This is a genomic window from Alteromonas lipotrueae (assembly GCF_019249255.1).
Classification (GTDB): domain Bacteria; phylum Pseudomonadota; class Gammaproteobacteria; order Enterobacterales; family Alteromonadaceae; genus Alteromonas; species Alteromonas lipotrueae.
Genome location: NZ_JAESDJ010000004.1, coordinates 57,672 through 115,342, shown reverse-complemented (window position 1 = coordinate 115,342; position 57,671 = coordinate 57,672). Strand labels below are relative to the sequence as shown.

Here is a 57,671-nt window from a genome sequence, read left to right as displayed (position 1 = left end):
GTGCCGAAACAGAACGTTACGGTCACTACAGTGTTGCTGGTGAGTCAGTATGGGAACACCCTTTCCTTTGGGGTTCTAAGCGTACTGGTCCTGACCTAGCACGTGTTGGTGGGCGTTACAGTGATGAATGGCATCGTGTTCACCTGCTTAATCCGCGTAACGTGGTACCTGAGTCGAACATGCCTGGGTTCCCATGGCTTGCAGAAAACAAACTTGACGGTAAGTTAACCGCCAAGAAGATGGAAGTTTTCCAAGGCTTTGGCGTACCGTATACCGACGAAGATGTCGCGGGAGCACAAGCGGCAGTACAGGGTAAATCTGAAATGGAAGCCCTTATTGCATACCTACAATCTCTTGGCACACATTTGAAATAATATGGATCAAGGAATAGTAGGTAGCATTTTTACTGTCATCGTCTTTGTTAGTTTCATTGGCATAGTTTGGTGGGCTTTTAGTAGCCGCAACAAGCAAAAGTTTGATGAAGCGGCGAATTTGCCTTTCGCAGACGAAGACAAAGAAAAATCAAAAGAAGATTAGCAGGAGTCTCGAACTTATGAGTATGTTTTGGACAATATGGATTTCAGTGATAACCCTAGGGTTAATCATTGGTTGCTATTTCCTTCTGCGCTGGTGTTTGTCTAACCAAACAGGCGTGCCAGAAGGAGAATCAATGGGGCATGAATTCGACGGCATCGAGGAGTTGAACAACCAGCTACCTCGTTGGTGGACAATCATGTTCTACATGACAATCATTTGGGGTTTTATCTACCTTGCCCTTTATCCTGGATTGGGTTCTTACGAAGGCTTATTTGGCTGGAAGAGTTCAAACCAAGGCATATTGACGCTTGAAGAATCGGCGCAAGCGCGTATCGATGCAAAAGAGCAAGGCAAGTTTGTAGAGTACGATCGTGAGTTGGATTATGCAGCTGAAAAGTTCGACCCAATTTTCGAAGCGTATGCGCAAATTCCTGTTGAGGAGCTAGCAAAGGACCCTGAAGCGAATAAAGTAGGGCAGCGTTTGTTTATGCAAAACTGTTCTCAGTGTCACGGTTCTGATGCTCGCGGTCAAAACGGTGGTTTCCCTAACCTTACTGATAACGATTGGTTATACGGTGGTTCGGGTGCCAAAATTGTTGAAACCTTAACATTAGGCCGCAAAGCCGCTATGCCAGCATGGATAGATGTTATGGGTGAGAAAGGCATCGAAGAAGTGGTTGAATATGCATTAAGTCTTAGCGGACGTGATGTTGACCAGCAACTTGCTGACGCAGGTAAAGTTCGCTTTGCTGCATGCGCTGCCTGTCACGGCATGGACGGTAAAGGTAACCAAGCACTTGGTGCGCCTAACCTGACTGACAACATTTGGTTGTATGGTGGAAGTCATCGTGCGGTTACTGAAACACTAACCTACGGCCGAAATGGTGTTATGCCTTCATTCAAGAAAACCTTGGGTGATGACAAAATCCATGTTGTTGCGTCATACGTATATAGTCTTTCTAACGACTAAATTCGTATAACTAACAATAATGCTAAAAAGCCTCGTTATCACGAGGCTTTTTTTATGAGAAAATAGCCCTATCCGACTGTGTGCTTTAGCTTTTTATCGCGCCGGTTTTCCCGTAGTAAACGAGTTGATGTCATTAATGAATACACCTTGGTATAAACAATTTTGGCCGTGGTTTCTTATCGCAGTTCCTCTTATCACTTTGATAATGGGAGGCGTATTGTTAAAGCTAGCTATTTCAACCGAAGATAGCTTAGTGGTAGACGACTATTACAAAGAAGGTAAAGCCATTAATGCCCGGCTAGATAAAGAAGCCATTGCAAAACGAAAAAATATTACCACTGAGTTAACCATTACTGATGGCAGTATTGCAGTAAAATTCCATTCAGGTATTCCTGCAGAAGGAAACGCGCTTAAATTGAATTTTTATCATGTCACCATAGAAGAGCGTGATACAAGTGTATTATTAAGTCGTGATGCTAATGGTATTTACCGGGGTTTTGTTGAAAAAGACTTAACCGGTAAGTGGCAAGTTTCGCTTTCTCCTATAGATGACAGCTGGAAAGTACAAAATACGCTTCAACTCCCCTATTCTGGCGCTATCAAGTTTAACCCGTAATGAGCGAGAACCTTTGTTTCCATTGCGCGTTACCTAACGATGCAACACACAAATACGAAGCAGTAATATTAGGTGAAACTAGGCAGCTCTGCTGCCCTGGTTGTCAAGCGGTTGCTCAGGCCATCGTTGATAATGGCTTAGAAGATTATTATCAGTTTCGTACTGAGCCTGCCCAAAAGTCAGACGATGGTATATTAGAAAGCCTTTCTGCGCTTAATGTTTATGACGACCCAGCCCTTCAAGAAGAGTTTGTTTTTGACGAAGGACAGCACAAGCAAATACAGCTAACCCTTGAAGGCATAACGTGTGCAGCGTGCGGTTGGCTGATTGAAAAGCAGCTTTCAAAAGTATCCGGCATTGCGCAAGTCGCCGTAAACGTTCAGGAGCGCCGCGCACTAATAACCTGGGAACCCGATGTTATTAAGCTTAGCCAGATACTCACCACACTAAAACGCATAGGTTATGTTGGCTCACCGTTTCACCCTGATGAACATGAAGCGAGCTATAAGCGTGAGCAAAAATCGTTTATTAAAAAGTTAGGCTTGGCAGGCATCATGACCATGCAGGTGATGATGCTAATGGCTGGGCTTTACTTCGATTGGTTTGGTGCCATTGAACAAGAAACCCGTCAATACTTTTATTGGGTTGCACTCACCCTTACCACCCCAGTAGTACTTTATTCAGGAAGCGCGTTCTATTTAGGTGCTTTGAAGGCAATAAGCGCAAAAACCGTGAATATGGATGTGCCTGTCACCCTCGCGGTATTTGGCACCTACTTTGCGGGTTTACGTTCCACTTTGCTAGAGCAAGGTGAAGTGTATTTTGAATCCATATGCATGTTTATCTTTCTACTGCTGTTAAGCCGATTCCTCGAACATAGAAGCAGGCACCGTGCGGCGCAAATTTCAGCCAACATGATGCAGTATATTCCTGTATCTGCCACTAAAATTCAAGATGATGGCAGTATGATTCAATGCCTAGCAAAGCTGCTAGTGCCCGATGATGTTGTATTAATAAAGCCCGGTGAGACCATCCCTGTAGACGGTATCGTGCTAGACGGCACTGCTGCGGTTGATGAGTCTATGTTAACGGGAGAATTTAACCCCGTAAGTAAATCGGCCAGCCATGTAGTTTATGGTGGTACAGTAAATCAAGATGGTACACTAACGGTTAAAGTAACCCAAAGCTTAAAGCATGCCTTAGTCAACCAAATAGTACGTTTGCAGGCTAGCGCCATGGCAAGTAAACCAAAAGCCGCGCAAATTGCCGATAACTTTTCCCGTTATTTTGTGTTCTCGGTGTTGTTGATATCGGCTTTAACGTACAGTTATTGGTCGTTTGTGGGCAGTGAAGAAGCGTTTTGGATCACCATCTCGGTATTAGTGGCAACGTGCCCTTGTGCCCTTGGCTTAGCCACACCGTCAGCGTTAACCTGTGCCATGGCAAAGCTAAATCGTCAGGGCATTTTGTTAAAGCGTGCAGATGCGTTAGAGCAACTCAACGATATTGATACTATTGCCCTTGATAAAACCGGCACACTAACCGAAGGCAAGTTCTCGTTGCAACAGCGCTGGTTTGCTAAAGGGGTAGATCCGGTGCAGGTAATGGCGCTCACCGCATTGTTAGAGTCTCGTTCTGAGCACCCTATTGCGCGTGCCTTCGACAGCGATAATGTTAAGTCACAAAATAAAACCCCACCTAATAGCATGAACGGATTTACCGTTACACCAGGTGGTGGCATTAGTGGTGAGATAAACAACGTAGTTTTTACTATGGGCTCAGCCGTATTTTGTAACTTACCAACCACCTCTAAGGTAGACATACCGGCAAATGTGTTTTTGTGTGCCGACGGTGTATTAATGGCGGCGTTCTGCGTCAATGATAGCTTGCGTCAAGATGCCTTAGCGACACTCAACGCACTGAATGCACATCAATTGGTGGTGTTAAGTGGTGATACACAAAATAATGTTAATGCACTTACTGCCAGCTTACCTATCAATTTAGCGAAAGGTGGCCTATCGCCTGAGCAAAAGTATTCTCAGGTGCATACGTTACAAAAGCAAGGCCGCAAAGTCATGATGATGGGCGACGGTATAAACGATGCCCCTGTTCTTGCAAGTGCAGATGTGGCGGTTGCGGTAGGAAACGCCACCGATGTAGCCAAAACAGCGGCAGATGTTATTTTGCTGGGAGACAGCTTGCTGTCGGTACCAACCTTATTTTCAGTGGCTAAACAGGTAAAGCGTAAAATTCAGCAAAACATCGCATGGTCAGTAGGTTACAATATAATCATTCTTCCTTTTGCGGTGTCGGGTTTACTCTCTCCCTGGATGGCCGTGGTTGGCATGTCACTGAGTAGTATTATTGTGGTCACCAATTCAACGAGGTTATTAAGTAAATAACATGAGTATCATTTACGTCTTAATTCCCATCGCTATCATCATTGTTGCGTTGGCGCTGGTTATCTTTTTCTGGGCGGTTAAAACCAATCAGTTTGAAGACCTTGATAGACAGGGCTATAGCATTTTGTTTGATGATGATTTATCAGGTGATGAAAAGAAGCTAGCCGAGCAGCGAAAGCAGTTACAACAACGTAAAGAAACTGATGACAGAGGTTAATATATTCTCTGCCTTTTTCATTGGAATTGCTGGCGGAGTGCATTGTGTTGGCATGTGTGGCGGTATTGTTGCGGCACTACGCACGGTAACGCCAAGTAATGAACCTGCTTTACCCTACACCCTTGCCTATAATTTTGGCCGTATCCTCAGCTACACATTAGCCGGTGCTATTACAGGCGCTGTCGGCCAAATGGCAACCGAATTTGTGCCTATCGCTAAACCCGTTTTATCTTTGATTAGTGGCGTTATGCTGGTGCTTTTAGCGTGTTATTTGGGAAAGTGGTGGCAAGGCTTGAATTATATTGAAGCTATGGGGCGCGGGTTATTTAAAGCTATTCAGCCCTTATCTAAACGATTTCTTCCATTCAAAAGCCCGGTTTATGCACTACCCTATGGTTTTATATGGGGCTGGCTTCCCTGCGGGTTGGTCTATTCCACGTTAACGTGGTCATTAGCATCAGGCTCGGCCGTTGACGGCGCTGCCATTATGCTATTTTTTGGGTTAGGTACTCTGCCCACTTTGCTGGCGGCAAGCGCAGGTAGTCAGTACCTAATAGCCGGTTTCAGGCACCCCGTGGTAAGACAATGCTTTTCTGGAATATTGGCTATTTACGCTCTCTTTTTAATTTATGCAGCAATTTCATAAACAAAAGAGTAAGATTATATTAAGTCGACCCTATTTATAGTTTGAACTTATGAGCAAAGGAAGCCAATTCTCAATTCATTGTCAAAATTGCAGTTTCAGCCACTTGTGTTTACCCGTTGCGCTAAACAAGACTGAGATTGAATCTTTAGATGATATTATTGAGCGAAAGAAACCCCTTCACAAGAGTGATTTGCTGGTAAAGTCGGGAGATACATTTAACTCTCTTTACGCAGTACGCACGGGCTCTTTTAAGTCTTTCGTCACCAATTCAGATGGTGAAGAGCAGATTACAGGTTTTCACTTCCCTGGCGATATTATCGGCTTCGATGCATTACGGGAAAACAAGCACCAAAGCTATGCCCAGGCATTAGAAACCGCCATGGTGTGCGAATTACCGTATGAGACGCTTGATGAGATGTCGGTTCAATTTCCGAAGTTAAGACATCAAATAATGAGTTTCATGAGTGCGGAAATTAAACAAGATCATGACCTCATGATGTTGCTTAATAAGCGCTCAGCGGAAGAACGTCTATTGTATTTCCTCTCTCAGCTTTCTCAACGTTTCGAAGAACGTGGATTTTCAAATAAAGAATTTCACCTAACCATGACCCGAAATGAAATTGGGAACTATCTTGGTCTAACTATTGAAACCATTAGCCGCTTATTAAGCCGTTTTCAAAAAGAAAATATTATCCAAGTGGACGGTAAACTCATCACTATTTTAGATTTTGATGAGATGTCACAACGTTTAACGTCTGTGGTTGCACCTAATATCGCCTGTAATAGCTAATCTTCAAAGCTTTTGATCTAAAACAAGTTACGTAATAGCAAATAGGTATTACACTTAAATTGTAGCAACCAAAAATCTAAAAATGTTTGGAGGGGTTATGATTAAGTATGAACGTATTTTAGCGGTCATTGAAGCCGATAGAGATACCCAACCTGCGCTTAGCCGTGCATATGAACTTGCCAAAAAGACAGGTGCCTCTGTCACCGCCATGCTGGTGGTTTACGACTTATCTTACGATATGACAACCATGCTTAGCCCTGATGATCGTGAAGCTATGCGCGATGCGGTCACTAAGGAACATGCGGGTTGGTTACGGAAAATCCTTAGCGATTTAGGGTTTGAAAAAACCGATATTGTTGTTGAGTGGAATAACCGTGCCTTTGAAGCTGTTGTGCATTACGTAATAGATAACAATATAGACTTGGTTGTAAAAGCAACCAAGCGCCATGACGATTTAGCCTCCGTTATTTTTACTCCTACAGACTGGCATCTCCTTAGAAAATGCCCCTCCCCCGTATTGTTGGTTAAAGAACATGAATGGCCTGAAAACGGCGAAATTATTGCGGCGGTAAATGTAGGCAGTGAAGACGACGAACATGCGCTACTCAACGACAAAATCACAGTTATTGCTAACGATTATGCCGCATTACTCAGCGGCAACGTAAATTTGGTTAACAGCTACCCTGCTACACCGCTTAATATTGCTATTGAAGTTCCTGAGTTCGACCCAGACACATACAACAACGCGGTAAAGCATCATCACGAACTCGAGATGAACACACACAGCGAAAAGTATGCTATCGATAGCGAGCGCTGTTATGTGAAAGAGGGGCTTCCTGAAAAAGTCATTCCAAGAATAGCCAAAGATATCGATGCCGAACTTGTGATCATTGGTACCGTTGGCAGAGTAGGTATTTCCGCGGCCCTTATAGGTAACACGGCTGAACATGTTATTGATGAACTTGTGTGTGATGTACTGGCAATAAAACCAGACGGCTTTATTTCGCCCCTTTCACGGTAATTCAAACGTGTTTGTACACAGCCTGTCGGCACTGTTTGCTAGCACCGCTCTATAGTCTTTTGCGCTATTGTTTTTTGCTAGCGGCTAGTGCCGACAAGATACAAAAAATCTTAACCTCGCACATTCAATTTTACCTGATTACTGTATAATGGTTTTTTTCGCAGTAACCAAGCTATTGATATGACCAGTGCAGGCACAAACCGTGCAGACGCCTCGTTAACCGCGTCTCAAAACAAACAAAAATACAGCTTTAACAAGCTACAAAAGCGACTTCGTCGAAATGTAGGCAAAGCGATTGCTGATTTCGGCATGATTGAACATAACGATAAAGTGATGGTGTGTTTGTCCGGAGGAAAAGACAGTTACACCATGCTTGATATTCTTATGTTTTTAAAACGCATCGCGCCAATTCATTTTGACATTATTGCGGTTAACCTAGATCAAAAGCAGCCAGGATTTCCAGAACATGTACTTCCTGAATACCTTGAGAGTGTAGGTGTTGAATACAAAATTGTAGAAGAAGATACTTACTCTATTGTTATGGACAAAGTGCCTGAAGGTAAAACCACGTGTTCGCTTTGTTCACGATTACGTCGGGGCATTTTATACAACACGGCCAAAAAATTAGGCGCCACTAAAATTGCGCTTGGCCACCACCGTGACGACATGCTAGAAACCTTCTTTTTGAACATGTTCCATGGCGGTAAGCTTAAATCAATGCCGCCAAAGCTGGTTAGCGACAATGGTGAACACATTGTGATCAGGCCCCTTGCCTATTGTACCGAGAAAGACATTCAGCGTTATTCTGATGCCGTAGAATTTCCTATTATTCCTTGCAACTTGTGCGGTTCTCAAGAGAATTTACAGCGTCAGAACGTTAAGGCCATGCTACAAGATTGGGATCGTCGTTTTCCTGGACGTATTGAGTCTATGTTTAGTGCGCTTCAAAATGTAGCACCATCGCATTTGGTCGATCAGAATTTGCACGACTTTAAAGGTATATCTACGCAGAACGGCCCAGTTGAAGACGGTGATATTGGTTTCGATCCTCCCACCTTCGCGTCGCCAAGTGAGCCTTCTGACGACACGGTTCACGTTATCAATTTGATGGAATCAAACTAAATGAAAATTGGTCTAGCATTAGGTGCGGGTGCCGCAAGAGGTTGGACCCACATTGGTATTATTCAAGCGTTAGAAAAGCTGGGTATTAAAATTGACGTCGTCGCAGGTTGCTCTATTGGTGCCTATGTCGGTGCAGCCTACGCTAGTGGCAAGTTAGAAGGCCTTAAAGAATGGTCTTGTTCTTTGTCAGATTGGCAGGTACTCGCCTTGATGGGTGTTGGCTTACGCAGAGGCGGCATTGCTAGTGGGCAAAAAGTGTTTGATAAACTTGCCAGTGAATTTTGTGCCCCAACCTACGAAGCAATGGAAAAACCGTTCGCCTCGGTGGCTACCGATTTGTACACGGGCCGTGAAGTGGTTTTCAGTTCAGGCGAAATTGGTAACACCATTCAAGCTTCGTGCGCTATTCCTGCACTATTTGCCCCAGTGGCTCATGGCGACCGTTGGTTAGTTGATGGTGCGGTAGTTAATCCAGTGCCTGTTAATCTATGTCGACAGCTTGGTGCCGATTTTGTGATTGCCGTGAACCTTAATGCTGACTTCAGGCCACTTAGGCTTGAAAAATTACGACTAGATCACGAAGAGAACCAAAGAAAAACCGAAGACTTTTTCACTAAAAGCCAAAATGTGCTTAAGCAATGGTTTTCACCTGACAGTAAAGAAAAAGAAGAAACGGAAACCGACAGCAAGCACACCGAACAAAACGAAGGGGTTGCTAGCGACGCTATTGAGGCCATAGAAGAAACGATTTCTCCACCACCTAATAAAGTCCCCAGAGGTAACCCACCAGGGATTTTAAGTGTAATGAGTAGTTCGCTGGAGATACTTCAAGCGAGGGTGACACGTTCACGTTTAGCGGGCGATCCGCCGGATATTCTTATAGAGCCCCAATTAACGGATGTGGGTATTATGGAATTTCATCGTGCACAAGAGCTATGCGAAAAGGGTGAAGAAACCATCACCCGAATTGCTGAGCAAATTAAGTATCAACTGTTAGCTTGATGCCATAGCGGTAACACGAAGTGGGGCTTTCGGTAAGGTAAGCCCTTTGATTTCGTTGATTTCGCTTTGTTCTAGGTGAAGTATACCGTTGTTGATATGCAGCCCTTCTGGGGTAATATAATCTAAGTTTCTATCATCGAATTGCAACATCAACCCTTTAACGGTTGGCATTAAGAACGATAAAAAGCTGCCCATTTCATTGAAGAACGCTTCATATTGACCATAGATAAAATTCAGCTCTTCTTTTGTATAACTGGCGGTTAAGTATTCACTTTTTGTTTCAAGCTGAACTGACATATCGCACACATTTGCCGCTTCCGTTAAATCTATGCGTATAAATGCATTCGCTAATTTTAGCGCTTTTTCCGTAGGTACCGTGAATCTATACTCATCACTAACCTCCAATGGCATAGTTTGTTTGTCAGTGACAATTTCAGCGTTATTAATTTCACATAACCGCCCTTCACCAACCCTCAGAAAACCAAAAGCGAATTGCAGAGCTTGAGTGTCTTCATTATCAAGTTTTTTTACGTGGCTATAAAAACGGCTATATTCCACATTTACCATTTCGGCGGCAACACTTGAGGTGAGTAATGCGCCAATAAGCGCGCATGCTATACGTTTCATTCAGTTAAGAACTCCTGGTTAAACCGGATCATGGTTTGTAATTCGTCTACATAGGCCGCGCCACGCTCAGAGTAATTCATTAATCCCTCTGCCAAGGCTACACCAGTAATGGGGATTTGATTTGCTCTTAACCGCTCTCTGATTTCTCGCAAATCGGTATAGGCATCGTGTCTATTCAGGTTACGCATATAAGTATAAGTAGCGCGAGAAAGGCTGGAAAATTTCGCGACCTCGTGCGTTGCGCCCGCATTTCGTTTACCAGGTACAAAACCGCAACCTTTTACAAAGCACCAAATACCAAAAAAGTTATAACCTTTTCTAGCAAAACGACTGGTGCCCCATGCCGACTCGTTTGCCGCTTGAACGAGCACGAGTTCAGCAGGCAAAATATCAATTTTGTGAAGCAATGCAAGCAGACGAGACGTTAGCGGTTGTTCCGCCTTTACGCGGTACTCAGTTTGTAGCCACTCAAGGCGGCTAATGTCATCGTCAGTTAGGGACTCTTCGTTCAAAGCCTTACGATACAAAGTTTGTATGTAGTGTCTAAGGGTAAGTAAATACGCATTTTGTTTTTCAACTTCAGGGCGTAAGTAATCAAAAAACGCGCTCTTCTTTTCTTTTATATCAGTATAAGCAGAAAAATCAGGAACAGGTTTTGTCGCTTCAGGTGTTTCTGGAATATCTAAAATATCGGGCTCACGCTTAGTTAATATTAGCGCGTTAATGACTATTACTGCCAATACAGCGATAGTAATTAAAACAATTTTTAGGGTTTCCCGTTTATGCATCGAAGCTCGACTCATTCGTTTTACTTTGAACAGATTCAGATTGGGTAGGTTCGCCCTCTTCACCAATCATCTCTTCATACAACAAGCCTAGCATACTGAAATACAGGGGTAGAACCCAAACAAGGGACAAACCTAAGGTAAAGGGAACGGAAATAAACAATATAATGAAAATGGCAAACACACCCGCTAACTGTGCCCAATAAGCATTAAATACACGGCAAGATAAAATTATAGCGCGAAGCGGTGTTAGCGATTTATCGGCAACTAGCATCAGTGAAAAAGAGGTCGCCATCCAAAAGTACACACCAGGGACCACTAACAATACCAAGCCGATTTGCACCACAATGCCATTCACCAATTGAGTAAGAGCTAATGCGAATATTAAAGAGACATAGCTGAAAATAGAAAATACCGTGGTTTTTTGACCTCTGGCATGGCTTACCCCCATCATATACAACCCGCTGATTAGTGGTGCAACTATGAAAATAGCGACAATTTCAATTAACGATTGGTGTTCAAAAATGAAGGTGCCGTCTTCATTAAAAGTGATGAACTTCTGAGCAACAAAACCGAGTACGACAAACGTAAGAAATAGAACCAATGATGCTTGGAATAAGCTTAAAAAATTTGCTTTAGCCAAACCATTAGCGCGAGAAAACAACGATTTAATATCGAAATCATATTGCTTTGAAAGTGTTCTTTCTAGCTTGCTTGATGGCTGGTTATCTTTAAAAGGCATTTTATTATCTGCCACACGTTCCTCTACTGCTGCTATCGAATTTAACCGCCGTATTATACATAAATATGGCGATTAACCCCAATAACCACGTGTTAGTTGATTAAATGTAATGACTCTCGATTTGCTTCTAAGAATAAATATCTGTGCGAAATGCTAGCCCAAGACTAATTTTGCGGCCAAGCCAACCAGTAAAACGCCCATTGCACGGTCGAGCCAGTACCCTTTTTTTCCAATAAGTTGAGCAATTTTACTGGTACTAAGTAGGTAGGATAAGAAGCAGAACCAAAGCCCTGTTGCTATGGCTAAGTAAATACCGTAACCAAGCTTGATTGAAAAAGGCGTGTCGATATCTATAATAGCGGTGAACAACGATAAGAAGAATAAGGTCGCTTTGGGGTTTAAGCCATTTGTTAAAAAACCAATCCAAAGCGCTTTTTGCGCAGATATTTGCGAGCTAGCTTTTTTATTATTGGCCGCCTTGTTATCAGCTAGCTTAGTTTCATCCAGATTATCTACGCTGTTGCTTACCCCAGACTCGCCGTCTACTCGTGGTTGGCTAGGCCCGCTTTTTAATGCACCATACGCAAGATACAAAAGATAACCCGCCGCAAGATAACTAAAGGTTTGAAACAGCCATGGCGTGGTGGCAATAACTACGCTCAATCCCACTAATGAATACCCAACGTGCAGCAAAATCGCTAGTCCAATTCCAATGCTGGTATAAATAGCAATGCGGCGACCGTAAGCGAGGCTATTTCGAACCACTACCGCAAAATCAGGGCCTGGGCTAGCTACTGCAACAAGGTGTACTAGGGCGATAGTTAAAAATTCATTAAGGTAAGGCATATATTTTTAATATTACTCTGTATTTTAAGTGTTCAGTGTCAGTGGGCTTACATGGTAGTAAAGCGTTTTTAGCCATGAAATCTTCAAGTCATGACTTTAGTTAAAGATCATATTCTTTAATTAACCGTGTTACAAACGCTGGGACTATGTCGGTGGCATTGCCGCTAATAGATTCATCGAACAACCAATTGTTCGCACTAGGTTCTAAATTCAATTCTACACATTTTGCGCCAGAATCTTTTGCATTAATCACAAACCCAGCGGCAGGATAAACATTGCCTGAGGTACCGATGGCTACGAAAATATCGGCGTTCGCAATATCTTGCGAAATTTCTTCCATATAAAGGGGCATTTCACCAAACCATACAATGTCTGGTCGTAAGGTTGTGGTATTGCAACACGCACAAGTAGTTTGGCCGTCGAACGCCGTGTTGCATTCAAACGTTTTATTGGTCGTTACACACCGGCTGGACAGTAACTTTCCATGCATGTGCAAAATCTGTTCGCTACCTGCCCGCTCATGCAAGTCGTCCACATTTTGGGTAATTAACGTAAGTTGGCCTTTTAATACCCGTTCAAGTTGCGCTAGCGCTTCATGAGCTGCATTAGGCATAACGCAGGCGTTGGAGAGTTGTAATCTTCGTTCATTGTAAAATCGATATACAAGCTCAGGGTTACGCGCAAAAGCTTCGGGCGTAGCCACGTCTTCCACACTGTGTTCTTCCCATAATCCGTTGTTATCTCGAAATGTTTTTAATCCAGACTCGGCTGAAATTCCTGCACCAGTTAACACGACAACGCGAGGCGGTGTATTCATAAGCTCAATTCCTTTGAAATATATACACGTAACACGACTACCCTAAATTAAACGAAGGTTAATCTTTCACTACTGGAAAAGTGGCGTTTGCTCCCCACTCAGACCAAGAACCATCGTAAATAGCAACATCATTTGCACCGCACATGAGTGCAGCAACGCCAATAATACACGCCGTAACTCCTGAACCGCAGGTACAAATAATGGGCTTCGACAAATCAATGTTGGCTTTTGCAAAAACATCTTTTAATTTTTCAATGCCTAAGAAAAAGCCATTATCTAACAGCGCTGTGAATGGAAGATTGTAAGCGCCGGGCATGTGCCCCGAACGAACCCCAGCACGAGGCTCTTCTACTTGCCCGTAAAACCGCGCTTCACTTCTGGCGTCGACAAGTTGAGCATCGGTTTTAATCGCTTGAATAACCGCTGAACTATTCACGAACCATTTGCTCTGGGCATTACTCTCATACTTAAAGTGTGAGGGAATGCGTTGTTCTGATAATGGTAAGTTTTTTTCTTCCCACGCTACTTGGCCGCCATTTAACAATTTTACGTTCTTATGCCCTATGGCCTTAAGCATCCACCAAACACGAGGGGCGCTGTACATTCCTCGAGTGTCGTAAACCACTAAAGACGAACGTTCGGTCAAACCCTGTCGCCCTAAGTACAAAGCAAAATCAGATTCGGTTGGCATACTATGAGGAAAACCCGTGGTGTGATCACTACCCTCGCCGTCTAAGTCTATATCCACAGAGTTTGGCAACACCATGGCATCGCGAGAATCAGGCGTTTTGGTAACTGGATCGTCCATAACTGCACGCACTAAAATGATGGGTTCATCTTGCAGTTGCGTGGCAAGCGATTGAACATTAACTAACATCGACATACCACCCTCTCCATTGAAATGCCCACGTAACGCTGTGGGCATTACTGGTTTGATTTATTTACGCTTTACACTCTTAATTTACAAAGCAGCCATTGCTGAATCGTAGTTTGGTTCTTCCGTGGTTTCAGCCACTTGCTCGGTATAAATTACCTTACCGTCGGTATCAATCACAACGACTGTTCGTGATAGCAGACCAGTTAGCGGCATAGAGGTGAACGCTACACCGTAGTCGTCGCCAAAGCTTGTACGGAAAGTAGAACCGGTAACAACATTTTCAATGCCTTCAGCCCCACAAAAGCGGCCAGCTGCAAACGGTAAGTCAGCAGATACACAAATTACTTGTGTATTGTCTAAACCAGCGGCTTGTTCATTGAATTTACGCACTGACGTTGCACACGTACCCGTATCGATAGAAGGGAAAATGTTAAGAATAACGCGTTTACCCTTAAGATCAGCGAGGGTTACTTCACCTAAATCCGCTTTTACTAATGTGAAGTCTGGGGCTTGCTGCCCAACTTCTGGAAGCGAACCTACAGTTGAAACTGAATTACCTTGAAACGTAACTGTTGCCATGTTTTTCTCCTTGGGTTTTGATTGCTTAACCTTATAGTTAAGCGCGAATGCACGCAAGACAAGGGTTACTTAACTTGCGCCTTTGCAAATTCAATTTTGTGACTTAAATGGGGCTTCCCTTTCAAGTATTGATGTCGAAAAATACTGAAATATTTAGCAAGCGCCGTAGCCGCTTCAACCTCACCGGCCAAATCTAACACGTTTATTCCCACCTCTGCAGTGCAATGCTGGAATTCTCGTGTAGATTCACGCAACAAGTAATTCGATGATATTTCAGGGGATACACCCAGCACCGGAAAGTTATCAAGGTAAGGGCTTTTACCAAACATCTTTCGCGCTTCACGCCACGTGCCGTCTAAAAAAATAAACAACGGAATTTTATCTGTTTTATCTTCAGGCTTGGCTATGCAGCGCGCTGGCTCAGCATACTCGTGAGGAAATATGATAATGGGTTGGTATTTAGGGTTGCTTAGTAACGCCAGTAAATCCGGATCGGGCTCTGTTCTGTGCCACACAAACGCGTAATTTTCAGCTACCACATCCGCAATTAATCGGCCTGTGTTGGTGGGCTTGTAGTATTCGCCCTTGTACATGATGAATAACACCGCACAGGATGCTTGTGGTTCTGGCTTATCGGCACAAATACACGCGTTTACAGGCAGCAAACAAATGTCGCAACGGATAACTTTACTACCCCGCGCGTTGAATGCTCGCTTTGCTCGTTTGAGCTCAGACGTTCTAAGCGCCAGAATGGAATTAATATGTGGAAGCACGCGGTAAACTCAATCAGATTAGAGCGATATGGTAGCACAGAGCTATCTTGCTTATTCCTCTTATAACGCGAAAAGCCTATAACTCATATTGCCACTTCATCATTATCTAAGCCTCTAAACAAAATTCCTAATATTTTGGAATAAATAATTTCTCCTAAAACAATTCACAAAACAGCACATTATGCTGCCAGAAGGTTAACAGAAGGTTGGTAAATTGTGATGAGCCTATGGTTATTGTGAATTTGTAATATTTTAACGAATGCTGTGTACAAGTTTTCCATAACCTAAATAAAATTTTGGAGAATTGAAATGGCTATAGATGTCACCCCCAACACCGTTGCGACTAACGCGCTTCAAGCGCTGGATTTTAGTTCGTTGATAGGTGGACCAATGGACGCAATAATCAAAGCTCAAGCTCTGGCAGCAAAAACTACCTATGAGTTTATAAATGAAGTCTGTTTAACTATTGACCCCGATACGAACGAAAAAAAGCCAGTAAACGTTGTATTTACCTATAACAATAACGGCCAGGAAGCCACATTAACGGTTCCTTTACTTGTTATTTTAACAATTCCTAGCATTGAAGTTTCAGAGTTTACGATTGATTTCATCGCAAACATATCTGCTGGTTCGTCATCTACTGAAGAAACTAGCTCAGACACTGAACTGGGTGTTGATGCATCAGCAGAAGCATCACTGGGTATAGGTCCGTTTAGTATTAAAGTCAAAGCAGAAGCCAACTACTCATCTAAACAGCATTCTAAAGCCGCACAAGAATCAAAATACTCCGTTGAGTATACGATGAATGTAAATGTAAAAGGTGGCCAATCTGGTATGCCTACGGGTCTACAAACAGTGCTTAATATCCTACAAGGCAGTGCAACAACGGTTGGAGTAGATGAGCAGGTATTAATATCCCCTGCAAATTTAAATATCGACAGAACGCAAAGTGGCACTATCCAAGTCACTATGACCGATACCCAAGGTCGTAATGTCAAATCAGGTAAAGTTACCATTACTCCTGTGGGTGAAAATCCTTTCGCGTCCATTACATTAATCAAAGGTAATGAAGAAGAGGATTTACAAACCGAAGTAAATAATTTGGTAAGTGGTAAAAGACTGAATGTAACCAAGGATTTGATAAAAGCATACAGACGCAGAGATACAGGGCCTGAGATTAATGATGCTGCTGCGGTCACAGGTTACACCAACAGGAAAGGCGTGGTTCAGTTCCTTGTTACCTTGGCCGAAAACGCGGTTGATTCCCAGGGAAAAATGAAAATAGAAGCCATGGTACCTATCGCAAATTCTGACAAGACAGAGCAAGAGATAATTGATTACACATACACTGTGGTCACAAACACTGATCCTGTCGTTGATCCTGACGTTGAGGTAAAAGATGACTCACCTCAAGCGGTAAAAAATAGTCCGAAGGGAAAAGCTAAATGATTGAGCTACGGTGAAATATTAAAAAGTTAATTAAGTTTAATTTCCTACTTACTAGGGGGGAGCAATTATGTCGGACATTTTGGAGTCAGTTCTATCGTCTATATTGATAGATATGATCAACGCCCAAAACCAAGCTAATATTCGTTCGGCAGATATTGCCGAAAGCTATGTTGGATTGAATCGTAAACATGAACTACTACAGTACTTTGATGTACCCACAGCGAATATAAAATCTTTTGACTTCGAGCTCAAATTTGCGCTTGAACAAACAGACGCAGTCATTGGTGAAGGTATGAGCAAAGCACTGAGTGACTTAATTCATTCTGAGTTACAGGCGTTTATTCAATCGTCATTACAACATCACCAACTTCCAAATGAAGACGCCGATGCATTAAAAGCATTCATTTCATCAATTTGGAAGCGTGATAAGACAGTCCCCCCTACTTCTTTAAAATTTCAAAGTAACAAAAAGTTAATTGACGATATTCAACAGTTTATTAAGTCGCTAAAACAATTAGTTCATGATTTTGGCGAGTCGAAACCGCTAATAGAAGAAAATGAATCTAATTCAGGTCTTAAAGCGTTGCTTACTATCAATGACCTTAATTCGTATAACAATGACATTCTCTGCTCTATTAACGTGAAAGCAGAAGTCGTCGGTATGAAAGCAGGATATGCAGATAAAAAAGGAGCTGAGGGCGCTGACGAAAATTTAAAACGAAAAATATTCTTAGCAGGAACCTAGTATGAATAATTCTACCGAAAAGACGGTTATGTCGAATCTTTTCACTTTTGAGAAATTAGTTGAATTTCCATTAACATCGATTATTGAGTCGAGTGCAAACGGAAACAATACAACGCTAAATTTCTTGAATGAATATTGTTTCACAAACAAAAATGGAAAACGCGAAGCGGTTAAATTTATCTTTTACTACGATTATGTAAAAGGTGGAGCAGCTCAAACTATGAGGGTTGAAATACCCATCATATCCTTGATCACGATGCCGTATTACACCATTAACTCAGCCCAATTCGAAATGGGTATTAACATTCTAAGTTGGGTCGATGTATCGAGCGAGACTTGGGAGCAAACGGATGAAGGTACAAGCGATAAAAAATTGTTAGCTATGTTAGGTCCATATGAATCTTCGTCACCTAAAGGACCCCCTCAGTCTGCTGAAACAGCGCAGTACAGTAAAGTTAATACAAACATGAAGGTGAATATGGACGTCGTTTCGTCAGATTTGCCGTCAGGAATATTACAACTACTGAATGTTTCTAGCCAAGGCGTCGAAGGACATGTTGCTTATGACTTAAAAATCAGCCCGAACACTTCCAGGTTACTAATGGATAAGGAGGCAGTACAACTGACGTTAACATTAATGAAAAATAACGATGAGTTTAATGACAGCTTAGCTGAAAGTGATGACATTGATTTAGTGCCACTAACGGTAACGTTAATTCCAAATGATAAAGTGGAATTAGAAAAAGCTTTCGGCAAGTATATCACCGTTGACAGCGGAGACATCGTTGGAAGTAGTTCTATAGAACAAGTGCAAGTTCTCACAAACACGAGTGGAGAAATAAAAGTTACGTTTCACCCTACCCTAAACGAAGCAGCGAACGGATTTATAAATGTATCGAGCCCTTTAACATCTACTATTAAAATTTACTTTAGGATAATAAATCATGATTAATACTCAAAATACAGCACCCGGCATACCCTGTCCCACAGAATCCTGTGACCATAAAATAAAGGTTTCATTGCAAGACCTACTTTTTCAGAAAGTAGTAAAATGCCCCCACTGCCTAGTGGAGCTAACGATGAATAGGGAAGCGTCTAAAGAAACGATATCTGCCATGGCAGAGCTACACAATGCGTTGGAAAATGCTGAATCGGCCAAAACATTTACGGGTAATTCAGTACGCTACCCTTAGATTAAATGAGTCATTTTCGGGTTTTTCTGAAAACACTATTTTAGACGCAAGAACCGTGCATTAATGTCAGTGTGTAATAAATTGTCGAGTTAGGTAATACCGAAAAATGATTTAGAGACAAAGCTGAAAATTCTTTGGGATTAAACTCTTAAAGAAATGGTGCCCGGGGCCGGACTTGAACCGGCACGTCATTACTGACGAGGGATTTTAAATCCCTTGTGTCTACCAATTTCACCACCCGGGCATCGGGGTAACCTTTCGGTTGGGGTGTCAGGCGTAGAAACCTGTTATCGCATTAAAGCATTATGGAGGCGGAACCCGGAGTCGAACCGAGATCCACGGATTTGCAATCCGCTGCATAGCCATTCTGCCATTCCGCCGTAATACTAGACTTTGGAGCGGGAAACGAGATTCGAACTCGCGACCCCGACCTTGGCAAGGTCGTGCTCTACCAACTGAGCTATTCCCGCATTTAAAGTCTTACATTTCGTTTCGTTGTTGCCGTCTCGAAATGTGCGGTGAATTCTACCTGTAACGCTGAAAGTGTCAATACGAAAAACAAGGAAATATGCATTTTTGTGATCGTTTGCTACATTTTTATTCACATTGCTCAATAGACGATCAAATCTTATCTTTTAAGCCCGCACTTAGGTGTGGCCATGCAGCACGTGAGTAAATAATCATTGACCAAATTGACAGCACTGCGGCGATATAAAGTAAAATATGTCCTAGGGTTACCCAATAAAGTGGAATGCCCATAAACGATTCAAGGCCAGATAATAATCCAATAATGGCTAACATTTGCGCAGTCGTTTTTGCTTTGCCAATAAATGATACTTTTACCGCTTCCCTCACACCATTTTGTCCCATCCACTCTCTAAGCGCTGAAACGTAAATTTCTCGCACTAGTAGTGCAATGGCTGGAATGGTTATCCATAAACTAGCATAGCTGTGAGTAATCATTAGCAGTGCCGCCCCAACAATGAGCTTATCGGCAACAGGATCTAGGAAAGCACCAAAAGGTGTAGATTGTTCAAGTTTTCGGGCTAGGTAACCATCGAACCAATCGGTAATAGCTGCAAGCCAAAAAATAAATGCACCGGCTTCGTGGGCCCAACGCCAATCAAGAAAATAAACACCAACAAACACAGGAATAAGGATCACTCTGAATAGAGTAATTAAATTTGGAACCGTCCACATAAATACATCTCAAAATTTTCGCCTATTATAGGCAGGTTTAGCGCAGCTTTTTTTAAGCCTTCAATTTTTAACAGATTACCGCAATTTACGTATTAATGCGCGTATTGGATGAGATTAAAGATGAAGATGATCGTATATGGTGTCAGCTAACTCTTTGCTAATACCTGGTACGCTAGCAATTTCATCCTTACTGGCCTTTTTAAGCCCTTGCAGCCCACCCATATATTTCAACAGTGTTTGGCGACGTTTAGCCCCTACTCCAGGTATGGTTTCTAAACTTGATGTGGTTTTAACCTTTTGACGGCGGTTTCTGTGCCCAGTAATTGCAAAGCGGTGAGATTCATCTCTAATATGCTGAATAAGATGCAATGCGGGTGAGTGGCTGTCCATAGGCACGGTGTCGTGGCTATCGGCCAATATAATAGTTTCTAAACCCGGTTTGCGGGTTGTGCCTTTCGCTACACCCAATAACATTGGCTTTTTATCATGAGGCCAATCTTTAAAGAAAGATTCAGCCTGAGACAACTGCCCTTTACCGCCATCAATAAGCAGCAAATCAGGGATCTTTTGTACTTCTTTAACTGATTTGTACCGACGCTTAAGGGCTTGAGCCATGGCTGCGTAATCATCACCAGGCGTAATGCCTTCAATGTTATAGCGGCGGTAATCGCTTTTAAGTGGGCCTTCACGATTAAACACTACGCAAGATGCTACGGTTTGTTCGCCTGAGGTGTGGCTTATGTCGAAACATTCCATACGCTGCAATGGCGCCTCTAATTCAAGCGCCGTTTCTAAATCGAGATAACGGGCAAATACAGACTTTTGTTCGCCGTACTGGGCCTCTAGTGCGGTTTCAGCATTGGCTTGTGCCAATTCTAGGTAGCGACGTTTCTCTTCACGTGCACCTTTAAAGAAATTCACACGGTATCCGGCTTCACTGCTAAGCAAATCGGCAATCGCTTGCTCATCAGACAGCGCACTAGCAAATACCATTTGCTTAGGAATAAGTTTGTTACCCGCTAAATAAAACTGCAAAAAAAAGGATTCAAATATTTCTTGTTCATCAGCCGTGTTCGGCACCTTTGGAAAAAACGCTTTGCTGCCTAAAAGTTGGCTGTCACGAATAAACATCACCTGAATACACGCCATATTGCCTTTCACCGCAAAGCCAAATATGTCCATTTCATCTTGGGTACCGGCTACCCATTGGCGCTCTTGTACTTTGCGAAGTGTATTAATTTGGTCGCGATAACGCGCGGCAGCTTCAAAGTTTAGCGCTTCGCTGGCTTTTTCCATTTTATCGACCAAGGTACCAATGACTTGTTGGTTTTTACCTTTTAGGAATAGCCTAGCAAGGTCTATTTGCTCGTTATATTCTTCGTCGCTTACATAACCTTCAACACAAGGCGCACTGCAACGCTGCATTTGGTACTGCAAACAAGGGCGACTTCTTGCGCGATAGTAACTGTCTTCACACTGGCGTACAGGAAAAATACGCTGCATAGAACGCAAACTTTCACGAACGGCACCCGCACTAGGATAAGGGCCAAAATATTCGCCCTTTTTCTTTTGCGGGCCACGGTGAAACGATAAACGTGGGTGCTGGTGGTCAGATAGGAATATAAAAGGGTAGGATTTATCGTCACGCATGACCACGTTGTAACGTGGCTTGTACTTCTTGATGAAGTTATTTTCTAGCAAAAACGCTTCTGTTTCACTATTTACAACGGTGACATCCATATTGGCAATTTGCATTACCAATGAGCGTGTTTTTGCATTATCGACATTCATCCGAAAATAGCTAGAAACACGCTTTTTAAGGTTTTTTGCTTTACCTACATAAATGACGTCTTCCTGAGCGTTATACATTCTGTATACGCCCGGTTGAGAAGTTAAATTTTTGAGAAACGCTGCGGAATCAAATGCAGACATGCTGGGCTAAAGCAAATTCGAATCGATGAGTTTGTGGCGAAGCGCTAAGTGGGTTAATTCCACATCAGTGGTTACGCCTAACTTTTCAAACATACGATAACGGTATGTATTGACAGTTTTCGCGTTAATGCTTAACTCATTGGCAATGTCAGGTACGCGTTTGCCCTTGGTGAGGCGAAGCGCAATACTTAACTCTCTATCTGATAAATCATTAAACGGGTTGTCTGAATTCGGGGAAAGCTTATCGATGGCGATACTGTTCGCTACTTCACTATCGATATACTTTTGCCCAGCAACGACTTTATGAATGGCTCGAATAACTTCTTCAGGTTCAGCATCTTTCGTTAAGAAACCAAACGCGCCAGCATTCATAACCTGCATCGGAATGGGGCTTTCTTTGTGCATAGACAAACAAATCACGCGAGTGTTCTCAGACATTCGCACAATGCGTTTAGTTGCTTCTAGCCCGCCAATACCGGGCATATTTACGTCCATGAGTACCACATCTGGGGCATTTTTTCGACATAACTGTACGGCATCTTCGCCATTTTTAGCTTCAGCTATGATTGAAAAATCTACGACATCTTCCAGAATTCGGCGGATCCCTCTTCTGACCAAATCATGGTCATCTGCTAGGATAATTTTTATCACAAGTATCTCACTGACTACGGTTTACTTTCGAACAAAAAAGATCCGTAACCGTGGTGGTTTCCACCAGTTACTTACCAATCATGCGTCTATATCATACCACGACTACCGACTAGGTAAACTTTTCAGTGTCAATTTGTAGTAAGTAAATGTGTAAAAACAATCGTTAACAGGACAAGCTGGTCAATAAAGATACTGCACCGACTCATTAACCAATAGGAGGCAAATCAAACCAAAGCGCAAGCACATCATCATTGGCTAAAACCACTATCTTCTGCTTCGTACCTAACCCTATCGCATCGCCTTTAGTTAAGGTAGTCATCTTATCTGACTTCACGTCGTTAACTATTAATTCACCTTTCACAATATGCAAATAGCCAGCTCCCAAGGTTGTTGTAGATTCAACCGCTAAGTCGAAAGCTTCGCCTTGGCTAAGAGCCAGTTTACTAATACGTGCTTCTTGATTAATTTTTAATGCGCCGTTTTGCCCCGACTCACTGACAAGCAACTCTAATCCGTTTTTATCACTAACCGACTTCTGTAAATAAGCTGGCTGAACACCCGTTACGTTAGGCTCAATCCAAATTTGAATAAAATTAACTTCCTCGTGATCAGACGCATTCATTTCAGAATGCCTAATGCCCTTTCCTGCACTCATCACTTGAATATCACCAGCAGGAATAACGTAGTCGTTACCAGTGCTGTCTTTGTGTTTTAGCGCACCGCTTACGACAAAAGAAATGATTTCCATGTCTCGGTGTCCATGGGTTTCAAAGCCTCTACCCGCCTGTACGATATCATCGTTAATGACCCTTAGGGCAGAAAACCCCATATGATTGGCGTCATAATACTGGCCAAATGAAAAACTATGTTTGCTGTTTAGCCAACCAAGATTTACGTTGCCTCGTTCGCTACCTTTTCGGATGTATTGCATCTTTAATTCCTTACATCGACTCTTTTGCGCCAAGCACCACTAGAGCGCTTGTTATCGATAATCAATTTTCAATACTCAATATTGTAGTACCTAAACAGCGGGATAAAATTAGCGAATTTAGCACCATTCATTCGTTTTTTGAGAATGAATGGATGTTGGGCTAGGTCTAGGCTAGGTACTAAATTGGCTTTCCCGATGCAGAGCACGATACAGGAGCCCGAGGTGAAAATTAGTCAGATCTAACGGTAGAAATAGGAAGCACCCAACAAAGGGTGAACGAACTGGATTTAGTAAACACAGCATGAGTGACAATTAGCGGAAGACTAGCACTAAGCTAAAGGCTATAACTTAATCGGAAAATAATCTCAGTAACGCCGTTTTTATCGCACTAGGGTGACATGCCAAATTAAGGCGCAAATAACCTGGGGCGTTAAAACTTGACCCATCAACACCAATAACCCCACGCTTGCAGGTTTCAACGAACATGTTTTGTGGAAAGCGTTGATTCAAATTCAACCATAAAAAGTAACCAGCCTCACCCAAAGTAAAAGATGTGGTTGGGCTCAGTACGTTCATAAGCGCTTTGGCGTATTGCCTGTTAAACGCAATAGCCTTCAACACTAACGCCAACCAGTCATCTGCTTTTTCGTAGGCCGCAATCAGTGCAACTTTAGCTACGGGGGATGCCTCAAGATGGCAGCTGTCTATTTCCATTGCAAACTTAGTGCGTAGTTCATCATTTACAATAATGGCATACGATGCAGCGGGTATAGCCGATAAATTAAATGCTTTTGCGGCACTGTTTATTCGTATAATTGTGTCTTGCACAAATGGGATATCTATCGCAAAAGGTTTTATAGCGCTTGGAGCATTATGCTTGGTGTTAGTTTTGGTGTTGCTCGAAGCATTCACAGTAGCATCGGCATCAATAAAACCAAATTCACTGTGCACTTCATCAAGGATAAGGGTGATATTGTGGGTTTCACAAAAACGGGCAATATCAAGTTGGTATGACTCGCTTAGCACTGTGCCTGTGGGGTTATTCGGGTGGCAAAGCACAAAGGCAGTACAATCTGCATCTAATAACGCGGTTGTATTTTTTTCTAAACCTGTTTCAACACCGGTTCCCTTATAACTAATATCGTCAATACTCACATCAACGAGGTTTAGGCCTTGCGCCGCCATTCTTTCTCGAAGAGGGCCATAGGTAGGTGAAAGCACCATGACCTTATCGCCTTTTGTGGTGCACACCTTCAACGCAGTATCTACTGCAGCCATCACACTTGCCGTACTCACTACCGAATTGGAAACAATGACCGCACCTTGTTTAGCGTAACGGGCTGCCACAACATCACCAATATCACATGACTGATACCCATAATGCGAAGACACAAATGCCGATATAGCATGGGCAATGTGCTTAGATGGCGCAGTGTCCATGTCGGCTATCCACATACTTACTGCGTGTTCTGGTGCATGCGGGAAGCGAGTAGAAAGCGACGAAAACTTCAGGCGGTTTCTTGCGTGAGCCTCGCCATAGTCGGCGTTGTCATTGTCATCAGTGTCACCTAAAGACAAGGGTGTATGCCAAAGCGATGAAAATTCACTACATTGCTCAGAAAATAAATTGTCGATATCGGCAACCTGTTTTCTCAAAGCAGCGTTTATATCTACGCTGCAGCCCGCTATTTGATCGGCGCCTGCTAAAGCGCTTTGCTTAGCCGCTTTCATTCATTACCTTTTTGGCAAAGAACACAACGCGTAAACACTGTATACACAATACTATCGCTTCTTAAACACGTTAAATTCAGACAGCGTATGCTGGAATTTACGCTTTGTTTCACGAATAACAAAAGGAATTTCAGTTGGCGCCCCTACTCGCTCGAAATTTTCTTTAAGCGTGGCTTCCAGCGCTTCTGTCGACGTTAACGTTTCACCGTTCTCGTCTTTGAAACCCCCTAACCATTCGCTACGCTCTGTATATTCTTCCAACCACGTAAACGGTGAGGCTATTACCAGTATGCCGCCTGCATTAAGCCTTGCAGTAACATCGTTCAACACTTTCTTAGGGCTGTACACTCTATCAAGCAAGTTACCCATAAAGATCAAATCGTAGCCTGTAAATTGCGGCTTCAAGTTACAGGCGTCACCTTGGGCAAAATGGACTTTATCTGCACATTCCGCTAAGCCCATGTTGCTTAGCTTACGGGCTTTAAACGACGTTAATTCGCCCTCTTCAATAAGGTTATAACGAATTTCACCTCGTTCCTGCATAGCAACAGCGGTTTTAATAAACCGTGCAGAGAAATCGATGCCATCAACCTGGTCAAAATAGGTGGCTAATTCAAACGATGAGCGCCCTACTGCACAGCCTAAGTCTAACGCTTTTCCGCCTTTGTTTTGAGGCATGTGGCTTAAACAAAAATGAGCACTTGCTTTAGCGAAGTTTTCAACATTAAAGTAAGTGTCACCGTAATGGAACTCACTGTATTGTGATACCTGTGTATCGCTTTCGTAATCCAAATCATTTACCTGTATAGGTAGTGCAGCTTCTACATAGCGAAAGCCTGCGTGTTGAAAAAAGTGACGGCGAAACGCATAACGGCTTTGTGCCATAGCCTCGTTCCCCGTAGATATCCAGCTTCCACCTTTAATAAGATTATGCTTGTTGTCAAAGGTAGGCGTGGTGAAATCATCGTACAGCGGGTGCACTTTAAACCCATCAAAGGGGTAAATTGGCGTTTCCGTCCATTGCCATACGTTACCTACTACATCGTAAAAATCACCGGCTTGGTTAACATCTACCGGTTCACTAGACGCGTACTTGTTCAACGCAACATTGTAGCCGCTTGAATAAATATTATCGGTAACGCCCGCGAACTCACGTAAACGTAGCCACTCATCTTCAGTAGGTAGTCGAATTAGCGTGCCGGATTGCTCACTTTTATAATTACAGAAGGCTTTCGCTTCGTGGTAATTCACATCTACAGGCCAACTCAGTGGTAATGGAAATGCTTCCAACATACTGCGATACAAATAACCGCTATCAGCCTTTACCCAAAAAGTCGGGTGAGCTGCTTTTGTGTACTCGCGCCACTTATTGCCTTCCTCTTCCCAGTAATCTGAGTTCTCATATCCGCCTGCTTCTATAAACGTTAAAAACTCACCATTACTCACAGCGAATTGACTGGCTTTGAATTCGGCTACACTAGCTTGATGGTGGCCATATTCGTTATCCCACCCATACAAGGCATCGTTCCATTGTTTGTTACATATAACATCGCCACTTGGCACGTCAATTAATGTATTGATAGGAGCACTAGATGAAACGTTACATCTGGGCCAATTTTCGTTATCGGTCTTAACCTGGCTAATGGGCAGTTGACGAATAAGGACTGAGGACGTTTCTAAATGAATGCGTTCATGTTCAATTCCCATCACCAGCGGCCACATTGGGCTTTCCCAATTGATAGGCATACTAAAATCGAGGGTTTCAATTACCGATAACACGAGATCGCGCACTTGGCGGCGATACTGACGAACTTCATCAACAGACGGCCATACGTAGTTCTCGTCGTTAAGATCATCCCAACTCATTTCGTCTACACCGATAGCAAATAACGACTCGAATCTCGGGTTGATACGCTCAGAAATGATTTTAGCCAAAATAAGCTTATTGATAAAAAAAGTCGCGGTATGGCCAAAATAAAAGATAAGTGGATGGCGAAGCTTTTCAGCACGCTGGAAATAGGCTTCATCGCTTGCTAGGCAAGTAAATAGGCTTTCATAGGTATCAAACGAATCCGTAAAATACGCTTTTATTTCCTGACGTTTTTGCTCAACACTGCCCTGACTCAAATTGAGCGTACTCATAGCCTGCATATCAATCCTCTATATTTATTCTTTTTCGTCAGTGGGTGTAACGAGCTGTCGTTGCGTTTCACTTACACTTTCGTTTTAAGCATTAGCGCTGTAATGAGTAATAACCTCTATATCACTTACTATACACCTTAATTGCAATTGGACATTAGAGTGAAGCCCTAATCACACATCTGTGAACTAGTGTCTTTAAACAAGTGTACCTATGTACAATAGCGATAGTATAGAAAACTAATGGTTAATCGTTTTTAGCAAAAATTTATGACCAACATGCGACTGTCGCGAGTGCCTTTCTTCTATCTCTCACTCATTTTTACTAACGCCGCTTAGTCGAACATATTAGTTATTATGAATGTAATCATTTTATAAGAGCTTATTACAAATTATAGACAGAGGAAGATCAGAAAAACTTTCAATGAGTTGCAGTACTTTTTCACCGCTATCTTTCGTTTGTTTGTCCGTTTATCATTGCGGCATTGCTACTTAGTGGCTAGAACAACTTCTAGCCTTAATAAAAGTTTTAGAATTGTGAATTTTATTTAATTAAACCTGCCCGAAAATATACGCTGCTTATTCCCGTTTGCTGTGGTGCTAATACATTTTATTTCGAGCATAAAAAAACCCGCAACAGTGTGCGGGTTTTCGAAACTTGGCGGAGAGGGAGGGATTCATTCGCGCCGTCCATGGCGCTCACCCTACGGGCAGCCTTCGGCTGTGCAAAATGGCTATCCTGCCATTTTGTCGAAAAACGGGGGGTCTCACCCTCCCTCTCATGTAAGCTTTAACTTTTCTTTTAACCATAAAAAAACCCGCAACAGTGTGCGGGTTTTCAAAACTTGGCGGAGAGGGAGGGATTCGAACCCCCGGAAGGTTTGACCCTTCGCCTGATTTCAAGTCAGGTGCATTAAACCGAGCTCTGCCACCTCTCCAAGTGCTTCGTATCTTAATGATTTAGCTGAAAGTGTAAAGCACTAACTTAAACTTTTATGTTCAACCGATTAATTGATAAACAAAGTGCTTGTATTTTGGTTAATTTGTTTAAGTTAAGTGCATGTCCGTGGATGTTTCGCTTAGTTTTTCCAAACAAACATACTTGCTGGCTTCGTCAGTAACGTTAATGATATTGCTTTGTCTACCGTCCTTTCATTTGCACCGTAACAAACATGAAGAGGGAGTAAATGTTCTTCTCTAGGGTGAGCAAATATTCCGTGGGGTGAACTTTTCCACTCAATGAGTTTTTGACTCCGTTCTAATTCATTCATTGCTTCAAACTTCATTGTTTCTTGTAGCCATTGATTGAATTCTTGTGCTTTTTTATTTGCCGACGCTGAACTATCAAAAAAGCCACGCATGTTATGAAAAGACGAACCCGAGCCCAACAGTAAAACATGCTTGTCGTTACAATTAGCCTGTAAAATGTGTCTCAATGCCCTTCCTAACGCTATATGCTTTGCCGCATCCAAGTCTGATGTTAAGGATACTTGAATACATGGAATGTCTGCTTCTGGGTACATGATAGTGAGAGGAACAAACATCCCATGATCAAACCCGCGATTTTGGTTAGCCGTTGCATCAACTCCCTGTGCTTGCAAACCCGCCACAATAGATGCAGATAAATCGGGGATACCAAAGGCTGGATATTGCAATGTATAAGCCCGCTCAGGAAAGCCGTAGTAATCATAAATCAAGCTTGGTTTGTTACCGGCAGTCACTTGGGTGTTATTTTCCTCCCAATGCGCACTAACCACCACAATGACATCAGGCCTTCGCATATCTCGCGATAAGGTTTTAAGTACCTCAATCATTTCTTTATGGTTTGCGCCCCCTTTGCCGTCTTCATCTGTACCGCGTTCTAGAAGTGGCAGCGGTCCACCACCATGTGAAATGTAAGCCGTTGTAATACTCATCAGTGTTTTTCCCGATATAACTGTTAAATCGATGACGCAGACTCATTAAAGCTATAGGCAGCCTTCATTCGTGCCTGTCTTTCACAAAATCAGCCTTTTATAAAGCCACCGTATTAACCAAGTAATTTATTGCTGATAACAGCATCAAATGAAAACTTTCCGGCGCCCTGAATAGACAGTGCAACCGTGGCAGCAAGTAGGGCTAAGGCAAATTCGTAACCGTTGTTGCTCATGAATAATCCGTTACCCGCATGCACACTAAAAATAGCGACTAACATGGTGAACGCACTTAGTGCGGCAGCGGGACGTGTAAGAAACCCAAGTATTAGCGCTATTCCCCCAAAAAACTCTGCACTACCAGCGAGTAATGCCATGATAAGCCCAGGAGCTAACCCTATACTCTCCATCCATTGTCCAGTCCCCTCAAGACCGTATCCGCCAAACCATGCAAATAACTTTTGCCCACCATGTGCAGCTAAAATAATTCCGAGGGGCACACGTAGCACTAAATTCGCTACACTATTGTTGCTAGAAAATACGGTTGTTAAAAAATGCTTATTCATAGTTACACCTTAATATTTAGTCACGGCAACCACACTGCCGTGCAGAAAGCCTTTAGTTAGTTGTTAGTCCTTTGTCTGTGACGAAGAACTAACTGCATGGGTCTAGAATAGTTGTCAACATAAATTGAATAAAACGGCATAGTATTGAATAATTAACAACGTTTTGTTGACAATATGGTTGATAATAGAGAAATGGATAGGACCGCACTGCTTAAAACGTTTGTGGTGGTTGCTAATGAAGGCAGTTTTACTCGCGCTGCGGATAGGCTAAACACTTCAAACCAGCTTATAAGTAAATATGTGGCTCAACTTGAAAAGCACTTAGACGTACGTTTATTCAACCGCACTACCCGAAAGATTCACCTGACAGAAGCAGGGCAACAGTGTTTACTGCATGCCAATAACATATTGGAAAGTGTTAACGATATGGAGGGACAGCTGGGCCTACTTAACACGCAAGCCAAAGGTGTACTACGCGTAAGTGCCCCTGTATCCTTTTCTACCTTACATCTTTCTTCAGCACTCGCGGCGTTCCAACATGCTCATCCCAGCGTTTCTGTAAACTTACAACTGAATGATCGCAAAGTAGATGTGGTAGATGAAGGTCTGGATGTTGCGATTCGGGCTGGCTATTTAGCTAACTCTGCCCTCGTTGCAAAAAAGATCACCACACTTAACTTAGCCCTTTGTGCAGCACCGGCCTATTTAGAAAAATATGGAACGCCTGCACATCCATCAGAGTTGAATCCAGAGCATTACCTAGAATATTCGTATGTAAATTATGATAGTGACGGGTCTGAGTTAATGAAGGCGCTTAAAACTAATGCGCAAAAAGTAACACCAAAACTTATTGCGAACAATGGAGAGGTACTGACTAATGTGGCAATACACGGTGATGGTTATGTACTACAACCTACTTTTATTACCGGTGACGCGCTCAGACGGGGTGAATTGTTATCAATATTAGAAGACTATGTCCCACAAGCTATTTCGTTATATGCGGTATACCCACACCGTAAACTGGTTTCCAATAAGCTCCGCGTTTTTATCGACTTTTTGTGTGCGTACTTTGAAGATACTCCTTACTGGGACAAGCTCTTAAATGAGCCCATACCAAAAAATTAATGCAGGGGCCGCTATAAACACAGCCCCTTCCTTAATATTATAAAAACGTTTTGTACTTACACCCTGAAGGTCTCAATGATGGCAGGCACCCCTGGGAACATACCAATCAGAGCCATAACCGTACATAGCACAATAAAGGTAATGCCCGGTATTAACCACCTACCCGCTTTGCCAAGTTCACCAGCCCGTTCTTTACAACCAACTAACCCTAAGTTATCGAGAAGCATAGTGAACGACCAACCAAACACAGGGTTAACTAGTACTGATGAAATTACCACTAGGGCCGCAGATTGTGTTGTTTTACCTTCTCGTGTCATTTGCATACCGGCTTCCATCAGCGGTAAAAACACACCGACTATGAGTGCAACACATAACACGGGAGGCCAAATAGCAAGGTCCATTGGATAACCCCAAATGGCAGCAACTACACACAATATGCCAGTTACTATCGCTCCGCCTGGAATAGGTCTACGAGCAATTGACGCTGGTATTATGTAGGTTCCCCACGATGAAGCAATATTCCCCCCACCAAGTAAACTTCCCACTGCTTGGCGGCTAGATGCTGCAATCATGGTATCGTCGATATTCATGTGCGCTTTCTCACTGTGCTTCGGATAGCTCAGCTTCTGGAAAACCTGATGCCCAAGAAAATCTGGAGACCACATAGATACCGCTAATACAGCAAATGGCAGTACCGCAATAAAATGAGACCAATCAGGTAACCCCAGTTGCCAACCTGTACTTTCACCCCACCAATAGGCTGGGTTTAAGTTTGGCATACCCGGTGAGGTAGTAAATTCAAATGGCGCGCCTAGAGCAAAAGCAATAACCGCTGCCATGACTGCACCTAAAGGAATAGCCAACCAACGCTTTTGAATATGCTCCAACCATGCATACATTAAAATGGTGGCAACAATAACCACAAAGGCTAAATAGGCCATGTCGAAACTCTCTGCCCACGCAAACAGCTTTTTAACTTGCCCAGTAATACCAATAAATCCTAAATACAGTAAAAGGCCGCCACAAACCCCATTACTGGTTAGCTTTGCTAGTACACTGCCGCCTTTGGTTATCCCCAACAAAAAGCCAAAAAAGCCAATTAACAGCCCTAACGCCATAGGATGACCGCCCGACGCAACAATCAGTGGTACCAAAGGCAGTAAAGGGCCATGAGTACCCGCTAAGTTCGCTGAAGGGTTGAAAAAACCGGATATCAACACAACAAAAAGCACTGCAGCAATGAGAAGTTCAAACCGGACGTTTTCTACAACGAATTCAGGTGATAACCCTAATGGCGCAGCAAACGCTCCTACAACGGCGGCAACCATTACAATTTTACCTATCGTTGCCGCCATGCCAGGCACACAGTCTTCCCACTCTATACGATAGTCTCTACCTGGTAGGTTGAATCGCCAGCGCTTTGGCGCAATGATTTGTAATTCGTGGTTGAGGTAATCTTCTCTTGATTTAAATGTATTACTTGGCTTGTGAAGTTTTTGATAAGAATCGCTTTCTTGAGACACTTTACACCTTACGATTGCTGGAAGAATCGCAAGGCTATACCTGTTAATAGCCTGTAACAATGCGACTGTGGTCTTACACGTAAACTGATTTCGCATTTATTTTATGTATAAAAAACCCGCAACAATGTGCGGGTTCTCAGAACTTGGCGTAGAGGGAGGGATTCATTCGCGCCGTCCATGGCGCTCACCCTACGGGCAGCCTTCGGCTGTGCAAAATGGCTATCCTGCCATTTTGTCGAAAAACGGGGGGTCTCACCCTCCCTCTCATGTAAGCTTTAACTTTTCTTTTAACCATAAAAAAACCCGCAACAGTGTGCGGGTTTTCAAAACTTGGCGGAGAGGGAGGGATTCGAACCCCCGGAAGGTTTGACCCTTCGCCTGATTTCAAGTCAGGTGCATTAAACCGAGCTCTGCCACCTCTCCAAGTGCTGCGTATCTTAATGATATTTTTCTGCGTGTAAAGTGCAAATCTAAATAAAGTGTGCCAAGTGGCGAATAGATAAACAAAATGAAAAGCAAAGGCCTTATTTCGTACAAAATGCACTTGTTTTGCGCCATTTAGCTAATAACCACGCTAAGTGAATCTGCAAAGCTTCACATTTTTGTAGGCAGTTATTTTCAGCACCTTATAAAGGGATTAACCTTGCTTCCACTTCAACTTGTTCAACATGGCAAAGCCCCTCGGCAACTTCAACATCATAAGCATACCAGTACTCATAGCCCTCTTTTTGCACGGTAATGTTATAATAGCCTTGTCGCTCAAGTGCGCCTAACAACATCGCAGTAGAATCGCAATCAGAGGATTCTGGATTGGTTAGCTCTTCCTCGTAGCTTGACTCTTGTAGTATGGCAGTGGCGCCACAAGAAATAGGTGCTTCGGTTACATCATCAATAACGGTTATAGCGATGCCTGGAATAACTTCAGTGGTACAAACAACGCCATCGTCGTTATCTGAATTACACCCTGCCAACAAGATAATGGGTAACATAGCTAAAAAGCGCTTCATAAATTCATCCTTAAACAAGTATTAGGCTTTCGAAAGTATTTTCTGTATGTAAATCAAAGACTGAATACAAAACATACATCGAATAAAAGATAAAATCATGTGATTTATTTCAAGCATAAAAAAAACCGCAACAGTGTGCGGGTTTCTAGAACTTGGCACAGAGGGAGGGATTCATTCGCGCCGTCCATGGCGCTCACCCTGCGGCTGTGCAAAATGGCTATCCTGCCATTTTGTCGAACAACGGTGGTTTGACCCCTCGCGCGAATTAAGCTTTCTCCTAAATATTCACTGGCACCAGAAATAGCAATTTTTTCACCTTACATTGACCATACAAGCACTACTATAAAAAGTTCTGATTAAAAAAACTCCTTATATTAAAGGATGTTTTGCTAATATTGCATCGTTGAAAACAACCTCATCAACTGGTGAGGTTTTATTGATGGCAAAAGAAAAATGAGAAAAAAACAATTTCATGGCGCTATCGCTTCTTTTATTTGCGCTACAAGCTTTATTCTTGGCTTGTGCCTCATATTTATCATTGCGCCCGACTTTAATGATGGCCCCGATCAACGCTTGCGTACCCTTAATAACTTTAGTGAATTAATGCAGGTTTGGTATTTCTTAGTTTATGTCGTATTTGGGATAAGCGTTTTAGTGCTTAGCGTTTCATTATTAGAAAATCAAACGCGAGAGCACAGTGTACTTCAGCAAATTACGATGCTAATGAGCTATCTTTGGTCATGTTACATATTCGCCAGCGGACTTATCGCTATTCTATCGATCGAGTTTCTATTTAGTGAAAATTATAAGCTGGGAACGGCTGTAGTTGATTTGTGGCGAGAGATATATGCGATACAAATGGGCTTAGGAGAAGGCTCTGAATGGGTAGGAGCAACCTGGGTCATGTTGATTAATACTTGTTTACTGAAAGAGGAAAGATTAAGTAAAAATCTTGTTCTCTTTGGTTATATTATAAGTTTTTTCGGTTTTTCGACGCTTATACCAAGTCTTAAGGAAATTGGCGCAGTATTTGGGTTATTGCAGATAATTTGGTTCATACTTGTAGGTTCGATGTTGCTGCATGAGAGGCGCGAGTTACAACAACATGTAACCATCGACATTTAACATGTTTAGAAATTAGCTCTAAGCCAGGCAGTCGCTTTCTCAATGGCTTGAGGATTAGATAATATGCTCATGTGATCAGCATGGTTTATTAATTCAACAGAGCCTAAAGCACTATTTTCACGAATAAAACTCGGGTACGCGCTGGCCAAAAACACTTCATCTTCTTGTCCTATAATCGCTATTAATGGCTGAGGTATATTGAGCAATGCTTTATCGGTAGTGTCCGGCCTAATAGGTTGAGCAGACATGATTGAAGAATAACTATAGGCCATCATCTGTTGTGGAAAATTAAAATACATAATAGCTAATGAGTCTAAATGATTAATTCCTATAGTGTTTAACATCAATAGCCCTATCATTCTCGTCGTATTGAATAAAATTGGCGAATTGCCCGCCATATCTCCACTCGCTTTACGCTGTGTAGGACCTTCGCCAAAATTGGGAGCAAACAATAAGTATCCGTCAACGTCTGGTTTATTATCTTTCAACGCGTAACGCATAGTAATACCGCCCCCCATTGAGTGACCACCAATAATAATATGACGATATAGACCTTTTGAGGACACGTTAGTTTTTGACGTTAAGTGCAGAAGAATATCTTCTAAATCATCCTCATATTGACCAATGTAAGCAACATCGAAATTGTCTCCTTGAGAAAATCCGTGTCCCCTCAGGTCGGGTAATAATATTTGAGCCCCTGTTGCCTCATGCAATTGCGTTGCAGTATTAATTAATGTTTGATGTGTGGTTGCTATTCCATGTATAAACACGATAACGCGCTGAGAATCAGGCCCAATCTTACGTACATAGAGTGACTTACCATCTCTTGCGGTTACTGTCATATGTTGCCCATTAATATTCAATGGTCCATTATGATTTGAATTATTTACATCATGGTGAATCAGGCTGAACGGAAACTTAGTTGGCCAAAATATCAAGCTAAAACTGATGGTAAAATAACTAAGTAAGATACAGCTAAAAATAATGCTACTTTTTACAATTTTTTTCGACAGTGTTGATGTGTTGTTTACCGTCATGACTGCTCCTATTTGAATGAATGTTGATTACGCAAAGAGGCCTAGATCAAAATATTCATTAGGAGTTTAAGTAGAAATAGGTGAAGCAAAGGTAAAACTTTAAACCGAAAGGGCTAAGTAATGGTTGATATAGTGACTCTGTAGATACGGTTTTCTTGCTCAATCATGACGCTCCACCCCATTTCTTCAACGATACGTTTCACAAGGTATTGTCCGTGCCCTAAACCTTGATAATAGGGGCGTTCTTGTGTGGCTTCCAGTGAATTTTCAAAAATGAGTTCGTGCCCAGAAGAACGGATTGTCATAGCTTTACCATTTCCATGGTAAACCCCGTTGTTTACAAGATTTTGGCAGAGCAAACCCAACAATAGCTCATTGCCAATGGCCCGCATTGTAGGACAAACTGTAATGAGAGCATCAAAAGGAAAGTCGGGGTATAGATGATAAACCTTCAGTACAGTTTTCTCGATAATCGGTAAGACGCTAAATTCTGTAAACTCCAAATTTTCTTGCCTGGCTAGTGCCAAAAGTATTTCAACGGTCTGTTCAAGTTCATTGGCAGATTGTTTTAATAGATTGTGCTCAGCGTGGCTACCCACCTTTGCATTATTAAGTGTTAATGTATTTTTAATTAAAGTAATGGGAGTACGTAACTCATGACTAACGTCGCGAGTAAAATTTCGTTCCCGTTCCAATAATATTTGAATTTCGTCATAAGACTCTGCAAGCGCTTTGGCAAGTTTTCCAATTTCATCTGATCTATCTAAACCAAACATAGATGCTACAGCGACATTTCTTTCAGATTTAAAGTCAGCATTACTGCCTCTTTTTTCAACACTTTTGGTCAATTGCTCTATAGGGCGCGACAGCCATTTAGACAGGTACCAGGCGCTCAATAAACATAGAATAAATGCACTTCCAGAAATACTATAAAGAAACAAAGATTTATATTGGCTTAGATGTTGATTCGCAGAAAAAGAATTTATGTTCATCAGTAGCAGTTGGGGGCTTTGCTCAATCACAAATATTCTGAAAACAAACTGTTGATTGTCTTTTGTTTCAAAACTCCCGCTACGCGCATTGCCAACTGCCGTAATTATCTCATTGGGAACCGACTCCATATTGGTATATAAAACGGAGTTTAGTATTGTCGGTATTAATAACGGGTTGGTGATTGCTGTCAAGCGATGCTCCTCTTGTGCGAGCACAGATTGATAGGCGTTAGCTTCGGCGATTTCTATTAATATAGTTGAGAAGCGTATAAAAAAAATACAGATGACTAATGATAAACAAGTAAAAGCAACCATTAGTCTATTTTGTAAGCTTGTAAACCTAATCATCTATACCCTTTAACTGATAGCCAATATTGCTGATTGTGTGGAGGATAGGTTTTCCCGTTACTTGTTCAGTTGCTTTTCTTAGTGCATAAATGTGTGATTTCAGCGCATTGCTTTCAGGGGGTTCATCACCCCAAACGTGCTCAATCAATTCTGAGCGGCTGACAGGGTAAGGCATTTCACTCAATAGCTTATGTAATAGCTTAAAACCCACCTTTGTTACTTTTATATTTTCACTACTCCATACCACCTCAAACGACCTAGTGTCCAGAGATAACGCCCCATGGGAGACAACGGTATTTTGATGCAACTCAGACCTTCTTGACATCGCCTCGCATCGCAAAACCAGCTCTCTTAAATCAAAAGGCTTAGTAAGATAATCATCAGCGCCTTTACCAAAGCCTTTGACCTTATCCTCAAAAGCATCCCTAGCAGTAAGCATCAATATTGGTATGTTGGCGTTAGCGTGACGCTTAACTTCTTCACATACTCGTAAGCCGTCAATATCAGGTAAATTTAAGTCTAAAATAACAACGTCAAACGTATGCTCTAATGCTAGTTTTACTCCTAACTTACCGGTTGACGCATAATCTACGTCCCACTCGTGTCCTTGAAGAAAAGTGATAATTTGATTCGCTATTGCTTGGTTGTCTTCAACAAGAAGCACGCGTAATTTGCGCTTCATACAACTCTCCCTTTGCATAAAAACTGTGGCAAAGCTGATTAAATCAACTTTATTCACCTGAAATCGTACTGAATAGCTTACTTATTGAAAGTGATGTGAAGGTGAAATTTATTCTTATACAACATTTCACTCCAAATTTACTTAAGAGTACTGATGATTGTTAGTTCATTCAATAAACGAGGTAATAACGTGCATCAAATGGAAAGAAACATGAATCGAAAAAATTTATTCTGGCTGAGAGATATTAGCATCTGCCTTAAAAGTAGAAAGCACGACATTATTTTGCTTTTTTCACTGTTTCTTCTGAGTACAACTCAATCCTTTGCACAATATGAACCTGTTGAACAGGTTCAGTTTAACAACCAGATAAAACTTGAATTAGTTGATGAATTGATAGATAAAATTAGTCATAACTACGTAGAAATTGATAAAATTGAAATTATTATCAATGAGTTAGAAAGTGTTAAACATGATAAAGCGTTCGCGAACGTAAAATACCGGCAGGATTTTACAACGTTTATAAATAAAGTCCTTCAAAAAAATGACCAGCATTTTTCTGTCTCAAGCAACCCTGAAATTAGTGGGTTACAAAAAAAAGAAACATGGTTTGAAAAGCTAGCGAGGCTCGATTTCGGTTTTGAACGTGTTGAAGTCTCTGAAGAAAATATAGGTTTCCTAAGTTTTTGGGGGTTTGCTGACCTCAACGAGACTTCAAAAGAAGTGATTTCAAATCACATGCAAGCAATTGAAAATGTAGATGGCCTTATCATTGATTTACGAGAGAATGGTGGTGGCAGCGCGCAAACTGTTCAGTACATATCAAGCTTTTTTTTGGAGGCTCGACAGCACCTAAATACCTTTTACTCGAGAGCTTCTGATAGCTTCGAAGAATTTTATACAGATCCTGCCATTGATTTCCCTCATTTAAGTCAAATCCCAATAGTCATAATTATTGGGCCAAATACGTTTTCAGCTGCCGAAGAGTTTGCTTATAACTTCAAACATATGTCTCGTGCGTTGGTCATTGGAAAACCCAGTAAAGGAGGCGCCAATCCTTGGCATTACTTTGAGCTCAAGTATGGACTGCGAATTGCCATACCAACGGCAAAAGCCATCAACCCTATTACCCAAACAAATTGGGAAGGTATTGGTGTAGAGCCACATCTATATACAGAGCCTGAAGATGCAGAACAGAAAGCCACTGCGCTATTAGTCACGAAGTTGCACAGTAAAAAGAAAGGTTACTAATCACAATAATTGACCTCAAATTGACTTCTCTTTCAACAAAATAACACTTTTTAAAGGAATCAGTATGTTTAAAAAGATTGGTCTTATAATCCTTACTCTGGTTATTGGCATATCTGGCTTTATTGTGTGGTTTTTTAGTCTTCTTGGAAACGAGCTAAAAGCTGACTTTAGCCAACAACAACCGCAAGATATTCGCTATATATCCGAGGGCGTTAACGATAGTCGCGGACGTATTCTAGCAGTGCTGACTAGTGAAGAGACATTAGGTGCGACGGGGAAAACTACAGGTTATGAACTTACTGAACTTGCGCGGGCGTTCTACGTTTTCCAAGCTAATGGGTTCAGCGTTGATATAGCCAGTGTTCAGGGTGGCGAACCCCCAATGGTGATAGACACCGATGATATGGGCAAGTTTGACTATGCTTTTTTGAATGATGATGAAGCAATGCATAAAGTAAAAAATTCTTTTGCTATTGAAAGCGCAAACTTAGCAAACTACGACGGTATATACTTCGTTGGCGGTAAGGGTGCAATGTTCGACTTCTCAAATAACGCAGGTATCAAGGCTGCCGTGTCTCATTTTTGGCAAACGAAAAAAGTTATTGTTGCCGTATGTCATGGACCAGCAGCGTTCGTTGATGTTGTTTCCGATACGGGTCAATATTTTCTTGAAAACAAAAGAGTTTCCGCTTTTACAAATTCCGAAGAGCTGTTTTTAATACCCAATGCTAAAAATATTTTCCCCTTTTTATTAGAAACAAAATTGAGTGAACAAGGTGCCACTTTTATCGCCGGTGAAAATTATCTTAATCAAGTCAGTGTTCACGACAACTTAATTACTGGACAAAACCCTTGGTCTGTTTGGGAAGTCGCTGAAGAGACGGTTAAGGCATTGGGTTACAAGCCATTGCCTAGAGTAAAAACGGCGGAAGAAAATAGTATTCAGATTTTGACAATTTTTGTTAATCAAGGCCAAGAGGACGCTCTTAGACGCATAAGCGAGATTAACCAAAACCCGAGCGCAAACATAAGTAGGCTTACCATTGCTACCCACGCTCTTGTCGCTGGTATTAAAGGGGAGCTTTATAAGTCGTCTCAATTGCTGACGCTTTTAAACGCAGTTGAGTAACGCGAATAATGAAATCAAACCTATTTATTACGTTAATCGATTATCCAAATAGACAATTCACTATACGCCCCTACTCCGGTATAAGATTTTAAACGCACTATAACTCAGCGGGTCTTGACCTTAGAAAGTTGCGAGGAGGCAACCTTATAGTTCGTTGCGTGTGTCCAAAGCGTCGAGGGCAAATTGCTGCTTTATAAGCTGGTGATGTTGTGAGTTCAAATAATAACAAGCGTACAGACTCAATTTCAGAGGAGGATTGGCTTTTAATGGCAAGCGCGCCTAGTGACTTTGTATTATGTTTTACAAACGGCATGTGTAAAAATTTTCCAAAGGAAGAGATAAAAGGATACTCGTTGCCGTAATTAATTGCTCACAACCGCGACCATACCGAGAATCTACAACTATTTTTTAGATCAAAAAAAGCCCAACTTCGCTTTTATTGCGAAGTCGGGCTTCAGTATATTAATTTGGGCGTAATTACTTGATTAGAATTCGTATCTTATACTCATGTTTACGATTTCTTGGTCAGAGTACTTCGTATATTCAATGCCCCCTACCCCCCCCAAAAGGTCGTATAGAGCACCAAACCTATATGCTTTTTGGTCGGCGTCACCATCCCAATTTTGTACTTCGAAACCACCAAAGATCTCTAAGTTTTCGGTTAATTGGTAGCGAACGTTTGTAGCGGCACTAAAAAAGTCTGTTTCAGCGCTTGCAGAATCATTATTACGGGTGCCCGTCATATCAAAATTACCCAAGCCCAGTCTGTAATCAAGTGTCAGTTTGGGTGAAAAATTATGGATGTATCCCCCCGAGAACTGCCGTTGCACTACATCAAGCTTGAACCCATCATGAGAATCTGAAGAATCGGTATGCTTGTATTCAACAAAAAAGCCATACCCCAGCTCACCACTTACTCTGAGTTCATATCCATTTAGATTAAATGATTCAAGATCGGCTATTTCAGTTTTTACAAAGCCAGCCTGCAGGAAACTATAAGAAGGTTGAGCCGCATGTGCGAAACCGCAAAACGATAAGCACAAGGTAGGGAGAATAAGTTTATACATGTTTGTCCTTTATAAGTTTATCTAAACGACCTAAAGGCTAGCAACTCGATGGTGAATTGAAGGTGAAGGCACTATCGACAAAAAAACCAAGTCAAACTTTATTATCCATATTCGTTCACCCTTATTTCACTTTGCATATCTTAGTATTCGCTTACTACGAAACGGTACATTACTTATGAGGATATAAAATATGACAGGCAGAAAAATGTTACAAAAAACGTTGATCGCAAGTGTTGTGTGTTTAGGTTTAGCTGCTTGCGGATCAAGTAGCAATTCAACTGCGCCAATTATCCCAAGCCCACAACCTGCGCCAAACGTTGATTATCAGGAAATGCTACAAGCGGCAGTAAATTCTGGTGTGCCCGGGGTAGTAATGGCAATTGAAAGCCCCGAAATAGACTTTATTGGGGCAGCTGGGGTTGCCGATATTGACACTCAAGCACCTATGCAAACGTATCATCAAATGCCAACAGGCAGTTCAGGCAAAAAAGCCACGGCCTTATTAGTTGCTATGCTGCACGAAGAAGGCATGCTGGATATGGACGATCCAATATCAACATGGTTGCCCACGACTATTTTGTCTCGTATTGAAAATAGCGAGAGCATGACCCTCCGTCAGTTGTTAAACCACACTGCTGGTGTTTGGGATTACTTAGGTGACGGTAGTTCTGACGAATGGTTTGAAGCTATTATTGATGATCCGACATCAGTGAAAACTGATATTTTTGCTTTGCAGTTTGCACTTGATCAGCCCGCATACTTTGCGCCTGGCGAGGCCTTTAACTATTCCAATACTGGCTATTTATTAGCAGGTCTAATTCTTGATGAGGTACTAGGCGAGCATCACCATACCGCCATGCGCGAGCGTTTATTTATAGGTTTGGGAATGAACAATACTTATTATAATGGCCTTGAAAAGGACATGGGCAGCATTATTTCTGGGTACGCAGAATTTGATGATGAAATTGAAAACACGAAGTTCATTTACGAAAACATCGGTGTTGCCGATGCGCCATTAGTGTCTACAGTAGAAGATATGTCACTTTTATTGCGTGCCATCGTGAGTGAAAACTCAAACCTAGATTCCGCAATAACTGAACACTTATTTGCCAGTAACCGTCTTGTTCAGGTTAACAGTGAAACGCAATACGGCTTGGGGATATTTTATCAAAACATAAATGGTAAAGACGTATATCACCATGGTGGCGGCGACCCCGGTTATATTACTGAAAACTATTATGTGGCAGACAGCGATCTCACGTTAACCGTATTTTTTAACTGCAGTGGCTATGAAGATTGCCAAGCTCCGGCGGCAAACTTTATGAATAGTGTACTTGTAACTATTTTCGAGGTTAACTAGAAAGGCTAGCTAGCCTTTTCGTCGAAAGCGGGGGCTCCTCCCCGCGTTATCACATCAGTCTTTCTTTTAACCATAAAAAAACCCGCAACAGTGTGCGGGTTTCTAGAACTTGGCGGAGAGGGAGGGATTCGAACCCCCGGAAGGTTTGACCCTTCGCCTGATTTCAAGTCAGGTGCATTAAACCGAGCTCTGCCACCTCTCCAAGTGCTGCGTATCTTAATGATATTTTTATGACTGTAAAGTAAAAATTAAAAAAAATAAGTTAAGTGATGGCATTTCAAACAATTAGTGCGCTAATTGCGCGGTTGACACGTAATTCATACTTACTAACACTATTTTCATTTGAAACTACTTGAAAATGGGAACTAAAACCCATACAACATACACTAATAGTTAGTTTACCATTTTGGTTAAAGACAAAGTCCTTTTGGAGGAAACAATGGATCAACGTTCGATGTATTCAAGTGCATCTCAACCATCAGTGTTGCAAACGAACAAGGTTTTGCGCAACACCTATATGCTGCTTGCGATGACACTAGCGTTTAGTGCGGTTTGTGCCGGTGTTGCCATGGCTGTAGGTATTTCTCCTATGATGTCACTAGGCATGACCATTGGTGCATTCGTCACTTTATTTGTTGTACAAAAGAAAGCTGAATCAGCTTCAGGTATTTATTGGGTATTTTTGTTCACCGGTTTAATGGGTGCTTCATTAGGTTACACGCTTAACTTTTATTTAGGTGTAGCAGGCCCAGGCTTAATCATGGAAGCGTTAGGTGCTACAGCGTTAGTATTCTTCGCTCTTTCTGGTTATGCACTTACTACCAAAAAAGATTTCTCGTTTATGGGCGGTTTCTTGGTTGTAGGTTTAGTTGTTGTGATTGTAGCGGCGATTGCGAATATGTTTTTCGCAGTACCTGCGGTAAGCTTGGCCATTAGCGCAGCTATCGTATTTATTATGTCTGGTTTCATCTTGTTTGATACAAGCCGTATCATCAACGGTGGCGAGACAAACTACATCCGCGCAACGGTTTCTTTATACTTGAACATTTATAACTTGTTCACGTCTATGCTTCACCTTCTAGGTGCATTTGGCGGCGACGACTAAGTTCAACGTAAGCGTTTAAATAAACACCCCGTTACTGGGGTGTTTTTGTTTCTACGGCGCAGTTTTTATTACTAGAATAAACCTTAGATTTATCACTAAATTAATCACCAACCATATTGTAGAGTCATGGCACACTATTCAATTTTAATAACAAGTTCTCCTTATGAAGGTCAACATGCACAGCGTGCGGTTTCCTTTATCAATAGTGCTATTGCACAGGGGCATACTGTTAATAACGTCTTCTTCTATGGCCAAGGTGTGCATCATGCTAATGGCTTCATGGTAGAAGTAGGTGATGAGTTTTATCCACTGGCCGCGTGGAAAGCGCTTAAAAACGATCATGACATTACGCTGCTCCTTTGTATTACTGCCGCTGTTAAACGCGGCGTATTAGGCGAGCAGGAAGCTGCTAGCGCCGGGGTATCAGGTGCTAATGTGGCAGAGGGTTTTGAACAGGCTGGTTTAGGTGAATTTTTTACCGCGCTTCACGACTGCGATAAGGTGGTACAATTTTAATGGCTACTTTACTGATTCGATTTACGCAACCCCCTTATCAATCTAGCACCAGCCAAGATGGGCTAGACTTTGCACTCGCTGCCACCAACTATGGCCATGAGATCATTGTGCTGTTCGAACAACAAGGTGTATTGCAGCTAACTAAAACTGAATCTGTTCGCGGAACAAAAAACCACAGTAAACGGTTAGGCTCCCTGCCCTTTTTCGATATTGAAGAATGTTACGTTTGCGAAGAAAGTTTAAGGCAGTCGCCTCTAGCTAACCAAAAACATGAGTTAATAGCGCAACTAGATGCTTCACTGTTATCAATTGATGAAAAGCTAGCACTGTGCGCGCGTGTAGACCATGTGGTGACCTTCTAATGCTCTTTATTGTAAAATCTTACCCGCTAAATGCTGTAGCGATTAAAACACTTCAGCAGGCGCTTAAAAGTGCTGATTCTGCCAACGCCCTTGTGCTAATAGACGACGGTGTGTATTACGCCCAACATTCTGATGACGGTTTGTTTTGCGGATTTGCGAATTTAGTTTCAGCGAGCTTAGGCTTAGCGAACACAATAAATGCCCGTGAAGATTTGCGCAGGGAGACAACAAGTATGTTCGCCTTACAAGAAGATATGGCGCTACGTGGGGTAAGTCGTTGGGTAAATGAAGGTGATAATAAAGTATCTGTCACGCCGATATCGTCCGATGAGTTAGTAACCCTTACAGATACTTTTTATCCTGTGGTGTACTTATAAGTTACTTCTTAAGGTCGTTGTTCAAGCACTTAACTTAAATAAGGCGTTTAAACCTTTATCATTCATATTTGTACCTTTAAGCATCCACGTCTTTGCGCAGCAGTAAAACCTAACACTGACACGTACAATGCCCAATGCGTCAATTACAGAGCGTTATTAATGACCCAAGAACAGTTTCATTTTGAATTTAACGGCACAGCCATCCCTACTGACAAAGCAGGTTATCTGCTTGATCATACCTTGTGGAGTGAAGATATGGTGCCAACCCTAGCAGAAAACGAAAACATTACACTCAGTGAGCCTCATTGGGAAGTTATTCGCTTTGTACGTCACTTTTATGAAGAGTTTGAAACTAGCCCTGCTATCCGTGCGCTAGTGAAAGCGATGGCAGCTAAATATGGGCCAGAAAAAGGTAATAGCCGTTATTTACAACGTTTGTTCCCTAAAGGGCCAGCCAAGCAAGCTACCAAACTTGCTGGGTTACCTAAGCCTGCAAAGTGCTTGTAAAACCAGTTTAAGCTAGCGCAAACGATTAGGCACTCATTAAGGTTAAAGAGGAGCAACACATGGATCTTATTTTCTTCGATTTAGACGGGACGCTGTTAAATAGCGAATCACAAATTTCAAGCTATACCCGTGAGACCTTAGCTCTGCTGAAACAGAACGGTATTGCATATACAGTAGCGACGGGCAGAACCATGCTATCCGCTAACAGCATTATTGCAGAAGATAACTTTCTGCTGCCCCATATTTATAATAACGGTGTGGCTATATGGGACCCAACAGCCAATGCATTAACCCTCGAAAACCTAGTCAATACTAATGAGCTTGAATTCATTATTCATCTTGCGCATCAAAATGATATCACCCCTTTTGTTAACGTTATTGATGGCACATCTCATGTTGTTTATCACCCCACGGCAAAACACCCAATAGAACAAAATTTACTAGACAAATATTTTAAAAAGACAAACGCAATACTTCGCCCGATAAGCCAACTTTCCCTTTCCGCTAAAATAACCAACATCAGTATGATTGGCGACAATACAACAGTTAGGAATATGTGGAAAACCATTAACGACGTTGAAAACCTTATTGCGTATTCAGGGCCCGCAATAGAGGGAAATTCTTTTAGTTGGATGGATATTCACCACCGAGCAGCAAGTAAAGGTAGTGCGGTCATGAATTTGAAACAACAACTGGGTGCTACCAATGTTATTTGTTTTGGCGACAGCGACAACGATTTAAGCATGTTTGAATTGGCTAATGAATGTTACGCCCCCGACAACGCTAAGACTGTTATCAAAAACGCAGCCAGTGAAGTGATTGGACATCATAATGAAGACGGTGTAGCGCGCTTTCTCAGGCAGCGATTTTCACTTTAATTAACAAGTACTACACGGTAATACCAATGTACGAAGCCATTTGCCTTTAGCTATTTATATCCCACATACAAATAAGCTCGCAGATAGAACATCTACGAGCTTATAATAGTCATTAAATATGAAATGTAGGTGTCGGCTCTAGACCTTAAAGGCTATGCCTCAAAGTGCATGCCTCAAAGCGCATGCCTTAAAGGCTTACGCTTTTATCACTTCTACACCATTCATATAAGGAACAAGGGCTTTAGGTACCGTTACACTTCCGTCAGCTTGTTGGTAGTTTTCTAAAATAGCTACCAACGTGCGGCCAACCGCTAAACCAGAACCATTCAATGTATGAAGCAACTCAGGCTTGTTTGTTTCTGGGTTTCTGAAGCGGGCTTGCATACGTCTGGCCTGAAAATCTACCATGTTTGAACATGATGAAATTTCACGATACGTATTTTGCGCTGGCAACCATACTTCTAAATCGTAGGTTTTACATGCGCCGAAGCCCATGTCACCAGTACAAAGCAACACTTTACGGTATGGCAATTCAAGCTTCTGTAAAATAGTTTCTGCGTGCTGAGTAAGTTCCTCTAATGCATCGAAACTATCTTCAGGCTTCACTAGCTGTACAAGCTCAACTTTGTCGAACTGATGCTGACGAATCAAACCACGGGTATCACGGCCATACGAGCCTGCTTCTGAACGAAAACAAGGGGTATGCGCAGTCATTTTAATCGGTAGCGATTTCTCGTCTAGAATTTCATCACGGGCAATATTCGTCAACGGCACTTCTGCCGTTGGAATAAGTGAAAGCCCTTGGCCTTCTTCTGTTGCTGGCTGCGTATGAAATAAGTCTTCACCAAATTTAGGTAATTGCCCTGTTCCATACAGGCTGTCAGCGTTTACCAAAAACGGCACGTACATTTCATCGTAACCATGTTCGGTGGTGTGAACATCCAACATGAACTGGGCAATGGCACGGTTTAAGCGAGCCATATCACGGCGCATCACTACGAAGCGGCTGCCTGTCAATTTAGTCGCCGTAGCGAAATCTAAGCTGTTATTTAGCCCTTCACCAATATCAACGTGATCTTTCACGTCAAAATCGAAAGCGCGTGGCTCGCCCCAACGTGAAATCTCCACGTTGTCGTCTTCGTCTTTACCTTCAGGTACCGACTCATGCGGTAAGTTAGGAATGCCTTGGGTAAAGGCCGTGATTTCATCAAGCAATACCGTTAACTCAGCTTTAGCCGCATCTAAGTCATCGCCTAATTTGCCCACTTCTGTCAACAAAGGCGCAATATCTTCGCCTTGTGACTTTGCTTTACCAATGGACTTACTTCGAACATTACGTTCGTTCTGCAGATCCTGTGTTTTGGACTGAAGTGTTTTTCTTTTTTCTTCTAGCGAGTTAAATGTTGCTACATCGAGGTTATAACCACGGGCAGCCAAACGCTTGGCAGTTTCTTCTATATCGCCTCGTAAACACTTTGGATCTAACATGTGTTCCTACTTATCCTTTCATGAGTTCAATAGCTAGCCAACCTGCTAATAAGCAAGCGCCAACGTTAAGAAATATGTTAGCAATGGCTTTTAACCACAGCTCGTTTTCTAATAATGTGAGCGTTTCCACAGAGAATGTTGAAAATGTAGTAAACGCGCCCAACAACCCTACCCCAATTAATGCACGAAAGGGAGAGTCGGTTAATTCGTTGCGCTCAATAAAGCCGTATAGCGTAACTAAAGCAAATGAGCCTACAACGTTCACCGCTAGTGTACCAAAGGGCATACTTTTTCCAAACCAAGAATCTATGGTTGTGGTGCAAAAATAACGCAAGCAAGCCCCAAATGCCCCGCCCGCTGCAATATAGCAGTATAAAATAACGCCTTGAGGCACAATATTCACCGTTTATGATTATTACGCGCATGTTGCGCGTGTTCGTTAAGCTTATCTAAATAGTCACGTTTTGCTTTAAGCGCTTTTTCTAAACCGCGCTCGTTAGGTTCGTATAAACGAGTACCTGCTATGCTATCGGGCAAGTAAACCTCTCCTGCTGCAAAAGCATTAGGTTCGTTATGCGCATACCGGTAGCCATCACCATGACCTAAGTCTTTCATTAATTCGGTGGGTGCATTACGTAAATGCATGGGCACAGGCGCATCAGAGGTTTTTCTTGCTAATGCTTTCGCTTGGCTAAATGCCATATAAACGGCATTACTCTTTGCCGCTAAGGCACAATAAACAGCAGCTTGCGCTATTGCACGTTCACCTTCAGCAGGCCCTACGCGATGAAAGGTATCCCAGGCGTTTATGCTTAACTGCATGGCTCTAGGGTCGGCATTGCCTATATCTTCCGAAGCAATGGCCAGTAATCGTCTAGCGACATACAGCGCGTCGCCACCACCGTCTAATATACGTGCGTACCAATATAACGCAGCATCAGGGTCTGAACCCCGTACCGACTTATGAAACGCCGATATTAAGTCATAAAATGTATCACCTTTATTGTCGTAGCTGGCAATTTTTTCGCCTACGGCTTGTTCAATATCGGCAATAGAAATAACACTGTTCTCGGTAAAGTCGGCTGCTAGCTCTAAATACGTTAGTAACCTTCGACCATCGCCGCCGCACAACCCTAATAAGGCGTTACTGGCACCTTCCTCAATGCTTAATTGGCGTGAACCTAGCCCTTTCTCTTCATCAGTTAACGCGCGTTGCATTAATTCAGCAAGCGCCTCTTGTTCTAACGCTTTAAGTACGTAAACCCGCACACGAGAAAGCAATGCATTGTTTAATTCAAATGAGGGATTTTCAGTGGTGGCACCAATGAAAGTGACGGTGCCAGATTCTACAAAGGGTAAAAACGCATCTTGCTGGCTTTTGTTGAACCTATGTACTTCGTCCACAAACAGCAAGGTACGTTGGTTATAGCGAGAGTTTTCTTTTGCGGTATCCATTGCAGCACGAATATCTTTAACACCAGAAGTCACCGCTGAAATGCGAATAACCGAAGCATTGGTATAGGTGGCAATAAGCTCGGCTAACGTCGTTTTACCCGTACCTGGCGGGCCCCATAAAATCATAGAATGGCAATGGCCTGCTTCTAACATTTTACGTAATGGTTTGTTGGTGCCTAGTAAGTGCGACTGGCCGGCATACTCATCTATAGTCACCGGCCGCATTTTAGCTGCTAATGGCGCAAAAGGTTCAAGCGGTTCTTTGTTATCGTTAATCATCTATTCTTTGCTATCGCTGATCATCAATAATATAGCTTTGCGGCACGTCTACAGAGAATAGGTTATCTTTAGCAGTATCAATAGCAAAATCTAAGTCTTGGTTGCTAAACACTAACGCACTGGTTTGGTCTTGTGCATCAAGCATATCTAGCGTCGACAGAATACCGTCGCTGTTGAACCCTAATGTCAGTGACTTTATTTGGCCATCTGTCGATTTAGGCACAATTTGGTATTGCTCTAACGTTGAACTGGCCTTCGCGTCATCAAGCTTACTGATCACAAAGCTATTCCAAGTTTCATCGTCGTTAGCCGTTAATAAAACAATAGGATTGTCTTTAATCGCTTGGTCTTGCGAAATAATAGTCACCTGCTCAACGAAGGTATCGATATTCCAAACCGCTTCACCATCGGCAATCAGCAAGGTTTCATCAGGAAAGGTGGTTTCCCAGCGAAGTTTATTGGGGCGCATCATGGTTAGGGTACCTTGGGCTTCATGCACAATATTACCTTGGGCATCCGTTACCGTTTGGTTAAAAGCAGCTTGGTATTGCTGTAATCCATGTAAGCGTTTTTTTAAAAGTACATTTGCATCATCGGCTTTTGAAATTTGTTCAGCACTGTGAGAGGTAAATTCAGGCTTTGTTGCAGATTCAACCACCACTGCGGCCTCACCACTGATATCATTAATTGCCTCTACCGGCATTGCAGATAAGCTTAACGGCGCCGTTAGCGCCATTGCCATCATAATAGGTACTACTTTGTTCATTCTTTTTAATCCTTAGGCGCTGGCGGAGCTAATACTTCGCGGTTACCGTTGTGACCCTGTGCACTTACGACGCCACTAGATTCCATTTGTTCCACTAATCGTGCGGCGCGATTGTAACCAATTCTGAATTTGCGTTGCACACTAGAAACACTTGCCCTTCTTGTTTCGGTAACAAAGGCGACGGCTTCATCATAAAATGCATCAAATTCTTGATCTTCACCTTCGGCTTGTTCACCGGGTAAAAGTACCTCGGCGGACGCTTCACCATTTAATATTTCATCAATATATTTAGGCGCACCTCGACGCTTCCAATCTGCCACAACAGCATGAACTTCATGGTCGTCTACAAACGCGCCGTGCACACGTGTAGGTACTGGGCTACCTGGTGGCAAGTACAACATATCACCCATACCTAGCAGTGCTTCAGCACCTTGCTGGTCTAAAATAGTTCGTGAATCAATTTTACTGGAAACTTGGAATGCAATACGCGTTGGAATATTCGCTTTAATCAGGCCGGTAATAACATCTACCGAAGGTCGCTGCGTAGCCAAAACTAAATGAATACCAGCTGCTCGGGCTTTTTGCGCAATACGAGCAATAAGCTCTTCCACCTTTTTACCTACAATCATCATCATGTCGGCGAATTCATCTACCACAACCACAATAGCTGGCAGCTTTTCTAAATCAGGCGCATGGGGCTCCATGCTTTCTTCACTCTTCCACAACGGATCTTGAATAGGCGTACCAGCAGCAATCGCTTCTTCCACTTTTGCGTTGTAGCCTTTTAGGTTTCTTACCCCTAAGGCACTCATCAAGCGATAACGACGCTCCATCTCGCCTACACACCAACGAAGGGCGTTGGCCGCTTCTTTCATGTCGGTTACCACTTCGGCAAGCAGATGCGGAATGCCTTCATATACCGATAGCTCAAGCATTTTCGGGTCTATCATGATCATACGTACATCTTCTGGCGTGCTCTTATAAAGCAAGCTTAAGATCATAACGTTAACCCCAACCGATTTACCTGACCCCGTTGTACCTGCCACCAACAAATGAGGCATTTTAGCCAAATCTACTATCACAGGCTTACCGGAAATATCTGCACCTAACACCATGGTAAGCGGTGAACTATTGCGCTGGAATGCATCGCCGCCAATCACTTCACTTAAACGCACCATTTCACGTTTTTTGTTTGGAAGCTCTAAGCCTATAACAGATTTACCTGGAATAACTTCTACTACACGCACCGATATGGCCGACATGGCGCGTGCTAAATCTTTAGATAGCCCCGTAATTTTGCTTACCTTCACCCCAGGCGCTAAATCTAGCTCGAAACGCGTAATAACAGGACCGGGATAAACGCCAACTACATTGGCTTCAATATTAAAGTCAGCCAGTTTCTCTTCAACCAGCCTTGAAATACCGTCTATCTCTTCCTGAGTGAGAGGATTTTCGTGTTTATCTGCACGCTCAAGCAAGTCGAACGAAGGCATAGCCGTAATAGGTTCGCTCCCCTCCCCTTCATGACGAGTAATGGATTTTGCTCCCATCGCCACTGGTGTAAAGGGTTGATGTACTGGCTTAGGCGCTGGCTGTGGTGCTGGTGCTGATTCGGGAGCAGGCGCAGGCTGCGCGTCTAATGGCTCTGCATTAACAGGCTCAGCAGTGTGTTGTGCCTCAGTCGCTTGCGCTTCATCTAACGTATCGGTTTGCGATATATCGAAGGTTGGCTCAATCATTTCATCAGACTGCGACTGAGTATCTTGGCGATTAACTGCAGCTTCGTCATTACTAGAAGGCTTGGCTTCTTTCACTTTATTGCGCACTGCTTCACGCATACCAGATAAAGAAAAACTCGACTTAGGTTTGCTTTCACTATCAGTATTATCAGGCGTGTGGCGCTGTGTTTCAAAAGGCGGAACATCGTCATCATCAAACACATCATCAGGAACACCAAATGAAGGTTCACTTCGCTCTGCCTGAGGTGGCGGCGTATAGACAGGTTCAGGTGTTTCTGCGGGCTCGGCACGCATGCTGGTTATGTCTAATTCATCATTTTCAGACTTTGCACTACGAGAAGGAAGCGCAAGCCTTGGCATATCGAGCGCAAGTGCCTGTTGGGGTAAAGAGACACATTTGCGCCCAAACCAAAGCGTCATTTCACCAAGTCTGTCTACAATACTTAACCAGCTAATACCCGTGAGTAAAGTAAAGCCGGTACAGAAAAAACACAAAAGCAATAAAATAGTGCCTGCGGTATTAAAGTACGGCACAAGGGCTGAACTAATAACATCGCCAACAAAGCCGCCGGCAGAAAAGTTGTATATGTCGTCAAAATTTATACTGGCAATTCCCGTGGCACCCAGTGCCATCAATAAACCACCAATAATTCGTAAACCAATTGTGAGGTAATCGAACTCTTCCAAGGCTTTTATGTGCTGGAATAAGAACCAACCTAAAAAGGCGGCACCAAAAGGCAGTAGGTAAGCTAAAAAGCCAAAAGAGAAAAGTAATAAATCGGCACTCCACGCGCCGGTAGACCCTACCCAGTTATGTACGTCTAATTGCAAGCCGGCTTGGCTCCAGCCAGGGTCACCCGGATGAAAAGATACTAATGCCAGCAATAAGAAAAAGGCGAAGACACAGGCTATTATCATGCCGGCTTCCCAAATTCGCTGAATCCCTGTTAATTGCGTCATAACCCTAAGTCACTTATTAAACTAAATTGATGTTTCGATGTTGTGATAATTCTATCGATAAAGAAGAATACAAATGCAGTGCCAATATTATCGTAATGTTTTCAATAAGTAATTTATTAATAAGGTGTATTACAAATCGGTTTACGTACACCCACTATTGCGAGTCAAATTTACACTAACAATAACCACTGTGTTTTTGCACAGCCTATCACAAATGCCCATAATTGAGCCATGCTTTCATTACTTCAAATTAATCCGAAGTGATGTTGTACTTTTCACTTCTTCCATGACTACATAGGTTCGTGACTCACTCACACCTGGAAGGCGCAGTAAGGTGTCGCCCAATAATCTACGGTAACTCGACATGTCTGCAACCCGTGCTTTTAGCAAGAAATCAAAATCCCCAGAGACAAGATGGCATTCTTGAATATCGTCATGGAGCCTAACTGCCGCAGAAAATTCTGCGAAGATATCTACTGACGTCTTCGTTAACGTTATTTCTACAAAAACGAGCATGGCCGCACCCAGCTTTTCTGGATCAACCACGGCATGGTAGCCTTTTATATAGCCTTGGCTCTCTAACCGCTTAACTCGCTCTAAACAAGGACTAGGGCTCAAGCCCACGTCTTTCGCCAATTCCACGTTTGATATTCGCCCGTTTTTTTGTAGCGAAATCAGTATATTCCTGTCTATTCGGTCAAGGTGTTTTGGAGTTTTTACCAGCATATTTTATTCCGACTTAATCACGCTATGCCAGATTATATGCTGCAACTGATATTTTTTCAGCACATAGTTCGTTTTTATCTCACGTATACTGAATCAAATAATAATCGGCAAGTGAGCCACTAGGCTAATCAATTAGAGGAAAAGTTATGTTAATCGGTGTACCAAAAGAAATTAAGAACCATGAATATCGCGTTGGCTTAACGCCTGCGGCAGTAAAAGAGTTTACCAGTCATGGTCATTCAGTGTTAGTTGAGACGCTAGCCGGTGATGCAATTGGTTTTACCGATGAAATGTACGCTGAAGCTGGTGCTTCTATCGCATCAACTGCTGAGCAAGTTTTTGCTGAAGCAGAAATGATTATTAAAGTGAAAGAGCCTCAAACGAATGAATGTAAAATGCTTCGTAAAGGCCAGACCCTTTACACTTACCTTCATTTGGCACCTGATCCTACGCAAACAGAGCTTCTTATTGCTTCTGGCGCAACCTGCATCGCATACGAAACCGTAACCGACGACCGTGGTGGTTTGCCATTATTAGCGCCAATGAGCGAAGTGGCTGGCCGCATGTCAGTTCAAGCCGGTGCACATTATTTAGAAAAAGCACACGGCGGCAGCGGTACGCTATTGGGCGGCGTTCCTGGCGTAGCTCCGGGTAAAGTGCTTATTATTGGTGGCGGTGTTGTAGGTACGCAAGCAGCTAAAATGGCTTTAGGCCTAGGCGCTGACGTCACTATTCTAGATCGTTCACTTCCTCGCCTTCGTCAGTTAGATGACATTTTTAACGGCCAAGTTAAAACGGTTTACTCAACGGTTGATGCTATAGAGCATTATTCTTCAAAAGCTGATCTTGTTGTTGGCGCTGTACTAATTCCTGGCGCTGCAGCACCTAAGCTGCTTAACCGCGAACAAATTGCGGCCATGAAGCCAGGCTCTGTATTGGTAGACGTTGCTATTGACCAAGGTGGTTGTTTTGAAACTTCTAAAGCCACTACACACCAAGACCCTGTATACATCATTGAAGACGTTGTGCATTACTGTGTTGCGAATATGCCAGGTGGAGTTGCACGTACTTCAACGATGGCCCTTAACAATGCGACGCTACCGTTTGGTTTAGCATTGGCTAATAAAGGCCCTGCTAAAGCTATGCTTGAAGATAAGCATTTATTGAACGGTCTTAACGTTCATGAAGGCAAAGTAACCTATAAAGCAGTCGTTGATGCATTAGGTGAAAAGTTAGGTTTAACTTACACACCTGCACAAGAAGCACTTAACGCGTAAGCGCGCATAAGTAAATGTTTGGCTTACTGGTACTTATATAAGTACTAGTAAATAAAAACGCCCAGTAAGTGGTTAGCATATTGAATGCGACACTACTGGGCGTTTTTTTGTGTGTATTCTTTTGTTATTTTTTGTTTAAAGTTAGCTAGTCGGCAACTAGCTAATAGAGGCGTTTACCTGCTTCAATACATCCATAGGGTCGCTAGCTTGCGTAATAGGTCGTCCCATTACTAAATAACTTACCCCACTGTCGATTGCTTCTGATGGCGTCATTACACGCTTTTGATCGCCCGCATCACTCCCCTTAGGGCGAATACCCGGAGTCACCAACAAAAAGTCGTCGCCAATTTCATTACGTAGCATCGCGGCTTCTTTAGCAGAACACACTACACCATCTAAGCCCGCTTGGGCAGTTAACGACGCTAGGCGCAACACTTGTTGCTCGGGTGTTACATTATCAATCACGCCGCTTAGCTGCGATTGATCCATGCTGGTGAGTACAGTAACCGCAATTAATTTGGTTTCAGGACGGCTACTTTGCGCAATGCCTTCTTTGGCAGCCTGCATCATTGGAAGTCCACCGCTGGCGTGCACGTTTACCATCCACACGCCAAGTTCAGCGGCTGCTTTGCATGCTTTACCCACTGTGTTGGGGATATCGTGAAATTTCAAATCAAGAAAAACGTCAAAGCCTTTCGCCACTAAAGATTTTACAAACTCAGGGCCAAATAAGGTGAACATTTCTTTGCCCACTTTAACTTTACACAGGCTGGGATCTAATTGGTCAACAAACGAAAGTGCTTGTTCTTGGTTGTCATAGTCGAGTGCAACAATAACGCGAGGTTCTTGCATGGTAAAGTTATTCTCCGTCTAGCCCTTTTATCGGTTTTACTACGCCCCATTTTTTACATGAAGGACATAGCCAGTAGAGTTTACGCCCCGAAAACCCGCAGCTATGGCAGCGGTATTTAGGGCGTTGCAACATTTGCTTTTCTACTAATTCTTTTAATATACGTAAGCTCTCTGCTGAGGTTTTATCGTCTAATTGGTCGATATACAAACCCATTAAGGTTTTGAAACCACGCATGGTTGGGCGTTTACGTAGTTGTTCTAATAGATAATCCGCCGCTTGCGTGGTATCGCCTTTTTTCAACAATACATCAACCATAGCAAGGTACGAGGTTGCACATTCTTGCCAATGGGCTTCTAAGCTCTCGGCGAAATTATCCCAATCTCCGGTTTCTTCCGCAATTTTTTCTAAACTAGGTACCGCTTCACTGAACCAATTAATGTCACGCTCTGCCACTTGCACAAAATACGCCCGTGCGTCGCTGTAACGTTGTTGTTGAAGTGCAAGCTGCCCAAGCATTAACCAAGGTCTTACGGCATGCTCATCGGCGTTAACGGCCTTTTGAAGCAAGGACAACGCAGAGCCCTGATCATCGTCTTTTAGCTTCGCTACGGCATGTTCACAATAAAAATGCGCTAAACGTTCACACACATCATCGTTGTCGCCATGACATTCCACCATGCGCTCAGCAAGTTCAATGGCTCTGTCCCATTCTTTGGTGGTTTGGTAAATACTAAATAACTGTGTTTGCGCAACCAAATAGTGCTTATCACTATTGAGTAGTTGAAGAAAGGCGTTTTCAGCCCGTTCTAAAAAACCGGCGTGAGTGTAATCATGACCAAGCTCTTTTAACGCACTTTCACGTTGAGTAGGTTGAAGCTCGTCTCGGCTTACTAGGTTTTGGTGAACCTTTATGGCTCTGTCTATTTCGCCGCGGTGGCGAAAAAAACTACCCATCGCAATGTGAGTTTCAACCGTATCGCTGTTCACATTAATCATTTTGATTAAGGTGTCGACCGCTTTGTCTGGTTGATCGGAAAGGAGGAAGTTTAAGCCTTTATAATAATGTTTAGAAAGAATACTAGACTGTTTACGTTGCGCTTGACGAACACTGTTACGGCCCATTATCCAACCGTAACCTGCTGCAACAGGCAAAAGTAAAAACAGCAGTTCGAGCATATTAGTGTTCTTTTTTCAGGCTATTGATTTTTGAATTCGCCGACAACAACTGTACGCGTAAACGCAACCAGCTTGCTGACATAATAAGTATCCCTACTAACACACCCAAAGAAAGCGCAATAGCAATAAGGGTGGAAACCCGTATGTTAGCTTGAGCAATAAGATAGTTAACGGTGATATAGGCTTCGTTTTGTGTGCCAATGACAAACGCAAATGTCAGTAATACCAAAATGGCGAGTATTGTGAGGATCCCTTTCAAGACCAAACCCTTCTTGTACGTAATTAATAAAGAATAGCAAAATGCAGCAAGAGATAACACCAAAACCCAAGGTTTTAGTTGTGCTTACTTAGCGTTAGGCGGTGGCTTCATCTTCTGATAAAGGGCGCTCTTGCTTTGCAATTAATTTGGCCATAACCAAGTCGTGATGCAATGCAGACATATTAGTCACAAAAATACAGTGTGTATAGCCAGCTTGCATGGTTTCTAATTTATCGTACATTGCCTTATCAAGTTTAGACAGCTGTGCTAAGCGCTTCTTTGTCAGCGGTGTAGTGGCGCCATAACAGCGTATAGCCGTTACATTAGTGGCACTCACTTGCACTTTATCTTCTTCTAGCTGATTTTGAATTTGTGTGCGTAATTTAGAATAAAGAAAATCGCTTTCTTTTATGTATACCAAGCGATTGTCGCTTTTACGTACACAATGCACCACAAGATTGTTTTCAACATCGCCTTTAAACATGG

Annotated in this window: 58 protein-coding genes and 6 tRNA genes (2 of these 64 cut by a window edge); 26 read left to right on the top strand and 38 right to left on the bottom strand. The window is 42.6% G+C overall.

Going from position 1 to position 57,671, the window contains the following annotated elements:
- The 11 genes from ccoO to KYS23_RS07445 all read left to right on the top strand — a co-directional run.
- On the top strand, positions 1–374 hold the 3' portion of the coding sequence (gene ccoO, locus KYS23_RS07495) for a cytochrome-c oxidase, cbb3-type subunit II (RefSeq protein ID WP_013784113.1). 232 nt of this gene lie to the left of the window's left edge; 374 of the gene's 606 nt are visible here — the last part of the coding sequence; the start codon falls outside the window, past its left edge; the stop codon is at positions 372–374.
- A gap of 1 nt (position 375) precedes the next feature.
- Complete coding sequence (locus KYS23_RS07490; RefSeq protein WP_013784114.1) at positions 376–537, top strand: cbb3-type cytochrome oxidase subunit 3; 162 nt, start codon at positions 376–378, stop codon at positions 535–537.
- A 16-nt stretch (positions 538–553) separates the two neighbouring features.
- On the top strand, positions 554–1,507 hold the full coding sequence (gene ccoP / locus KYS23_RS07485; RefSeq protein WP_159530346.1) for a cytochrome-c oxidase, cbb3-type subunit III: 954 nt from the start codon (positions 554–556) through the stop codon (positions 1,505–1,507).
- Positions 1,508–1,643: 136 nt separating this feature from the next.
- Positions 1,644–2,123 (top strand): FixH family protein, encoded by a 480-nt coding sequence (locus KYS23_RS07480; RefSeq protein WP_159534494.1) that lies wholly within the window; start codon positions 1,644–1,646, stop codon positions 2,121–2,123.
- On the top strand, positions 2,123–4,525 hold the full coding sequence (locus tag KYS23_RS07475) for a heavy metal translocating P-type ATPase (RefSeq protein WP_218418319.1): 2,403 nt from the start codon (positions 2,123–2,125) through the stop codon (positions 4,523–4,525). The genes KYS23_RS07480 and KYS23_RS07475 overlap by 1 nt, the downstream gene beginning before the upstream one ends.
- A 1-nt stretch (position 4,526) precedes the next feature.
- The gene (ccoS, locus tag KYS23_RS07470) at positions 4,527–4,742 is read left to right on the top strand and encodes a cbb3-type cytochrome oxidase assembly protein CcoS (RefSeq protein WP_159530350.1); all 216 of its coding nucleotides are present in this window, start codon (positions 4,527–4,529) and stop codon (positions 4,740–4,742) included.
- Positions 4,729–5,388, top strand: a complete 660-nt coding sequence (locus KYS23_RS07465) for a sulfite exporter TauE/SafE family protein (RefSeq protein WP_159530352.1) — start codon at positions 4,729–4,731, stop codon at positions 5,386–5,388. The genes ccoS and KYS23_RS07465 overlap by 14 nt, the downstream gene beginning before the upstream one ends.
- A gap of 49 nt (positions 5,389–5,437) precedes the next feature.
- Positions 5,438–6,178 (top strand): fumarate/nitrate reduction transcriptional regulator Fnr, encoded by a 741-nt coding sequence (gene fnr / locus KYS23_RS07460; protein WP_057791847.1) that lies wholly within the window; start codon positions 5,438–5,440, stop codon positions 6,176–6,178.
- 97 nt (positions 6,179–6,275) lie between these two features.
- Positions 6,276–7,199 carry a universal stress protein UspE gene (gene uspE, locus KYS23_RS07455; protein ID WP_218398007.1) on the top strand — a complete coding sequence of 308 codons (924 nt, stop codon included), beginning with the start codon at positions 6,276–6,278 and terminating at the stop codon, positions 7,197–7,199.
- A gap of 180 nt (positions 7,200–7,379) precedes the next feature.
- Complete coding sequence (ttcA, locus tag KYS23_RS07450; RefSeq protein ID WP_218418318.1) at positions 7,380–8,321, top strand: tRNA 2-thiocytidine(32) synthetase TtcA; 942 nt, start codon at positions 7,380–7,382, stop codon at positions 8,319–8,321.
- Positions 8,322–9,323: a patatin-like phospholipase family protein gene (locus KYS23_RS07445; protein WP_218398009.1), complete on the top strand. Its 1,002-nt coding sequence runs from the start codon at positions 8,322–8,324 to the stop codon at positions 9,321–9,323.
- Here the strand turns inward: KYS23_RS07445 and KYS23_RS07440 are convergent.
- The 8 genes from KYS23_RS07440 to KYS23_RS07405 form a co-directional block, all read right to left on the bottom strand.
- Entirely contained in the window at positions 9,315–9,950 is a 636-nt protein-coding gene (locus KYS23_RS07440) for a DUF2987 domain-containing protein (protein WP_159530360.1), read from the bottom strand. The genes KYS23_RS07445 and KYS23_RS07440 overlap by 9 nt on opposite strands.
- Positions 9,947–10,738, bottom strand: a complete 792-nt coding sequence (locus tag KYS23_RS07435; protein ID WP_159534496.1) for a glucosaminidase domain-containing protein — start codon at positions 10,736–10,738, stop codon at positions 9,947–9,949. The genes KYS23_RS07440 and KYS23_RS07435 overlap by 4 nt, the downstream gene beginning before the upstream one ends.
- On the bottom strand, positions 10,731–11,492 hold the full coding sequence (locus tag KYS23_RS07430; protein WP_338081870.1) for a stress protein: 762 nt from the start codon (positions 11,490–11,492) through the stop codon (positions 10,731–10,733). Before KYS23_RS07430 ends, KYS23_RS07435 begins: the two co-directional genes overlap by 8 nt.
- A gap of 138 nt (positions 11,493–11,630) precedes the next feature.
- Complete coding sequence (locus KYS23_RS07425) at positions 11,631–12,323, bottom strand: LysE family translocator (protein WP_159530362.1); 693 nt, start codon at positions 12,321–12,323, stop codon at positions 11,631–11,633.
- A 100-nt stretch (positions 12,324–12,423) separates the two neighbouring features.
- Entirely contained in the window at positions 12,424–13,140 is a 717-nt protein-coding gene (cobB, locus tag KYS23_RS07420) for a Sir2 family NAD+-dependent deacetylase (protein WP_218418317.1), read from the bottom strand.
- 58 nt (positions 13,141–13,198) lie between these two features.
- Entirely contained in the window at positions 13,199–14,023 is an 825-nt protein-coding gene (locus KYS23_RS07415; protein ID WP_159530366.1) for a sulfurtransferase, read from the bottom strand.
- A 78-nt stretch (positions 14,024–14,101) separates the two neighbouring features.
- Positions 14,102–14,596 carry a thiol peroxidase gene (tpx, locus tag KYS23_RS07410; RefSeq protein WP_159530368.1) on the bottom strand — a complete coding sequence of 165 codons (495 nt, stop codon included), beginning with the start codon at positions 14,594–14,596 and terminating at the stop codon, positions 14,102–14,104.
- Positions 14,597–14,661: 65 nt separating this feature from the next.
- Entirely contained in the window at positions 14,662–15,369 is a 708-nt protein-coding gene (locus KYS23_RS07405) for a tRNA-uridine aminocarboxypropyltransferase (protein ID WP_201299250.1), read from the bottom strand.
- 309 nt (positions 15,370–15,678) lie between these two features.
- Here KYS23_RS07405 and KYS23_RS07400 point away from each other — a divergent pair, with 309 nt between their 5' ends.
- The 3 genes from KYS23_RS07400 (at position 15,679) to KYS23_RS07390 (ending at position 18,515) form a co-directional block, all read left to right on the top strand.
- Positions 15,679–16,818, top strand: a complete 1,140-nt coding sequence (locus KYS23_RS07400) for a DUF2589 domain-containing protein (RefSeq protein ID WP_159530370.1) — start codon at positions 15,679–15,681, stop codon at positions 16,816–16,818.
- 67 nt (positions 16,819–16,885) lie between these two features.
- Positions 16,886–17,563: a hypothetical protein gene (locus KYS23_RS07395; protein WP_159530372.1), complete on the top strand. Its 678-nt coding sequence runs from the start codon at positions 16,886–16,888 to the stop codon at positions 17,561–17,563.
- 1 nt (position 17,564) lies between these two features.
- A complete protein-coding gene (locus tag KYS23_RS07390; protein WP_218418316.1) occupies positions 17,565–18,515 on the top strand; it encodes a DUF2589 domain-containing protein in 951 nt (316 codons plus the stop codon).
- A gap of 398 nt (positions 18,516–18,913) precedes the next feature.
- Here KYS23_RS07390 and KYS23_RS07385 read toward each other — a convergent pair.
- The 12 genes from KYS23_RS07385 to KYS23_RS07330 all read right to left on the bottom strand — a co-directional run bounded on the left by KYS23_RS07385 (position 18,914) and on the right by KYS23_RS07330 (position 29,819).
- A tRNA-Leu gene (locus KYS23_RS07385) sits at positions 18,914–19,000 on the bottom strand.
- A gap of 62 nt (positions 19,001–19,062) precedes the next feature.
- A tRNA-Cys gene (locus KYS23_RS07380) sits at positions 19,063–19,136 on the bottom strand.
- Between the two features lie 14 nt (positions 19,137–19,150).
- A tRNA-Gly gene (locus KYS23_RS07375) sits at positions 19,151–19,226 on the bottom strand.
- A gap of 151 nt (positions 19,227–19,377) precedes the next feature.
- Positions 19,378–19,956, bottom strand: a complete 579-nt coding sequence (gene pgsA, locus KYS23_RS07370; RefSeq protein ID WP_159530376.1) for a CDP-diacylglycerol--glycerol-3-phosphate 3-phosphatidyltransferase — start codon at positions 19,954–19,956, stop codon at positions 19,378–19,380.
- Between the two features lie 114 nt (positions 19,957–20,070).
- On the bottom strand, positions 20,071–21,888 hold the full coding sequence (gene uvrC, locus KYS23_RS07365; protein ID WP_159530378.1) for an excinuclease ABC subunit UvrC: 1,818 nt from the start codon (positions 21,886–21,888) through the stop codon (positions 20,071–20,073).
- Positions 21,889–21,894: 6 nt separating this feature from the next.
- Complete coding sequence (gene uvrY, locus KYS23_RS07360; protein WP_159530380.1) at positions 21,895–22,539, bottom strand: UvrY/SirA/GacA family response regulator transcription factor; 645 nt, start codon at positions 22,537–22,539, stop codon at positions 21,895–21,897.
- Between the two features lie 205 nt (positions 22,540–22,744).
- The gene (locus KYS23_RS07355) at positions 22,745–23,470 is read right to left on the bottom strand and encodes a pirin family protein (protein WP_218418315.1); all 726 of its coding nucleotides are present in this window, start codon (positions 23,468–23,470) and stop codon (positions 22,745–22,747) included.
- Between the two features lie 348 nt (positions 23,471–23,818).
- Complete coding sequence (locus KYS23_RS07350; protein WP_218418314.1) at positions 23,819–25,201, bottom strand: aminotransferase class I/II-fold pyridoxal phosphate-dependent enzyme; 1,383 nt, start codon at positions 25,199–25,201, stop codon at positions 23,819–23,821.
- A gap of 51 nt (positions 25,202–25,252) precedes the next feature.
- The gene (gene ovoA, locus KYS23_RS07345; protein ID WP_218418313.1) at positions 25,253–27,352 is read right to left on the bottom strand and encodes a 5-histidylcysteine sulfoxide synthase; all 2,100 of its coding nucleotides are present in this window, start codon (positions 27,350–27,352) and stop codon (positions 25,253–25,255) included.
- A gap of 834 nt (positions 27,353–28,186) precedes the next feature.
- A tRNA-Ser gene (locus KYS23_RS07340) sits at positions 28,187–28,278 on the bottom strand.
- A 141-nt stretch (positions 28,279–28,419) separates the two neighbouring features.
- Complete coding sequence (locus KYS23_RS07335; protein WP_218418312.1) at positions 28,420–29,256, bottom strand: DODA-type extradiol aromatic ring-opening family dioxygenase; 837 nt, start codon at positions 29,254–29,256, stop codon at positions 28,420–28,422.
- Positions 29,257–29,369: 113 nt separating this feature from the next.
- Positions 29,370–29,819 (bottom strand): DoxX family protein, encoded by a 450-nt coding sequence (locus tag KYS23_RS07330; RefSeq protein WP_159530390.1) that lies wholly within the window; start codon positions 29,817–29,819, stop codon positions 29,370–29,372.
- 192 nt (positions 29,820–30,011) lie between these two features.
- On the opposite strand from KYS23_RS07330, the gene KYS23_RS07325 reads away from it, so the two are divergent.
- A complete protein-coding gene (locus KYS23_RS07325) occupies positions 30,012–30,944 on the top strand; it encodes a LysR family transcriptional regulator (RefSeq protein ID WP_218418384.1) in 933 nt (310 codons plus the stop codon).
- A 56-nt stretch (positions 30,945–31,000) separates the two neighbouring features.
- Here the strand turns inward: KYS23_RS07325 and KYS23_RS07320 are convergent, their stop codons facing one another.
- The 3 genes from KYS23_RS07320 to KYS23_RS07310 form a co-directional block, all read right to left on the bottom strand.
- Positions 31,001–32,467 (bottom strand): DUF3360 family protein, encoded by a 1,467-nt coding sequence (locus KYS23_RS07320; protein WP_218398026.1) that lies wholly within the window; start codon positions 32,465–32,467, stop codon positions 31,001–31,003.
- 331 nt (positions 32,468–32,798) lie between these two features.
- Positions 32,799–32,890 (bottom strand) — tRNA-Ser (locus KYS23_RS07315).
- Between the two features lie 203 nt (positions 32,891–33,093).
- Entirely contained in the window at positions 33,094–33,474 is a 381-nt protein-coding gene (locus KYS23_RS07310; RefSeq protein ID WP_159530394.1) for a hypothetical protein, read from the bottom strand.
- Positions 33,475–33,927: 453 nt separating this feature from the next.
- Here KYS23_RS07310 and KYS23_RS07305 point away from each other — a divergent pair, with 453 nt between their 5' ends.
- Positions 33,928–34,599 carry a hypothetical protein gene (locus KYS23_RS07305; protein WP_159530396.1) on the top strand — a complete coding sequence of 224 codons (672 nt, stop codon included), beginning with the start codon at positions 33,928–33,930 and terminating at the stop codon, positions 34,597–34,599.
- 5 nt (positions 34,600–34,604) lie between these two features.
- Here the strand turns inward: KYS23_RS07305 and KYS23_RS07300 are convergent, their stop codons facing one another.
- From KYS23_RS07300 to KYS23_RS07290, 3 genes are all read right to left on the bottom strand, one after another.
- Positions 34,605–35,636, bottom strand: a complete 1,032-nt coding sequence (locus KYS23_RS07300; protein ID WP_218418311.1) for an alpha/beta hydrolase — start codon at positions 35,634–35,636, stop codon at positions 34,605–34,607.
- 113 nt (positions 35,637–35,749) lie between these two features.
- Entirely contained in the window at positions 35,750–36,820 is a 1,071-nt protein-coding gene (locus KYS23_RS07295; protein ID WP_159530400.1) for a sensor histidine kinase, read from the bottom strand.
- 148 nt (positions 36,821–36,968) lie between these two features.
- The gene (locus tag KYS23_RS07290) at positions 36,969–37,658 is read right to left on the bottom strand and encodes a response regulator transcription factor (protein ID WP_159530402.1); all 690 of its coding nucleotides are present in this window, start codon (positions 37,656–37,658) and stop codon (positions 36,969–36,971) included.
- Positions 37,659–37,856: 198 nt separating this feature from the next.
- On the opposite strand from KYS23_RS07290, the gene KYS23_RS07285 reads away from it, so the two are divergent.
- The gene (locus KYS23_RS07285) at positions 37,857–38,906 is read left to right on the top strand and encodes a S41 family peptidase (protein ID WP_246604332.1); all 1,050 of its coding nucleotides are present in this window, start codon (positions 37,857–37,859) and stop codon (positions 38,904–38,906) included.
- Between the two features lie 64 nt (positions 38,907–38,970).
- Complete coding sequence (locus KYS23_RS07280) at positions 38,971–40,035, top strand: type 1 glutamine amidotransferase domain-containing protein (protein ID WP_159530406.1); 1,065 nt, start codon at positions 38,971–38,973, stop codon at positions 40,033–40,035.
- A gap of 485 nt (positions 40,036–40,520) precedes the next feature.
- Here KYS23_RS07280 and KYS23_RS07275 read toward each other — a convergent pair whose 3' ends face one another.
- Positions 40,521–41,102, bottom strand: a complete 582-nt coding sequence (locus KYS23_RS07275) for a hypothetical protein (RefSeq protein WP_159530408.1) — start codon at positions 41,100–41,102, stop codon at positions 40,521–40,523.
- A gap of 190 nt (positions 41,103–41,292) precedes the next feature.
- Between KYS23_RS07275 and KYS23_RS07270 the strand changes: the two genes are divergently transcribed.
- Positions 41,293–42,462, top strand: coding sequence for a serine hydrolase domain-containing protein (locus KYS23_RS07270; protein WP_246604325.1), 1,170 nt, complete (start codon positions 41,293–41,295; stop codon positions 42,460–42,462).
- Positions 42,463–42,572: 110 nt separating this feature from the next.
- Here the strand turns inward: KYS23_RS07270 and KYS23_RS07265 are convergent.
- A tRNA-Ser gene (locus KYS23_RS07265) sits at positions 42,573–42,664 on the bottom strand.
- Positions 42,665–42,901: 237 nt separating this feature from the next.
- Between KYS23_RS07265 and KYS23_RS07260 the strand changes: the two genes are divergently transcribed.
- From KYS23_RS07260 to KYS23_RS07235, 6 genes are all read left to right on the top strand, one after another.
- Entirely contained in the window at positions 42,902–43,567 is a 666-nt protein-coding gene (locus KYS23_RS07260; protein ID WP_159530410.1) for a Bax inhibitor-1/YccA family protein, read from the top strand.
- Between the two features lie 126 nt (positions 43,568–43,693).
- The gene (gene tusD / locus KYS23_RS07255; RefSeq protein ID WP_218398030.1) at positions 43,694–44,083 is read left to right on the top strand and encodes a sulfurtransferase complex subunit TusD; all 390 of its coding nucleotides are present in this window, start codon (positions 43,694–43,696) and stop codon (positions 44,081–44,083) included.
- A complete protein-coding gene (locus KYS23_RS07250; protein WP_159530414.1) occupies positions 44,083–44,445 on the top strand; it encodes a DsrE family protein in 363 nt (120 codons plus the stop codon). The genes tusD and KYS23_RS07250 overlap by 1 nt, the downstream gene beginning before the upstream one ends.
- On the top strand, positions 44,445–44,822 hold the full coding sequence (locus KYS23_RS07245) for a DsrH/TusB family sulfur relay protein (RefSeq protein WP_218398032.1): 378 nt from the start codon (positions 44,445–44,447) through the stop codon (positions 44,820–44,822). The genes KYS23_RS07250 and KYS23_RS07245 overlap by 1 nt, the downstream gene beginning before the upstream one ends.
- 159 nt (positions 44,823–44,981) lie before the next feature.
- Positions 44,982–45,329, top strand: a complete 348-nt coding sequence (locus KYS23_RS07240; RefSeq protein ID WP_159530418.1) for a TusE/DsrC/DsvC family sulfur relay protein — start codon at positions 44,982–44,984, stop codon at positions 45,327–45,329.
- Between the two features lie 59 nt (positions 45,330–45,388).
- Complete coding sequence (locus tag KYS23_RS07235) at positions 45,389–46,207, top strand: HAD family hydrolase (RefSeq protein ID WP_159530420.1); 819 nt, start codon at positions 45,389–45,391, stop codon at positions 46,205–46,207.
- A 195-nt stretch (positions 46,208–46,402) separates the two neighbouring features.
- On the opposite strand, the gene serS is transcribed toward KYS23_RS07235, so the two are convergent.
- From serS to lrp, 6 genes are all read right to left on the bottom strand, one after another.
- Entirely contained in the window at positions 46,403–47,695 is a 1,293-nt protein-coding gene (gene serS, locus KYS23_RS07230; protein ID WP_218418309.1) for a serine--tRNA ligase, read from the bottom strand.
- Positions 47,696–47,705: 10 nt separating this feature from the next.
- Positions 47,706–48,089, bottom strand: a complete 384-nt coding sequence (gene crcB, locus KYS23_RS07225) for a fluoride efflux transporter CrcB (protein ID WP_159530424.1) — start codon at positions 48,087–48,089, stop codon at positions 47,706–47,708.
- Between the two features lie 5 nt (positions 48,090–48,094).
- Positions 48,095–49,429 (bottom strand): replication-associated recombination protein A, encoded by a 1,335-nt coding sequence (locus KYS23_RS07220; RefSeq protein WP_218418308.1) that lies wholly within the window; start codon positions 49,427–49,429, stop codon positions 48,095–48,097.
- 10 nt (positions 49,430–49,439) lie between these two features.
- Entirely contained in the window at positions 49,440–50,195 is a 756-nt protein-coding gene (lolA, locus tag KYS23_RS07215) for an outer membrane lipoprotein periplasmic chaperone LolA (protein ID WP_126873201.1), read from the bottom strand.
- A gap of 5 nt (positions 50,196–50,200) precedes the next feature.
- The gene (locus tag KYS23_RS20910; protein ID WP_218418307.1) at positions 50,201–52,894 is read right to left on the bottom strand and encodes a DNA translocase FtsK; all 2,694 of its coding nucleotides are present in this window, start codon (positions 52,892–52,894) and stop codon (positions 50,201–50,203) included.
- A 240-nt stretch (positions 52,895–53,134) separates the two neighbouring features.
- Complete coding sequence (lrp, locus tag KYS23_RS07205; protein WP_013784161.1) at positions 53,135–53,620, bottom strand: leucine-responsive transcriptional regulator Lrp; 486 nt, start codon at positions 53,618–53,620, stop codon at positions 53,135–53,137.
- A 146-nt stretch (positions 53,621–53,766) separates the two neighbouring features.
- On the opposite strand from lrp, the gene ald reads away from it, so the two are divergent.
- Positions 53,767–54,897 carry an alanine dehydrogenase gene (ald, locus tag KYS23_RS07200; RefSeq protein WP_218418306.1) on the top strand — a complete coding sequence of 377 codons (1,131 nt, stop codon included), beginning with the start codon at positions 53,767–53,769 and terminating at the stop codon, positions 54,895–54,897.
- Positions 54,898–55,053: 156 nt separating this feature from the next.
- On the opposite strand, the gene pyrF is transcribed toward ald, so the two are convergent.
- The 4 genes from pyrF to KYS23_RS07180 all read right to left on the bottom strand — a co-directional run.
- Positions 55,054–55,749, bottom strand: a complete 696-nt coding sequence (gene pyrF, locus KYS23_RS07195) for an orotidine-5'-phosphate decarboxylase (RefSeq protein ID WP_159530442.1) — start codon at positions 55,747–55,749, stop codon at positions 55,054–55,056.
- Positions 55,750–55,756: 7 nt separating this feature from the next.
- Entirely contained in the window at positions 55,757–56,926 is a 1,170-nt protein-coding gene (gene lapB / locus KYS23_RS07190; RefSeq protein ID WP_057791946.1) for a lipopolysaccharide assembly protein LapB, read from the bottom strand.
- A 1-nt stretch (position 56,927) separates the two neighbouring features.
- Positions 56,928–57,185 carry a LapA family protein gene (locus KYS23_RS07185; protein ID WP_218418305.1) on the bottom strand — a complete coding sequence of 86 codons (258 nt, stop codon included), beginning with the start codon at positions 57,183–57,185 and terminating at the stop codon, positions 56,928–56,930.
- A 94-nt stretch (positions 57,186–57,279) separates the two neighbouring features.
- A protein-coding gene (locus KYS23_RS07180; RefSeq protein ID WP_218418304.1) for a PilZ domain-containing protein crosses the window boundary here: on the bottom strand, positions 57,280–57,671 show its end. The gene runs 1,948 nt beyond the window's last position; 392 of the gene's 2,340 nt are visible here — the last part of the coding sequence; its start codon lies beyond the right edge, outside the window; its stop codon occupies positions 57,280–57,282.

Excerpts from the sequence above, each read along its gene's own strand:
- ttcA (WP_218418318.1), top strand. The coding sequence starts at position 7,380 with ATGACCAGTGCAGGCACAAACCGTGCAGACGCCTCGTTAACCGCGTCT.
- KYS23_RS07300 (WP_218418311.1), bottom strand. The coding sequence starts at position 35,636 with ATGACGGTAAACAACACATCAACACTGTCGAAAAAAATTGTAAAAAGT.
- KYS23_RS07285 (WP_246604332.1), top strand. The coding sequence starts at position 37,857 with ATGGAAAGAAACATGAATCGAAAAAATTTATTCTGGCTGAGAGATATT.
- pyrF (WP_159530442.1), bottom strand. The coding sequence starts at position 55,749 with ATGCAAGAACCTCGCGTTATTGTTGCACTCGACTATGACAACCAAGAA.
- lrp (WP_013784161.1), bottom strand. The coding sequence starts at position 53,620 with ATGCTGGTAAAAACTCCAAAACACCTTGACCGAATAGACAGGAATATA.
- pgsA (WP_159530376.1), bottom strand. The coding sequence starts at position 19,956 with ATGTGGACGGTTCCAAATTTAATTACTCTATTCAGAGTGATCCTTATT.
- KYS23_RS07415 (WP_159530366.1), bottom strand. The coding sequence starts at position 14,023 with ATGTCGATGTTAGTTAATGTTCAATCGCTTGCCACGCAACTGCAAGAT.
- KYS23_RS07435 (WP_159534496.1), bottom strand. The coding sequence starts at position 10,738 with ATGCATAAACGGGAAACCCTAAAAATTGTTTTAATTACTATCGCTGTA.
- ovoA (WP_218418313.1), bottom strand. The coding sequence starts at position 27,352 with ATGCAGGCTATGAGTACGCTCAATTTGAGTCAGGGCAGTGTTGAGCAA.
- KYS23_RS07465 (WP_159530352.1), top strand. The coding sequence starts at position 4,729 with ATGACAGAGGTTAATATATTCTCTGCCTTTTTCATTGGAATTGCTGGC.
- lolA (WP_126873201.1), bottom strand. The coding sequence starts at position 50,195 with ATGAACAAAGTAGTACCTATTATGATGGCAATGGCGCTAACGGCGCCG.
- ald (WP_218418306.1), top strand. The coding sequence starts at position 53,767 with ATGTTAATCGGTGTACCAAAAGAAATTAAGAACCATGAATATCGCGTT.
- KYS23_RS07490 (WP_013784114.1), top strand. The coding sequence starts at position 376 with ATGGATCAAGGAATAGTAGGTAGCATTTTTACTGTCATCGTCTTTGTT.
- KYS23_RS07330 (WP_159530390.1), bottom strand. The coding sequence starts at position 29,819 with ATGAATAAGCATTTTTTAACAACCGTATTTTCTAGCAACAATAGTGTA.
- KYS23_RS07305 (WP_159530396.1), top strand. The coding sequence starts at position 33,928 with ATGAGAAAAAAACAATTTCATGGCGCTATCGCTTCTTTTATTTGCGCT.
- KYS23_RS07355 (WP_218418315.1), bottom strand. The coding sequence starts at position 23,470 with ATGCAATACATCCGAAAAGGTAGCGAACGAGGCAACGTAAATCTTGGT.
- KYS23_RS07280 (WP_159530406.1), top strand. The coding sequence starts at position 38,971 with ATGTTTAAAAAGATTGGTCTTATAATCCTTACTCTGGTTATTGGCATA.
- KYS23_RS07275 (WP_159530408.1), bottom strand. The coding sequence starts at position 41,102 with ATGTATAAACTTATTCTCCCTACCTTGTGCTTATCGTTTTGCGGTTTC.
- KYS23_RS07260 (WP_159530410.1), top strand. The coding sequence starts at position 42,902 with ATGGATCAACGTTCGATGTATTCAAGTGCATCTCAACCATCAGTGTTG.
- KYS23_RS07350 (WP_218418314.1), bottom strand. The coding sequence starts at position 25,201 with ATGAAAGCGGCTAAGCAAAGCGCTTTAGCAGGCGCCGATCAAATAGCG.
- KYS23_RS07220 (WP_218418308.1), bottom strand. The coding sequence starts at position 49,429 with ATGATTAACGATAACAAAGAACCGCTTGAACCTTTTGCGCCATTAGCA.
- KYS23_RS07250 (WP_159530414.1), top strand. The coding sequence starts at position 44,083 with ATGGCTACTTTACTGATTCGATTTACGCAACCCCCTTATCAATCTAGC.
- KYS23_RS07480 (WP_159534494.1), top strand. The coding sequence starts at position 1,644 with ATGAATACACCTTGGTATAAACAATTTTGGCCGTGGTTTCTTATCGCA.
- cobB (WP_218418317.1), bottom strand. The coding sequence starts at position 13,140 with ATGAATACACCGCCTCGCGTTGTCGTGTTAACTGGTGCAGGAATTTCA.
- tusD (WP_218398030.1), top strand. The coding sequence starts at position 43,694 with ATGGCACACTATTCAATTTTAATAACAAGTTCTCCTTATGAAGGTCAA.
- KYS23_RS07240 (WP_159530418.1), top strand. The coding sequence starts at position 44,982 with ATGACCCAAGAACAGTTTCATTTTGAATTTAACGGCACAGCCATCCCT.
- KYS23_RS07475 (WP_218418319.1), top strand. The coding sequence starts at position 2,123 with ATGAGCGAGAACCTTTGTTTCCATTGCGCGTTACCTAACGATGCAACA.
- KYS23_RS07245 (WP_218398032.1), top strand. The coding sequence starts at position 44,445 with ATGCTCTTTATTGTAAAATCTTACCCGCTAAATGCTGTAGCGATTAAA.
- ccoS (WP_159530350.1), top strand. The coding sequence starts at position 4,527 with ATGAGTATCATTTACGTCTTAATTCCCATCGCTATCATCATTGTTGCG.
- KYS23_RS07290 (WP_159530402.1), bottom strand. The coding sequence starts at position 37,658 with ATGAAGCGCAAATTACGCGTGCTTCTTGTTGAAGACAACCAAGCAATA.
- KYS23_RS07270 (WP_246604325.1), top strand. The coding sequence starts at position 41,293 with ATGACAGGCAGAAAAATGTTACAAAAAACGTTGATCGCAAGTGTTGTG.
- KYS23_RS07445 (WP_218398009.1), top strand. The coding sequence starts at position 8,322 with ATGAAAATTGGTCTAGCATTAGGTGCGGGTGCCGCAAGAGGTTGGACC.
- serS (WP_218418309.1), bottom strand. The coding sequence starts at position 47,695 with ATGTTAGATCCAAAGTGTTTACGAGGCGATATAGAAGAAACTGCCAAG.
- KYS23_RS07325 (WP_218418384.1), top strand. The coding sequence starts at position 30,012 with ATGGATAGGACCGCACTGCTTAAAACGTTTGTGGTGGTTGCTAATGAA.
- KYS23_RS07235 (WP_159530420.1), top strand. The coding sequence starts at position 45,389 with ATGGATCTTATTTTCTTCGATTTAGACGGGACGCTGTTAAATAGCGAA.
- KYS23_RS07440 (WP_159530360.1), bottom strand. The coding sequence starts at position 9,950 with ATGAAACGTATAGCATGCGCGCTTATTGGCGCATTACTCACCTCAAGT.
- KYS23_RS07425 (WP_159530362.1), bottom strand. The coding sequence starts at position 12,323 with ATGCCTTACCTTAATGAATTTTTAACTATCGCCCTAGTACACCTTGTT.
- KYS23_RS07335 (WP_218418312.1), bottom strand. The coding sequence starts at position 29,256 with ATGAGTATTACAACGGCTTACATTTCACATGGTGGTGGACCGCTGCCA.
- KYS23_RS20910 (WP_218418307.1), bottom strand. The coding sequence starts at position 52,894 with ATGACGCAATTAACAGGGATTCAGCGAATTTGGGAAGCCGGCATGATA.
- tpx (WP_159530368.1), bottom strand. The coding sequence starts at position 14,596 with ATGGCAACAGTTACGTTTCAAGGTAATTCAGTTTCAACTGTAGGTTCG.
- fnr (WP_057791847.1), top strand. The coding sequence starts at position 5,438 with ATGAGCAAAGGAAGCCAATTCTCAATTCATTGTCAAAATTGCAGTTTC.
- uvrC (WP_159530378.1), bottom strand. The coding sequence starts at position 21,888 with ATGTCTGCATTTGATTCCGCAGCGTTTCTCAAAAATTTAACTTCTCAA.
- ccoP (WP_159530346.1), top strand. The coding sequence starts at position 554 with ATGAGTATGTTTTGGACAATATGGATTTCAGTGATAACCCTAGGGTTA.
- KYS23_RS07400 (WP_159530370.1), top strand. The coding sequence starts at position 15,679 with ATGGCTATAGATGTCACCCCCAACACCGTTGCGACTAACGCGCTTCAA.
- KYS23_RS07395 (WP_159530372.1), top strand. The coding sequence starts at position 16,886 with ATGTCGGACATTTTGGAGTCAGTTCTATCGTCTATATTGATAGATATG.
- KYS23_RS07310 (WP_159530394.1), bottom strand. The coding sequence starts at position 33,474 with ATGAAGCGCTTTTTAGCTATGTTACCCATTATCTTGTTGGCAGGGTGT.
- KYS23_RS07390 (WP_218418316.1), top strand. The coding sequence starts at position 17,565 with ATGAATAATTCTACCGAAAAGACGGTTATGTCGAATCTTTTCACTTTT.
- lapB (WP_057791946.1), bottom strand. The coding sequence starts at position 56,926 with ATGCTCGAACTGCTGTTTTTACTTTTGCCTGTTGCAGCAGGTTACGGT.
- uspE (WP_218398007.1), top strand. The coding sequence starts at position 6,276 with ATGATTAAGTATGAACGTATTTTAGCGGTCATTGAAGCCGATAGAGAT.